The organism is Occallatibacter sp. FHG110214_02 (assembly GCF_059115385.1).
Genome location: NZ_JBZYWK010000013.1, coordinates 56,483 through 114,153, shown reverse-complemented (window position 1 = coordinate 114,153; position 57,671 = coordinate 56,483). Strand labels below are relative to the sequence as shown.

Genomic DNA, 57,671 nt, shown 5'->3' with positions numbered 1-57,671 from the left:
CGAGAGCAAGGACGCCATATGGTCCATGGGCGACGATACGGCAATCGCGCCGCTCGCCAAGTCGCCGCGTCCGCTCTACGCCTTCTTCCGCCAGCGTTTCGCGCAGGTCACCAACCCGCCGATCGATCCGCTGCGTGAGGCCGTGGTGCTCAAGATGCACACTCGTCTTGGTCCCTGGCCTCATGTGCTCGAACTTCACGAGCCTCTGCCGGGCCTGAGCCTTAAGTCTCCGATTCTTTCTCTGGGCCAGATGCATGCGCTCAAGGAAGGCCATCACGACCAGGCCAGCAAAATGCAGCATGCCATCCTGCACTGCACTTATGCGCCAGATAGCACGCTTGAAGTTGCGGTGGACATTCTCGCCGCTCGTGCCGTGGAACTTGTTGGCACCGGAGCCTCGCTGCTTGTGCTCACCGACCGCGACGCCTCGCCCGATGCGTTGCCCGTTCCCATGGCGCTTGCCACAGGAGCCGTGCATCACGCGCTCATCAAGGCAGGTGTACGTGCGGAAGTCGGCCTTGCGATTGAAGCCGGTGATTGCCGTGAGATTCATCATCTCGCCGTTCTTCTCGGCTTTGGCGCTGGCGCTGTCTGCCCTTGGCTTGCTCTTGAAACCGCAGGCCAGCTTGATTCAGAAAAGGGCCAGGACAACCTCATTCATGCCATGGAGCTTGGCCTTGCCAAGGTCATGTCGAAGATGGGCATCAGCGTAGTGGACAGCTACCGTAGCGCACACCTATTTGACGCCATTGGCATCGCGCACAATGTCGTTGATAAGTGTTTCCCCGGCGTTCCCGCTCCCATTAACGGTATTGGCTTTGAAGAAATCGAAGCCTATGTGCGCCAGAACTGGTCCGGCTTCCACGGCAGCGATGAGCCTGAAGGCGATGCCGCGGTCGTAGCTGCCACGCAGCTCAAGGACCTGCCTGACTATGGCTTCATCCGCTTCCGCAAAGCAGAAGGAGCGGAGTCGCACGGTTGGCAGCCGCAGATTGTTCGCGCTCTGCAGACGGTTGTCGGCTCTACCAGGCAGGGAGCTGCCCTCGCGCTCACTCCCTTCGCCACGTTTGCTGCGCAGGCAACGGAGACCGAGCCGCAGCACCTTCGTGACCTCATCGAGATTCGCCCCGCAGGCCCCGAGCTCGCTCTCGAATCCGTCGAGCCTGCCGGCAACATCACGAAAATTTTCACCGCTTCGGCCATGTCCTTTGGTTCGCTCTCTCCGGAGGCGCACCAGACCATCACCGAAGCCATGAACCTGCTCGGTGCCAAGTCCAACACCGGCGAAGGCGGTGAAGATCCCGCCGTCTACTCGACGATTGATGGTGCCCCCTCGCTGCTCAACAACAAGATTAAGCAGGTAGCCAGCGCCCGCTTCGGCGTCACGGCGGAATACCTTGCCCACGCGGAAGAGCTTGAAATCAAGGTTGCTCAGGGCGCCAAGCCCGGCGAAGGCGGCCAACTTCCCGGCCACAAGGTCACGGAGCTAATCGCTCGTCTGCGCCACGCGCAGCCCGGCATGCAGCTAATCTCACCGCCGCCCCATCACGACATTTATTCCATCGAGGATCTCGCCCAGCTCATCTGGGATCTCAAGCGAATCAACCCTCGTGCAGCTATCGGCGTCAAGCTGGTTTCAAGCTGCGGCATCGGTACTATTGCTGCTGGTGTTGCCAAAGCTTACGCTGACTACATTCATATCGCCGGCAACTCTGGTGGTACGGGTGCTTCGCCGCTTTCCAGCATCAAGTATGCCGGAAACCCATGGGAACTCGGCCTTGCAGAGGCGCAGCAGGTCCTCATTCACAACGGTCTCCGTGGCCGTGTTCGCCTGCGTACGGACGGTGGCATTCGCACTGCCCGTGACATCGTCATCGCTTCGCTGCTCGGAGCAGACGAATTCGCCTTCGGCACCTCGGTCCTCGTCGCGCTCGGTTGCGACATGGCACGTCAGTGCCACCTCAACACCTGTCCCACCGGTATTGCCACGCAACGTCCTGAGTTGCGTGCCAAGTTCCGCGGCAAGCCGGAGCATGTTGTTCGCTTCTTCGACGAGCTCGCTGCGGAAGTCCGCCAGCTTCTCGCCAAGCTCGGCCTCTCGTCACTTTCGGAAGCCACAGGCCGCACCGACCTGCTAGAACAGGTCCGCTGGGATGCTCATCTCGACCTCAAGCCCATGCTTAAAGCCGCGGAAATTGCAGCCGAAACGGGCGGTGCCGTCCGCTGGCAAGGTGGCCGTAACGACCGCCCCGAAGCGCATACCCCTATCGACAACGCCTGGGTAGCCCCCGCGCTCGAAGCGTATAAAGCGCAGCGTCCCTTCAAGCTCGAAACCCGCGTTACCAATGAAGACCGCACTCTCGGCGCGCGTCTTTCCGGTGAGCTGGCTCTCTTCAAAGCGCAGCATCCAGAAGCCACAGGCTCCAGTCTCAACTTCAAGCTGCACGGCGTAGCTGGCCAGTCCTTTGGCGCATTCGTCACCTCCGGCATCACGCTGGAGCTTGATGGCCTTGCCAATGACTTTGTCGGCAAGGGTCTAAGCGGTGGGGAACTAATTCTCCGCGCCGTAGGCCGTGCTGCCGAAAACTCAGCCGCGCATAGCCTCCTCGGTAACGTAGCCCTCTACGGTGCAACCGGCGGCTGGCTCCTAGCGGCAGGCCGTGCCGGCGAGCGCTTCGCTGTTCGCAACTCCGGCGCTCTTGCAATTGTGGAAGGGGTCGGCGATCACGGCTGTGAATACATGACGGGCGGCCTCGTCGTTGTTCTCGGAGAAACCGGCATCAACTTTGGTGCTGGTATGACTGGCGGCCTCGCATGGATTTACGACGAAGAAGGCGACTTCCTCGCGAAGAGCCGCTACCACAAGTCCTTCCTGCAGCCGGAAATATGGAACGAGCTCGACCACGCAGCACGGAAGTCCATCCAGGAACTGGTCGAGATGCACGCCACCAAGGCCAACAGCCACCGTGCCAAGTGGTTGCTTGCCAACTGGGAACGCGAGTCGCAGCGTTTTGTGCGTCTCACGCCCAAGCCACAGGCATAACCGATAGCGACCAAACAGGCCGTGGACTGATACACTCACCAGTGATTCTGGAGTGCATCAGTCCACCGTTTTTTGGCATACGTATGACAGCATCTGCTCCCATTCAGACCATCAATGACCTCTTCTTCCGCGTTGCGAACGCCGCGAATCCTCGCGCCGTTCTGTGGCAAAACGCCGCGGGAGAGTGGCATCCTCTTTCCTCCGACCAGATTTACCAGCGAGTCCGTGCAGTAAGCTCTACGCTGTTGGAGTGGGGTGTAAAAAAAGGTGATCGTGTCGCGCTTATTGCGGAAAATCGCTGGGAATGGGGTGTCACAGATTTCGCCATCCTTGCCATCGGAGCTGCGGACGTGCCGGTGTATCCCACGCTTACAGGCGAGCAGATTGCAACGCTGCTCACAGATGCCGATTGCCGCGTTGCCTTCGTTTCCACCCGCGTACAATTCGACAAGCTTAACGCCGTACGTAGCCAAACGCCGCTTGAGCGCATCATCATGATGGATGCGGACGCGCCGCAGGATGCCATTCCATTCAGCAGGCTCATCGAAGGAGCTGATGCACTTGGCTCCCAGCGCGACGCAGTCTTCGACGCACTCGCGCACTCTGTCGAGCCAAAGGATCTCGCCACACTCATCTACACTTCCGGCACCACAGGCGAGCCCAAGGGCGTCATGCTCACGCATGGCAACATCGCATCGAATCAACAGTACGCTGTTCAGGGCTTTGTAATCGATTCCAGCGATGTCTGCATCTCGTTTCTGCCGCTCTCGCACATCACCGCCCGCGCGCTCGATTACGCCATGTACAGCCACGGCGCGCAGGTCGCGTACTGTTCACAGTTCGATAAGCTCCCGCAATCCATGCGCGAAATCCGGCCCACGTTCTTCGTCGGTGTCCCCCGTGTCTACGAAAAAATCCGCCAGACCGTAGAACAGCGCGCCTCCGCAAGCCCCATCCGTAAACGGCTGCTGTCTTTCGCGGTGAAGCTCGGCGGCAGCCACAGCGATGCCGTCTATAACGGAGCCAAGCCGTCCGCTGCGTCATGGAAGCTCGCCAACAAGCTTGTCTTCAGCAAAGTGCATGAAGCCTTTGGTGGCCGCGTGCGTTATTTCATCTCCGGCGGCGCGCCGCTCGGCGTAGATACGGCAAGATGGTTCGCATCGGTAGGCATTCCTGTGTGGGAAGGCTACGGCCTGACCGAAACTTCTCCCGTTATCGCGCTCAACAATCCTGCGGCACAGCGTATCGGTTCTGTCGGCCCTATCCAGCCCAATATCGAAATCAAATTTGCCCCCGATGGTGAGCTGCTCGTTCGTGGTCCCATCGTCTTTCAGGGCTACTGGAACAAGCCGGAAGCCAACTCCGAGTGCTTCAATTCTGAAGGCTGGTTTCATACCGGCGACATCGGCCATCAGGATTCCGATGGCTTTCTCTACATCACTGACCGCAAGAAGGAACTGCTCAAAACTTCCGGCGGCAAGCTAGTTGCACCGCAGCCCATTGAAAACAAGCTCAAAATCAACATTCTTGTTGGCCAGGCGTGCCTCATCGGAGACAAGCACAAATTCATCTCTGTGCTCATCTCTCCTAACTTCGCTGCGCTGGAAGACTGGGCAAAGCAGCAGGGCATTACCTTCTCCAACCGTGCCGAACTCGTCGCGAACAGCCGTGTACACGCACTCTATGAGGAAGTTATCCGCGAAGCTAACGACGGCCTTGCCAATTTTGAGACATTGAAGCGCTTCCGTCTTGTGCCGGAAGAATGGGCACAGGAGACTGGCGAATTGACGCCTTCCATGAAGCTCAAGCGCCGCGTCATCGCGGAGCGTTACGGCGCTCTGGTCTCCGCAATCTACGCGGACGAAGCAACCGCGCGTGCCGAATAGGGGACACCAGGCCGCGGCCAACCGTGCCGCGCTTGGTCCATAAAATGGAGAGTCCCCGAAAGAACGGCGCACCCCACGCGCCCACGGCGAGAATCCCGCCGAACAGAATTACCGCATCAATGCTGATGCGTCCCTGCCGCGTCCAGTACGCATTAGGCTCCAGGCTTAGCCACAGTGCAAACTCATCCAGAGTCAACGCCGCGCCCACGCCATAGCTAACGCACATCAATCGGCTGAAGAAAATCGAAATCGGCGAGTGAGACCTTCCCAGGTCCAGTAGCCACCCATAGCCCACCAGTAGCAGAATCAAAATCCCCCATACCAGATGGTGGATATGGACGCCCTTGACCATCACCCACTCAAACGGCCCCTGATTACGCACCACCATATCCACCAGCAGGCGAACGCCAAGAAATGTAATCAGGAAAGAAACAGAGGCAATAAACATCCGCCGTCGCGGCCGGTCAGGAATAGTCGTACGAATCAGGTATCCCAGCCGTGTCAGTTGCAGCAACACCAGGAGCAGCACCACCACAAGGCTGGCAAAAACCAGTAATAAAAGTGCTCCGGTTCCGGGCATAGTGTATTGGAACACCTCTGCGTACAAATTTCTAAAGAAAAAGTCAGCCGCATTTCATTCTAATGGTGTTACGGCCATCACTTTCTTGTCTGTTTTACGGAGTACACTGGGTACGGCGTTCGACCGGCCATACGCCCCCCGCGCTGGCTTGGAAATTTCGACGTATGATTGCGGGCCTCAGTGCCCTTCAGATTTCTTAGAGGAGAGCGTTTCGATGCGAGTAGCTTTGTTGACCGGAGGCGGCGACTGCCCCGGCTTGAATGCCGTCATCTATGCGGCCGTGAAGAAGGGAATCAACCACTACGGAGACGAATTCATCGGTTTTCTCGATGGTTGGAAGGGCGTGCTCGAAAACCGTTTCATCCCGTTGACGCTTGAAAAAATTGACGGTATTCAGCTCAAAGGCGGCACCATCCTTCACTCCTCCCGTACTAATGTGAAGAAAATTCCCGGCGGTATCGAGAAGGTGCAGGAAGTCCTCAAGCAGAACAACGTAGATGCTCTCATTGCTCTCGGCGGTGATGACACGCAATCCGTCACGCTTTACCTCAGCGAGCACGGCCTGCCCGCCATCGGCGTTCCTAAGACCATCGACAATGACATCAACGGCACGGATGCCACCTTCGGTTACGACACGGCTGTCTCCATTGCCACGGAAGCCGTTGATCGCATCCATACAACCGCCGATTCGCACAATCGCGTTGTCGTTGTCGAAGTGATGGGCCGCGATGCCGGCTGGATCGCCATGGCTGCGGGTGTAGCTGGTGGTGCGCACGTAACTCTCGTTCCTGAGCAGCCCGTTGATATTGACCACGTCTGCAAGCTGCTCAAGTACAACTACGATCACGGCAAGCATTACGGTGTTGTCGTCGTTGCAGAAGGTGTACATCTGCCTGAAACTGGCCAGATTACCGGCTCTGGCAAGGTTGATTCCTTCGGCCACGCGCAGCTTTCTGGTGTGGGCGAAGCCCTCGCCAAGCTTATCGAAGAGAAGACCGGTTTTGAAACTCGCAGTGTGAATCTCGGTCACACGCAGCGCGGAGGCGTTCCAACCGCATACGACCGCCTGCTTGGCCAGCGCTATGGGTTACATGCCATCGATATGGTACATGAAGGCAAATGGGGCTGTATCGCTGTTCTCAAGGGCACAGACATTACAGACATCACCATCAAGGACGCTATCTCCACTAACCGTCGCCTCGACCAGCGTTTCTTCGACGTCATTTCGGGTCTCGAAGCCAAGGTTTAATAACGAGATGTCCTCTCAAAACAAAAGCCATCCCGTCAGGGATGGCTTTTTGCATGCAAACGAGTAAACATGAACTTAGTGCAATATCGCCTCTACCATCCCGCCGACTTCGAGCAACTTTACGCCATAGAAGAAGCGTGTTTTGATTCCGCATTGCGCTTTGACCGCCGCTACATGAAGCAGCTAACAGAGCGGGCTTCCAGCGTTACATGGACTGCCGAAGAAAACAATCGTCTCGCAGGCTTTGTCATCGTGGAATGGACAAGGATGCAACGTGGAATCGTCGCCTACATTCAAACCATTGAGGTCGATCCCGCATTTCGCCGCCGTGGCATTGCCTGCGAGCTGCTTCGTCGCGCAGAAGAATCAGCCTGCGAAGCCCACGCAACCTATATATGGCTGCATGTAGACGAAAATAATGCACCTGCCATTGCCCTTTATCAAAGCTGCGGCTACCAACGTCATGGCCACTATGAACGTTACTACGAGAATGGGCACAATGCGGAAATCTATGCCAAGGGACTTAGTTTAGAGTGAAGAGTTCCTTGCACAGTTCATCGCGTCATCTTTGAGTTGCATAGTGTGCTACGTGACTCTGATTTTGCGTGTCGCTTGCCAGCGCTACGCAGAAAGCATAACGACGATGTACGCTGTGCTCCCAGCCAATTTAGCCCTGACGACAGAATAGGCACATAGCAGCGTTTTAGTAGTCTGTCCAGACTACTTCTTCTGCAACGGCACAAACCCTTCTAGAAACTCTAATAGGTTATTCCCTTGGAAGAGGTAGCCTTTTAGCCCTGCTGCGGTAGCAGCCTGGATATCGCTTTGCTTGTCTCCAATGAGTACGCTGTATTCCTTGGCAACATCCCATCGGGCAATTAAATCGAGAATCATGCCCGGTGCAGGCTTTCTACAATCCGATATCATCCGGTAGCGTTCAAGCGCTGCATCCGGGTGATAAGGGCAATAGCGAATATCATCAATTGTTCCGCCGGCGCGAAGCGCGTCATTGAGCACAAAATCATGTAGGTTCTCGACGTCTTGCTCAGAGTATAGGCCGCGCGCTATACCTGCCTGGTTGGTGACCAGGAAAGCGTGATATCCCTTGTCTGTGGCAGATTGCAGAGCTTCTTTCGCACCAGGAATCCAACGAAAACGATCTGCGTGGCCAACCCATCCCAAGTCTTCGTTGATGACTCCATCGCGGTCGAAGAAAATAGCCGGGCGATTCAGGCGACCTGGAAGCTCAACGCTGGCGCGGGAATAATCGTCTGGAATACCGATATCGATGAAATATCCGTCGAGTGTTTCGCCCGCAAGAATTCCAGCACTGGCCAGGAGGGGAAGCACATCCTTTTCTAATGAGCAATTGGGCTGAATAAAATCCAGCACCTTACGCTTCAACAGATAAATTCCGCTGTTGATGATTCCGTTGTGAGTCCCGGGCGCTTTCTCGCGAAAGGCAACGATGCTATTCCCTTGCAACTCAACCGTGCCATACCGCCCGCAGTCTTCCATGCGCCGCAAAGCCATGAAACCGGCGGCTTCGGGATTCCGAGCGGCTAAAGCGTAGAGCCTCGCAAGATTGGTATCAAACCACGAATCACCGTTAATCAGAAGAAATTCATCTTGCAGCAAATGACGCGCATGCCATAGAGCTCCGCCTGTTCCAGCTAGTGTAGGTTCCACGGATATCTGAATGGAGAGTTGTTTTGGCAGCCAGGATTGAACCTCTTCGCAGAAGGCTGTGATCTTTTCAGACCTAAAGCCAGCAAGCAGGACAATTTCTGTAATGCCAAAGCGCGATAACTCGCGGAGTATCCACGCCAGGAACGGGCGTCCGTCGCAATCAAGCAAAGGTTTTGGAGTTTCCGCTGTTAAGTTTCCAAGCCGAGTGCCGAGTCCCCCAACTAGAATTGCGCACTGGCGCACACTCATTTGCGCAACTCTCTTTCCGGGCCACCGAAGATGCGCTTTTCTACTAGACCACAGACAATATGAGCTGCCACGATGTGGATCTGCTGAATCACGGAGGTCTTTTGCGAAGGGGCACACAGGATGTGGTCGCAAAGAGAGCCCATTGGCCCAGGGTTCTCCCCTGTAAATCCTAACGTAACGATTCCCTTGGAACGGGCTGCTTCAAAAGCGCGTAATATGTTCTCCGACTTGCCCGAAGTGGAAATCCCAAGGAACACATCTCCCGGCTGGCCAAGCCCCAGCACCTGCCGTTCAAAAACATGTTTATACCCGTAGTCATTGCCAACGGCGGTTAGGACAGATGTATCTGTTGTCAGAGCAATTGCAGGCAGCGGGGCATGATCAAAGAACAAACGCGAAAGAAACTCTCCTGCAATATGCTGCGAGTCGCCTGCGCTGCCGCCGTTCCCAGCGATCATCAACTTTTTCGTGGATGTCAATGCCTTGGTGAGGATGTCAGCAAAATCGCCTAATACAGTCTTCAGGCTATCGGAGTCTATGAACGCAGAAAAAGCCTTTGCGGATTCCTCAAGATACTCAGCTACGAACGTCTGTTCTGTGTGATCCAAAACTCAGCTCCATTGTTCATAAGGTGGATGTCTTCAGCTTGAGTACCAGCCTGTGTCGGCGCATTGACAGCTTGTACCCTGTGCCCCAGGCACGATAAACATGATAAAAACCGATGCCACATTCGCCAGAAGTCTTTCCTGCAAGCATCTTTAACCCTGCGTGTCCTCATGTGTGCTGCCGATCACTGGTGTTGAAATGACTGCGGACGTTTCTTTCTTTGCTGGTCATGAGCGGCAAAAATTCAGCTACCTGCGAGATCTTGCTGTGTAAAAGTACAAGAGTATCTTGTTTCAGAGCAAGATGTGCTTGTTGCAAATGGCAGGTGCGACGGATGCGTTTGTCGGGTATTTTTCTAGTAGCTGTCATCTTCTGGATGAGCCAGTGAATATTCCAGCATATCCTTCAGCGTTTGCTCGATGGAGATATTCTGCTTCCACCCTGTACGTAGTTGCAGTTTCTCGGCACTGCCGAAAATAACCGGTTCATCGCTAGGTCGAATCAACTCAGGTGCAACCACAAGAGAAAGCTCTTTGCCGGTTAGGCGCTCAAAGATAGGAATGAGATCGCCAATCTGATAGGCCTTGCTGCCACAGATGTTATATACCTCACCCGGTTCCCCGTGTTCCGCAAGCAGAATCAGTGCTGAAATCAAGTCACGCACATCTGTAATCGCCCGTTTTGCCTGCAGATTTCCTACGCGCAGACTTCCGCCATGTCGCACAATTTTGGCAATACGCATGGAAAAGTCGGACACGACATCTGCTTTCTTGCGCGTTCCTGTTGTATTGAAGATTCGCGCCCGGATGCACCGAATGCCATAATTTTTCCAATACTGAAACGAAAGCAAATCCTGGGCAACCTTGCTGACGCCGTATGGATGCAGAGGAAGCAGGGGAGCATCTTCTCGAATGGGAACTCTATCCAAAGTAAGGCTTGCGCCATATTCCGCGGATGAGCATGCAACGACAACCATTGGGTTGTAATCAGGAGTGCCGCTAGTGCGGATATGATGTATTGATTCGAATACGTTGACCGTACCTTGAACATTAATGTTCATCGTTTCCCAAGGATTCAGCCAGGAAACTGTTGGCAGGCTTTGCGCAGCCAAGTGATAGATAACGTCAGGACGGAAATCGTCGATGGCCTTGCGCACAGATTCATAATCGCAGACATCTAGCGGAACTAATTGTGCTTTCCCCTGGATTTCATTCACGCGAACAGTGGGACGAAAGATGGAGCCTAAAATTTCCTCTGTCGGGCCAAGGCGATCAATTAAATGGGAGCCGACCATTCCGGCGGCACCCGTAATAAAAATTCGCACAGTTTAATCTCCGTATGCTCGGTAGGTATTTGATTATTACTTATTGGGTGTGTGTATCAACAGAAATCGTAGTCGATTTTGGATTGCCCGTAGCGCTAATTTTCAGGGAAGCATGGATTGTTTGTGTGCGGAGCATCTTTCTCATTCCGTCTGGTACATTAAAGGTCAAGAGGCCGGAGCCTTGGCCTGATTGTAAGTGTATGCTTCGCGCAATTTTTGTTAGCGCTCTTGCAAATGCCAATTTTTTGATAGGAATAATTAGGATGAAAATAAGCGAGACTTCTTTGCCAGGCGTATTTAGTCTCACGCCTGCTATATACAGCGATGACCGTGGCTACTTTTGTGAAACATGGAACCAGAAGCGCTTTGAAGATGCGGGCTTGCCTGTGAACTGGGTGCAGGATAATTTCTCATCTTCGGCAAAAGGTGTTGTTCGCGGCATTCATTATCAGATCATTCAGCCCCAGGCTAAACTCGTGCGCGTCACGCATGGAGCTGTCCTCGATGTAGCCGTGGATCTTCGCCGCAGTTCACCGCACTTTGGCAAGCATGTTGCTGTTGAGCTGAGTGCGGAGAACGGAAACATGCTTTATATCCCGGTCGGTTTCGGTCATGCCTTTGTCGCTCTTACTGATCAGGTAGGTTTCGCATATAAGGTGACGGATTTCTATTGCAAGGAAGGTGAGCGCACTGTCCTGTGGAATGATCCCGAACTTGCAATCCAGTGGCCAGTCACTGAAGCGGAAGCAATTGTGTCAGAGAAAGACCGCCAGGGGAGCAAGCTCAGCGAAGCGGACGTCTTCGCATAAAATGCGGCCGGGGCTGCAACATTAGAACAGGTTGCTTGCCCCGGCATAATCTTAAGAATTTAACTCTACAAGTGATTCTGGGTCTTATAGCGCGATTGGTTCTAAAAAACGCGTTTAATGCCGCTTCACAGACTTTCGCGTTTTCCCATTCGTCCTGTTACGCCATCCCAGATTCCTAGAAGCGTGTTACGGATTTTGCGTCCGCGATGATCCTCGACGATAAAACACTTAATTGTTTCCCGCAGGGAGAGGTAAATGCGCTCCGATACCCAACCGGGAAAACTCCAAAAATATTTGCGAAACACAACAATCTTGTTTCTGGTGATGTAATACCGCCGAAGGGCATTGTGGTGAGTAGACCACATGCTCACGCCAAGTATCTTGCGGCGATGTGGCGCGCCTGCTGCATGCAGAAGCACAGCCTTTTGTGAATCGGCGAGTAGGTAGCTGGCTGCGCGCACCCGCAGGCAATATTCCGTGTCAACCAGATCAATAAACAATTCGGATGCAAACATGCCAACTTTATCGAATATCCAAGCGGGCATCAAAGCTCCGGAGGTCATCGATGTCATCGGACCTCCATCCTTTGCGCGAAAGACCTGCAGTGCTGCATGTGTCTCCGGATCTTCATACCGGGGGTGAACGGCAGCCACGCGCGTGCGTTGCGGGTGTTCACTCCACGTAGCAAGCATCTGCGCAACAAATCCCGGCGTAAGCCGGCTGTCCTGGTCGAAGAGAATAACCCAAGGATAACCGGCGTCCTTTGCCCACTGCACGCCTTGATTCAGTGCCTCCGCGATACCGAGGTTGTCTCTATTTTCAATCAGGTGAAATCCATGTTGAACGCTTATCTGGCGCAAGCCATTCAAGGACTCAGGTTTGGAGCAGTTATCGACGACCACAAGCATCTGCACTTGGCTGAGAACATTAGGAATATTCGCAATATTCTCAGCCGTGGGATGATAAGTAACCATCACAGCACATATGGAGTCCGAAGTCATTCTCTAGTATTCCTCTATATCTCTCTGCAGTCGTTGGAATTCTGATACAAAATCAGTCGAAGTTGGTATCACACATTTGCAGACGCTGAGCGAAAGCTATCAAGTGAGCTGTTGAATACCTTCCGGATTGCCATTCCATAATGCTGCATGGTGAAATGCTCTCGCGCAAACTTTGCGGCGGCTAGTCCCATGGAGACTCGCAGGTTGTCGTTCGCCAGGAGTGTGCAAATAGCTTCTGCCAGGGCTTTCGAGTCGGACGGTGGGAAAAGCAGTCCATTCACTCCGGGCTGAATCAGCTCAACAGTGCCGCCGTGATTACTGCCGATTACAGGCACGCCCTGCATCATCGCTTCGACTGTTACGCGTCCAAATGGTTCCGGATTTTTGGACGCCATAATCAGAATGCTGAGTGCCCCATAGACAGTTGTTACATCGCGCCGGTAATTGGCGATGTGAAAGTTCGCGCCAATTCCGAGCTCCGCAATTTTCGCGTTGAGTGCGTCCAGGTAATGGGATTCATCGCTGAAAACACTGCCTACCGCGACGAAATGAGCGTGAGGAAACTGTTGCAGAACAATAGGCGCAGCCTCTGCCAGAATATCCTGCCCCTTCCAATGAGTAATGCGCCCGACAAGGCCGACCAAGGGAGAATTTTCGGGAACTCCCAGTTCCCGCTTGAATTGCTGAGAAGCGACAGGATCAAGGCTCTCAGCATCGGGTACTGCGTTATAGATAACAACGCTCTTGGAAAGCACTTGTGGCTCATCGTTAGCGAAGCTGTCACGAACAGCCTTGGATATGCAAACCAGTGTCGATGAGCAGGTATAAATAATGCGGTGCATAATCTTGCGAGCCGGACGCGGCAGGCTGATAATCTCGCGAATATGCCAGATCACTGGTATCTTTGCCAGCTTTCCGGCAATGCCGCCGGATATGCAAACTGCGGTGTTCACGTATATCAGGCTGATATTTTCGTCGCGGATCAGTTTGCGCAGACGCGCAATAGCCTGAAACAGGTTCCAGACCATGCGTGAAGCGCTGCGCGGCTTCAGATATTTGCGGCGCAGAATAGCAAGGCGAAAATATACGTAGTCAACATTCAGTCGCTTCAGTTCTGGGAGCAGAGGCCCATCTCCCATATCATCCGGCAGCAAAACCAGCGGCTCAAATTGTGATCGATCTAAAGATGCGATTGTATGTAGCAGGCCAAAGTCGGCGCCGTATAAATCCGTGCTGTGATGGATGAGAAGAATGCGTCGTTTTTGGGTTGTCATAAATTGGTGTCGTGCGTGTATTCAGATTAAAAAGTATAGTGGTGATGTAACGGCTGCGTGCTTGTTGTTTGCTCTTAGCCCGTTCAGGGAGCCTGGCGACTGCACATAATTATTATATAATTAAGCCAGTTCAAGCGTGGATTGAATGCTCTGAGCTAGCCCAAAAACCTTCCATGGTTGGCAGCCTAGCCCTCTTTGAATTGCATCAAAAAATTTATATTCAAGCATACCGGAGCCATAAGGAGCCCGCATTTGACTCCACAAGTTTCAAATACTTCCGAGATATCTCAGCAGAATCCGGACACCCAGAAGAAAGCAAAGATCAAGGGAATGTGGGCGAGGCTTAAATCCAGTCCTATGCTTCGCAATACCGGCCTTATGGTAGTGGGACAGGGGGGGAATTTCTTCCTGCAAGCGGCATATTTCTTCCTTCTTGCACGCCTGCTAGGCGTCTCTGAGTATGGCGTTTATGCCGGCGCGTTTGCGTTGGTGAACACATTTATGCCATATACATCTCTAGGTTCGCAGATGATTTTTATGCGGTATGTTAGCGTGGACCGCAGCCAGGCTACAAAATATTGGGGAAATACACTTGCCATCACCTTGGCATGCAGCCTGTTATGCGCGCTTCTTCTTTCGCTATTTGCGAACAAGGTCCTTGGCGCTGGCAATGTCGGTCTCATCCTGGTGCTGGTAGTTGCAAACTGCTGGGCCGCTCAGATTACGTTGAATGCCAGCGTGGTATTTCAAACATTTGAGCGTTTTCGTATGACTTCTTGGTTGAGTATGATATCGAACTTGTTGCGTACTCTCGCGGTCGGAATTCTTCTGCTCTGGCTGCATCATGTTTCTGCATTTCAGTGTGCGCTTGGTTTGCTCGCAGCGTCGTCCGTTGCTGCGTTGATAGCAAATTCCTATGTGCGGCGCACCATCGGAAAAACACATTTAAGCCTGCAGTTGCTGCGGCGTCGTTTTCTAGAAGGAATTGGTTTTTCTGTTGCTGGTTCGACGCAATCTCTTTATAACGATGCCGACAAGATTATGCTGGCGCATTATGGCGCACACGCAGTAACCGGCATCTATACGCTTGCATATCGCGTCGCTGATTTTTCTACTACTCCGGTGGCAGCGTTCAATTCGGCATCCTTGCCAAAGATGTTTGCCTTAAATCATGCGGGACAGGGCGCCGTTTTTTCGTTCACCAAAAAGGCAATTCCCATTGCTGTTCTAGCTGGATTAGGCGCCGCTGTCTGCACCCTCTGCGCTTCTCCTTACCTTGTCTGGTTTGCGGGCAAAGGATTCGCCGGAGCAATTGAGGCCATTCGCTGGCTTTGCTGGCTTCCAGCGCTCCGCGCAATTCATCAGTTTGCCGGCACCGCGCTCACAACTACGGGCAGGCAGAACTCGCGTACGGTAGCACAGTTAGTAGTGGCGATTCTCAATGTTGTCCTTAACATAATCTGGATTCCGTCGCACGGCTGGCTCGGTGCTGCCTGGGCAAGTCTTATTTCCGACGGCTCTCTCGGAGCTCTGAATCTGGCTCTCATGGTTATATTATTCAAACGAAACCCACCGGCGATGCAATCTGCTTAATCAAAAAACGCACGCTCAATGCGCATTTCATTTGCGTCGTAATTATCACCTACCAGCCCACGTTGTTTTTTAAGCGTAGGCTATTTTCGCTTCCGAGTTTTTCATTGATGATATGGATACGGAACATTCTTTCCGTATCCGCGCCGCGGCGACTAATAGCAGGTTGTCCTCTGTCTATGGCCGAAACTATCCAGCAGCTAAATTGCATGATCAAACCAATTTGCCTAATTACAAGAGGGACATAGTATATATATGGTTGTATACAGGCTTTACCTTCGCACGTGTGGCGACTCTTAAAACTCCGCTTAATTGGATTCAATGGAGATAAATGTTAAATACGGTGGGAGCAGTTGTTGTTACATTCCATCCCAAGGTGCAATACCTGGTTAATCTGGCAGGTGTCCGTGCTCAGGCCGGCTTGTTAGTGGTTGTTGATAATGGTTCCACGGAAGCTGAGCTTGCTATCTTACGCAAGGCCAGTCAGGACCACCAATTTGTTTTGATTGAAAACGGCAGCAACCTTGGTATAGCCAAGGCTTTGAACATCGGCATATCGTACGCACTTAACAAAGGCTGTGAATGGATTGCTCTCTTCGATCAGGACAGCACTTTGACAGATGGCTTTATTGACGCAATGGTCGCAGACTTTCGCGAGATTACGGCTCAGAGGCCCATCCTGCAGATTGTTCCTCGCTACCTCGATCCTGAAACCCAGCAGGAAAGCTCGACTCCATTGGATGAGGATGGAGGGCCGTTTCTGACCATTACTTCCGGCAGCATGTTTCCTGCGCAAGCGTTTGATACATGCGGGTTCTTCTGCGAAGAACTGTTTATCTATTGCGTGGACGATGATTTCAGCCTGCGAATTCGCGCAAAGGGCTTTTCGATTGGGAAAAGCCGGAATGCCGTTTTAGTGCATCATTCCGGCCATCCTACCTATAAAAGAATTCTGGGAAAAACAATCGCCACCAAGAATTACAGACCTGCGGCGCGCTATTACTATGCTCGCAATAAAGTGTGGCTGTTAAAGCACTGGGGCACGCGGTTTCCGCAGTTGATTGTGCCAACTCTGCGAGAGTTTATAACGATTCCTCTCAAAATTACGCTGGCGGAAGAGGCAAGAGCTCCCAAGCTGAAATCATTTTTTCTGGGCTTTCTGCATGGAGTGGTAGGAAGAATGGGACCGTTATAGAGGTTTCCTATTGATGTAGAACGAGGCTCGGAATCCAAGGGGGATTTTCTCAAGAAAAGCCCCTTCACGAAGCTTGGAATGTTCCATTGATACTGGGAAACTGTATTAGGGCAGTAATGTTCAGCGTGGTGTCTGCATTGCCTATTGCAAACAATACACCTAAGCATATATTAGCCCGCTGCTGACTGGAGCGCTGCAATCACCACATCCAGTTCGGCCTGCCACTCGGGAAGGCGCACATCAAACCGCGTATTGAGCTTCGCATTGGAAAGCTGTGAGTTCGATGGACGTTTCGCTGGTGTAGGATAAGCCATCGTAGGAATGGCTGCTACTTCTGGCATCCGTCCGTTCAGCAGCTTGCCGGCGCGAGCAAAGATGGAGCGTGAAAAGCCGCACCATGACGTAGAGCCGGAACATGTCATGTGGTATAGCCCAGACCACTCGCTGGCTTCACCAAACCTGCCCTGCTCAACGCCGCTCAGAATGGCATGGGTGGCATTCGCAATGGCAAGCGAAGAGGTGGGCGCTCCAAACTGGTCATCAACCACGGAGAGTTGGTCCCGTTCTTTGCCCAGCCGAAGCATGGTTAAAAAGAAATTCTTCCCATGCGGTCCATAAACCCAGCTCGTGCGAAAAATAAGATATTTTCCGCTCACCTGCTGAATATTTGTTTCTCCGGCTAATTTACTTGCACCATAGACGCCCAGTGGATGCGTCGAATCCTCTTCGTTCCATGCTCCCTGTTTCGAGCCATCGAAGACGTAATCCGTTGAATAATGCACCAGGGTAGCGCCGAGCCTCAGTGCCTCCTCTGCCAGAACTTTCGGAGCTACGGCATTCACTGCCCACGCTAGCTCGGGTTCCGCTTCTGCTTTGTCGACTTGCGTATAGGCAGCCGGATTGAGAATGACATCAGGAGCAATGGCGCGCACATGCGAGCGAAGGTTTTCAGCAGAGGTTAAGTCCACCGTTTTTCGGTCAATCGCAATAACTTCGCCATCCATCGCAAATGCCCGCTTCAGTTCGGTACCGACCTGGCCATTCGCGCCTGTTATCAATATCCGTCGGCCCACGAAAATAACCTCAAAGCATTCTTATAAGTTGCTGGCATTTTGCCGTTCGTGACAGGAAAAAGACGACCGCCGTCAATCCGCAAGGATTGACGGCACGAACCCATCTTCGTCCGCGAGCGTCAGGAGATATTTCCCATATCCGCTCTTGGAGATTTTGCCGGCAAGCTTTTTCATTTCATCGGTGGTGATATAGCCAAGCCGCCATGCAATTTCTTCAGGGCATGCAATCTTGAGGCCCTGCCGGTGTTCAATGGTCTGAATAAACAAGCCTGCCTCAAAAAGGGAATCGTGGGTTCCAGTGTCCAGCCATGCCATACCCCGGCTCATGATTGAAACATTTAAACGCCCAGCCTCAAGATAAAGGCGATTCAGATCCGTGATCTCAAGCTCACCGCGTGCGGAAGGCTTCAAGTCTGCGGCCATCTGTACCACGTCATTGTCGTAGAAGTAGAGCCCAGTCACTGCATAACGGGACCGGGGCTTGAGCGGCTTTTCTTCAATGCTGATAGCCTGCCCATTACGGTCAAACTCCACTACGCCATACCGCTCCGGGTCTGTTACCGGGTAGGCGAATACCGTCGCTCCACTCTTTAACGTAGCCGCGCTCTGTAACTGGTGAGAAAAGGATTGGCCATAGAAGATGTTGTCTCCTAGAACAAGCGCGCATGTATCATCGCCAATAAATTCACGGCCAATAATGAACGCCTGTGCCAGACCATCCGGGCTGGGTTGGACCGCATAGGTAATATTGATGCCCCAGTTATGTCCATCGTCCAGTAGATCGCGAAATCGGCCAATATCCTGGGGAGTAGAGATAATCAGGATGTCGCGCAATCCAGCCAGCATCAGCGTGGAGAGCGGGTAATAAATCATGGGTTTGTCGTAAACCGGCAATAGTTGCTTGGAGACAACCTGGGTTACGGGGTGAAGCCGGGTACCTGACCCGCCTGCCAGAATAATTCCTTTCATTAGGCCAATCGCTCCGCGTAATTATGCTCAATCCAGTCGAGATAAGCGCCGGTGCGGATGCTCTCTACCCACTGGAGATTATTTAGGTACCACTGAACTGTCTTTCGCAGACCGCCCTCAAACTGCACAGCGGGCTTCCAGCCGAGTTCGTGCTCAATCTTGCTTGCATTGATTGCATACCGCCGATCATGTCCCGGGCGGTCCTGCACAAAGCGGATGAGCGAGCGGCGCGGTCCAATCGCGGTATCGGGCTTGATCTCATCGAGAATGTCGCAGATCGCATGCACGACATCGATATTGGTCTTTTCGCTGTTTCCGCCCACGTTATACGTTTCACCCGGCTGTCCGCTCTCAAGCACCCTGCGAATCGCCGAGCAGTGCTCTTCCACAAATAACCAGTCGCGCACATTCTTGCCGTCGCCGTATACAGGCAGAGGCTTACCGTTCAGAGCGTTCAGAATCACCAGAGGAATCAGCTTTTCGGGGAACTGGAAAGGGCCATAATTGTTCGAGCAGTTTGTCGTCAGCACGGGCATGCCGTAAGTGTGATAGTAAGCACGCGCCAAGTGATCGGATGCTGCCTTAGATGCCGCATAAGGGCTGTTGGGAGCATACGGAGTCGTTTCAGAAAACGCTGGATCATTCGGCCCAAGCGTGCCATAAACTTCATCCGTTGACACATGGAGAAACCGGAAGGCCTTTCGGTCGTCGTCTTCTAGCTCAGACCAGTATTTCTTCGCTTCGCTTAGGAGCGTAAAGGTGCCATTTACGTTCGTGCGTACAAATTCACCTGGCGAAGAGATGGAGCGGTCAACATGGCTCTCCGCGGCGAAGTGAACAATAGCGCGTGGCTGGTGTTCACGTAGCAGGGAACTGACCAGTTCCGCATCGCAGATATCTCCACGCACCAAGGTATGAAGCGGATTGCTGTTGAGCGTAGAGAGGTTTTCCGGATTTCCGGCATAGGTCAACTTGTCCAGATTTACTACGGATTCATTTGTAGCTGCTATCCAGGTCAAGACAAAATTGGAACCAATAAAACCTGCACCACCAGTTACAAGTATCTTGTCGTTCACTCCACAACTCCTAAGCTAGATATCAGAAATTATATCTACCACTATGAAACAATTTTCGCACAGATGACGAAGGAATGAGCTTTGAATAGACGGCCGGAAGAGCCTTCAGATGGCCCCTGAAATTTATGTTTGCGCGACCGTAGCTGCTCCGCATGAGCTATGCAGTGAGCAGTCGTTCTCAAGATACCATGTTTATGCCGTGCTCCGATGAAATTCATCATCCACGGTCCCAGGAGCGCAGTACCTCTTCGTACTGTGCCAAAACATCATGCAGCATGAAGGAGTCATGGTGGCGCTTGCGGCTTCCTTGTTCCATGGTCTGGAGCTGCTCTGGGTTTTGCGTTAACGAATCAAGGATTGCCTCAAGCTCATCTTCATTTTTGAAAAAACGCGCGGAATCTCCCGCGACCCAGCGATTGAACAGATTGTCATGAGCGATGACCGCATTCCCTGCCCCCAAAGACTCCACCAGGGAGGGATTCGTTCCTCCTACCTGGTGCCCGTGGATATATGCAATCGCATAGTAGCGCAATGCCTGGACCACTTTCGTGTCATAGATTGCTCCAAGGAAATGAACCTCTGGACTTGCCGCCTCAAGCACCTTCCGGTGAAAAGCATTCAGCTCCGGTTCATATTTCCCCAGGATTACCAGCGGAATTCCGCGTTGGCGCCGCGAGTAGGCGCGCACTACTTCAAGCAGGGAGTTTTCCGGCTCAGGGCGGGCGATTACAAGGTAGTAGTTTTTCGGAGTCAGCTCAAACGAACGAACAACTTCCTGATCGACAGATTCAACCACGTGAGCGCCGTAAGGAATGGTGGAAATTTTCTTACCCGGAGTGTGCCTTTCCAGGTGTCTGCGAATCTCCGGATGATCGGCAACAAGATGGTTAGCCAGTCGGGCGCCGAACCATTCATTCATCCATAGCCATGCCCGATGGAGTGGAGGCCACTTAGCTCGTTTCCACTCTATCCCATCCATATTCATCAGGTTGGGCACACCCCGCAAACGATAGAGCGCGCTAAGCACTGCCGTGTTATATCCAAGTGTCAATACTACCCCGTTGCTTTGAGACGCATGCCATGCCGCCTTCGCATCGAAAATTGCTGTTCCGAGTGCGCCTTCGCCTCCCGGAACAAGAACGCGATTCACACCGCGCCACTTATCTGTTGTAATGTTTCCTTCAGGCTCAACCTGGCAGTAGACGGTTACTTCATGGCCGCATCCAACAAGGAACAGGGCAAGGTCTTCTGCAAAAGTTTCAAAACCGCCATGTTTCGCAGGGATTCCCCGTGTTCCCAGAATAAGAATATGCATTCATTAGCTCCAAAGCATGGTCCACGCAATTAAAGATGCGTTGTATGGTTGTATGTATGTCGTACGCCCGTGATGGTCAGGGAATTTATTTTTACGTGAACAAGATTTTCCTCAGGTGCAGCGGTTATTCTTAGGTGACAGATTGTAAGAGTAGTCCTCGAAATTTTGATCGAGACCGGGGTAGAAAACAACTGAAATGTGGGTAAGTCAAACCTAATCAGAATCTATAGAGTAGTCTACTTGATAGTCGAAATCAAAACAGTTGAAATATAAAGAGTTGTCTATCTCCTATGTTATGCTATGACTCAACCGGAAACTAAGCTATAGTGAGGTCCGCAATTAGGTGAGTAACGCCGAAAATTCCCAACCCTCTCTTCAAGAAATAATTCGTATATTTCAACGTAGAAGACGCGTCGGATTCATCACTTTTTTTGTAGTACTGGCGTTGGCCGTTCTTGCGTGCATTTTTATGACGCGGAGATACCAGGCTTCCGGTGTTATTGAATTACAGAAGTCTAGTTCGGATGCGCTTGATCTCCAAAGTATGATGGGTGATGGTGGCGGCGGCGCAGGGGATTCGCTTTCGGCCAACCTTGATCTCCAGACACAGGCAGATATCCTTAAGTCCGATACGCTGGCTCTTAAAGTAATTAAGGATATGAATCTGGAGGACAATAAGGATTTTAAGTCTAGGTTTAATCCTTTGCATTGGGTGTTTGCGGCCATAACTCCGAAAGGGACTGCCGATCCGGTTGGCGTGCCCATTGAGTACGCACCGCACCGGCGCGTTGCTGCCCTCAAAGCGTTTGCAGGCCACTTGGCTGTGAGAGTGCACTCCGGTACAAGGCTGATTGATGTCAGTTTCAGCAATCGTGACCCGAAGGTTGCCGCGGCCGTTGTTAACCATCTCTTTCAAGGGTTGATCGATTTTACCTTCCAGACGAAATTCAATGCGACAACCTCGGTATCGCAGTGGCTGGAAGGGCAGCTTTCTGATTTGAGAAAGCAGAGTGCCGATCTTGAAAGCAAGGTCGTGCAAATGCAGAAGGATACCGGCTTGTTTGGCGTTGGCGCCACCGACATGCAGGGCAAGCCTGTAATTTTTAGTCCTGTCCTTGACCGGTTGCAAGCCTCAACCACGCAGTATTCCGGGGCGGAGTTAAACAGAATTGTCAAGCAGTCTGTGTATCAGGTTGCCAGTTCAGGCGATCCGGAATTAATTTCGCAGTTGGTCGGTACCACCATGGCAAGCTCCTCTGGGCAAGGAGTTCAGAACTCTCTGACCCTAATCCAGAACTTGCGCCAGCAGGAAGCAACGCTGGATACGCAAGTCAAACAGGACGCAGCCGTATACGGGAGCGCCTATCCGAAGCTCGTTGAAGAGCGCGCATCGTTGGATCGCGTGCACCAGTTGCTTCAGGAAGAAGTTAAACGTATCGGAGAGCGTGCGCGGACCGACTATGAGGTTGCTCTCAAAGCAGAGCAGGGCCTGAAGTCGGTTTATCAGGCTAATCGCAGCGAGGCAGAGAAGCTCAACGATAAGACGATTGAGTACACCATTGCGGCAAAAGAAGCGGATCAGAGTCAAGAGCTCTATCAAGACCTGCTGAAGCGTCTGAAGGAAGCGGGCATTGTAGAAGGACTGAAGTCCTCGAATATTTCCGTTGTGGTGCCTGCCAGCGAGCCGGACAGCCCGCACACACCCAATGTTCCGGTGATCTTGGCGTTGGGAGTCTTTTTTGGCGGCGCTCTTGCAGGAGGCGCTTGCCTGCTTGCGGATGCGCTGGACAACAAGGTGCAGGGTGTCGAAGAGGTGGAAGCGATTGGTGCTCCCTTGCTAGGCATTCTGCCTCAACTGGAGGAAAAGAAAAACGCTCTTCTCGTTTGGCAGGATGCAGAGAAGGACTATTCTCCATTTGTGGAAGCCATACGCAACTTACGTTCCACTGTTCTGCTTTCAACCTCGGGAGATGGAAAGCCTCCTAAGGTGATCCTGGTTACAAGCGGTAGCCCTGCCGAAGGAAAATCGACAATTTCTTTTCACTTGGCCGTCGTGCTGAGTCAGATGGGCAAAAGTGTTCTCCTCATTGAAGGTGACTTGCGCAGACCTGGCTTGAGTGGAAGATTAGGGATACATCCGACTGCAGGCTTAGGCCAGTTGCTTGCTGCTTCTGCCACGGTTGTTACGCCGCTGTCGCTTCCTGGTCATGACAGGGTTAAATTCCTTGCCGCTGGCCCTGTGTCCCCATATCCAGCGGAGCTATTAGCCTCTCAACGCATGATGACCTTGTTAGATGAGTGGAAATCTGAGTATGACTTTATTGTGATCGATTCGGCGCCGGTGCTCGCCGTGTCTGATGCTCTTGCAATTGAGAAATTGGCGGATACCACTGTGCTTGTGGCGCGGTCCGGACAGACCACGCGAATCGGTTTGAAGCGGTCGCTACAGCTTCTTGTTCCTCATGCTGCCAATCCGGCATTTCCGGCGATTGGCGTACTTCTCAACGGTGTTCCCGTCAGATCTGCTGCCTACTATGGTTATTACGGATATTACGGAAGTACCAAGTACGGTTATGAAGAAAAGAAGTCGGAGAAGCGCAATGAAGATGCTTAGTATTCTGCTGGCATTTGTGTTTGCTGGCACCGTGCTCCACGGCCAGTTGGAGAGTTATGTCATCGGCCCAGGCGATCTCCTGCATGTGAAGGTATTGGAATCTCCGGAACTGGAGCAGTCTGCGCGTGTCACGGATGCAGGGACGCTACCTCTTATCTTTGGAGGGAGTGTGAAGCTTGTTGGCTTGACTCCTGCCCAGGCTGCGGAAGTAGTCCGTGAGGCACTTATTAATAGCCACTATCTGTTAGCTCCGCACGTTAGCATAACGATCGATCAGCCGGCCACTCAAACTGTAACTGTGCTAGGGTATGTGCGTGCTCCGGGAGCCTATCCAATCACAACGCCACGCTCTTTACTGGATGTGGTTGCGCTTGCGGGTGGACTGTTGGACAATGCGAACCGCAAGGTTACCATCGAGAGGCACGCCTCGGGCGCGAGAGAGGATGTTTTTATTTCCAACATCGCCAAGACGGCTCTCGACTCGAATTTAAAGGTTTATCCCGGCGATATTGTGATGGTTCCCAAGGTTGAGGTCGTATATATGCTTGGGGATGTAGTGCGCCCTGGCGGTTATCCGATGGCTACGAATGATTCGAAGCTTTCGGTGCTGCAGGCTGTTTCTTTAGCTGGTGGAACGCCTCCCACTGCGGTGCCGTCGAAGGCTCGGTTGGTGCGAAAGCAGCCGGATGGTTCCTACGTGGAAATACCTTTGCCGCTCAGTGCCATGCAGAAAGGCAAAAGGACGGATATCGCTCTCCAAGCGGACGACATCGTATATGTCCCGTTCAGCTATCTGCGTAACGCGTTTATGGGCATAACAACTCTGCTCGCAGCAGCATCTTCCGCAGCTATCTACCAGTTCTAGATACTGGCCGTGGCGGTGCAGAAACTGCAAAGTTTACTGACTGTGCCGCCTGGCGCGGGTTGCAGATCATGATCTCCGCCTTGTCGGCATATGCGTAGAATGTCATTAGCGGGAAGATTGCGCGAAAGGAATTGGATAATTGAGCAGCTTTCAACAAGCCCCTAATATGGCACAGTTTCCTGGGGCAACTACACCAATCCTTTCGCCGATGCTCTTTGTGCGTTTTTCCATGGCTCTATGCCTCTTATTGTTAATGATGGATGGAACTCTTCCGGAACTTGAAATAGCAATTTTTGGGGGACGTTTACTAATTCCCATCGTCATTGTTCCTCTCTATCTTATAGGCTGCGTATTTTTTACAAGCTTGATCCGGGTGAGGTTCACTCCTTCTCCTCTGCTTGTACCCGTGTTAATGCTATTGACATTTCTTGTTCTCGATTCAGCCAGTTTGCACTTCATAGAAGAGTTGGGCGCTAAAGAGATTTTTGATACATATTTCGCCTATTTTTGGGCGCTCACGCTGGCCGCTGTGTGTTCGGCATGTCCGATTGAGATAAGCGAAGACACATTTACCACGCTTATTCTGATCTGCTTCTGGGTGAATTTCATCATTGCACTCATGCAGTATGTTACCAATACCCCAATACTTGCTACGGCAAGCGATGATCAGACCTATGTAGCCCCAGCCACAATTTTTAGTGGAGGGCTTCAGCGAGCCTTCGGCTTGTTTAACAATGGTCTTAATCTGGGACTGTTTTGTTCATTTGTCGCGGCGCTTGGCGCGCGATTTTGCCGCAGTTTTTACGGAACAGTACACGGAATTCTCATCATAGCGGCGGCCGCTTTTATATGCTATGCCACTTACACGCGACTGACGTTTGTTTGTTTCGTATGCTGCCTGTGTTCTATTTTCGTGTTCTCGAATCGAATGCTGCAGCGCTTTGGAGTGTGGCTGCCTTTATTGTGGTTTATAGTTGGGCTTGGTGTGCTGGTGACGGCTCTGAGCAGCAATGTCACCCAGGCAAGTCTTTCCAGTACGGATTCTATGAATTCGCGTTATGCCGGATGGATGGAGGCCTATGGCCACTTTACTGCAGCTGATCTGCAGGGAAAATTGTTTGGCATTGGCATGGTTCCCAATCCTGAACGAAATGTCTCCAATGCACCTACAAAAATTGCCAACTATCCTATAGATAGTGTCTTCTTCATATTATTGATTTACATTGGGATAGTAGGGATTATCTTCGTGGCCTATTTTCTCTTGCGAGCTTGGCTTTATATGTATCGCACCAATCTGCAAGAGGATTCGGATTTGAGATCTGCAATTACTGCATTTTGGTCGACCATACTTCTTATTTCCCTTTTTAACTGGACACTTGGCACTCTTAGCTACTACCTGCTAATGTTCGCGCTGCTTAAAAGAAAGCCGCAGGTTCCCAATGACATCCCCAGGCCTTTGCCCCTTGCCGGGCAAAGCGCTTTGGCCGTGCGTTTTGGCGGGCGAGCGGGCAGCCTCGGTAGCTTGCCCCAGCCGCATATCCGGTAGGGCGATAGCTCAGAGTTTTGCTCTGTCGCGTGCTTTCGTAGACTGTCGCTGAAAATTGGCCATGGTCCAGAGTGCCGCTTTGCGCAACGCAGCCTAGGCCAGTCATCCAGCGTTAAATCAAGTCTCTTGCTGCTAGCTGTTAATTCCGCAAGTTTCCAACAAGCAGTTAGCGTAAATGCATTCTCAACCGCAGACTGCATAGTGATCTGTGGAGTGCCCGGCTTGAAATGTGCCAGTGGATAAGAGAGAACTGGACAAGTGAAGGGCCCGGAAAAACAGTACCACTTAGATGGTTAGTCTTTGGCCTGTTTTTGTTTCAGTCATATCGCGTCTAGCCGCGATATGACTGGCGAACTCTGTCGGCGTGCGATCGGCCAGAGCTCTGTGAGGACGACTCACATTGTATTCCTGCCGCCAGGCCTCGATCACTTGTCTGGCTTCGGCGAGGGACTGGAACCAGTTTGTATCCAGGCATTCGGATCGGAAGGTTCCATTGAACGATTCGCAGAAGGCGTTGTCGGTGGGCTTTCCGGGACGAGAGAAGTCGATCTTCACACCATTGCGATAAGCCCACAGGTCCATCATCTGACCGGTGAACTCGGACCCATTGTCACAGAACAGCAGCTGCGGAAGACCCCGCTGTTCTTTTAGTCGATTGAGAACTCGCACCACGTCTTCTCCTCGCAGGCTTTGCCCGGATTCGATAGCCAGGCTTTCCCGCGTATAGATATCTACTACCGTCAGCGAGCGGAAACGCCTCCCATCGCTGAGCTGATCGGCCACGAAATCCATAGCCCATACCTGGTTCGGACCTGTCGGGCGGAACCGCTCTTGACGATGCACCACGGCGCGCCGCCGTCCAGCAGGTCTTTTACGCAGCCCGAGTCCCTCTTCCTTGTACAACTGGTAGACAAGGTCTTTACCAACCTTCCAGCCCTCGCGGTTTAACAGCACGCGGATCTTCCGGTATCCGTAGCGCACACGGATCTGAGCAATCTCCCGCATCCGCATGCGAAGTTCCACCCACTGCTCCTGGCGGCCTGCGTAGCGGTATGTTGTCCGTCCGATCTCCAGAACCGTGCATACATGCCGTTCGCTCACCCGATAGCAGGCTTTCAAGTGCTCCACCAGCGGGCGGCGCCGCGAGGGCTTTACAACTTTTTTCTTAGAACGTCCTGCAGCATCGTCTTATCCAGTGTCAGTTCAGCCACCAGTTGCTTCAGCTTCGTGTTCTCTTCCTTGAGTTGCTTGATCTGCCGAACCTGATCTACCTCCAGCCCCGCATACTTCGCCTTCCACCGATAGAACGTCTGCTCCGTGATCCCAACCTTCCGGATCAATTCCGCCACAGGTACTCCCACCTCAGCTTGCTTCAGAACTGACACAATCTGCTCCACAGAAAACTTCTTCTTCATTGGCAAAATCCTTCCGCCCTCTTCAGGCGGGTTTTGCCAAAATACTAACTCTCAATTTGGTACCGTTTTCGCCAAGCCCATCACATTGCTACTGGAAATATCAACGCATGCGCCATGTTTTTGTGGGGAAGTCTTATAAAAATCAGGGCCGGGGAAACACCCGCTCCAGCCGCTCTTTTTATTTTCTAAGTATGGCGGAGAGGGCGAGATTCGAACTCGCGATACGCTTTCACGTATGACCGCTTTCGAGGCGGTTCCATTCAACCGGGCTCTGGCACCTCTCCAAGACTCTTTATATGATACCAAGACAGCTAGCATGAGTCCACTGCCGCACATCCTGTTACAGGTGCCAGAAATTAGAGGGAAATAGTGCACAGCCATCTAGAGTTCTCGGCTTCTTCTGTTGTTGCATCTTGCGTCGTTCGGAATCCAGATATACATGCGCCGCGCCAACAATCTCACTGCTACAAAAGATCGGTCCGTCCGCTCAGCCACGAGATTAGCGAATCGATTGAGGGAAGTGTTGTGCGGAGGGATACAGAATCAGTGCGATTTATTTTGTCTAGCTTTGCGGATAAAACGTGTGAAATATTTTGCGAACGCCATGTTTACCAAACAAGCGAAATGGACGCAGCATGAGCATGAGACCTGCCGGGATGTGGTGGTTACGCGCCCATTGGCGATCCTCGGCTGTTGGTGAAAAATAGCTTAGGCTATAGCGCAGCCGCTTCCATATGCTTGGCTCAATTTGCAGATAAAGCAAGCGGTAGTCATTGAGTCCTTTTTGAAAGTTGTCGGAGAGCATCCGCGTTACTGTGCGTTCCATGCGCTTGTTAAGCGGAGATGAGGAAAATAGTTTCTCCATTGTTTTGGGAAAGCGATGGGGAAATGCTGTGCGAAGGACCGCAGATGCGAAAAGTAACCAGGGAGTTAGATTGCGTTGTTGCGCCAGCTTCAGGAGGGACTCATACTCCCAGTTGTGCCATCCTTGTAGCGATTGCACACTATCGAGAATCCAGATGAGCCGCGAAAATCCATGCTTGGCTCCATGGCAGCAGAGATAGAGTGCCAGGTCTATCTTCGACATGGAGAAAGCAGGAACCTCATGGAATGTAATGGCATGGGCACGGCTCCATGCTCCCTCTGTGTCCAATGGTAGATATCTCTTATCGCCGAGTTCGAAGTGCAACTCAACCAAAAGGCCATTACGAAAAAATTTCCTGTCATAGCCGGAGAGTTGATTGTGAGGAAAGAATCCAAGGCTAATCAGCAGTGACTCTGCATTTAAAAAATCCTTGCGTCGTACTAACAGGTCAAGGTCACTCGAAGTACGCAAAGATGCGTCACCATAAAGCCTCAGGCTCAAAGCAGGGCCCTTCAGTGGGAGAAGGTCAATTTGCTGGTTCGCAAACGCTTCCAAAAGACGGCGCAACTCCTCGGCGCGGCTCGTTGCCGCAGATTGGCTCTCTCTGGCCGACTCTGCAAAGAAATCGGGAACTTGTGTGTCTGTTTTTTCGAATATGTCAAAGACATAATTGAGAACACCATTTCTCGCTGCCATATTATGGAAGACATGCCAATCAATATCCGGAGTGAGAACTGGCGTGGTGCCTCCAAGAAGGTCCATCAGCAGAGCCGCTTCGTACAAGGGACTTTGTACCGCGATCTGTGATTTCGCGATAGTTCCATCGGAGAGATGGCCGAGCGGCTCTTCAAATGCAATCATGAACGACATTGTACCTTTACGGATTTCATCGTCATAAATGCTAGGTCGAAGAGGGAAGTAAGAGCGATTGGCATCCCTCGTTATGGTGGATTTCGTTGTTGACGAAGAGCCATGGCTGCTTCTCTTCGTTTTGCCAACATCTGGCGAGCTTTTTAGAAGGCATGTCCGTAAATGCGTAAATAGAAATGGATATTCGGTGCCCTATGGTGCAGTTACCCGGGAGGAAATGTGTTCATGAGCAGTAAAAATGAGCGGAAGATGGATGCTTGGTATCGGTGCAACGAAATGCAGTCTGAAAAAGAAGCCCCCGTTGCATTTCGAGGCAGACGTATTCAACTCCGCCTCCATCTCTCTGCATCAAGGGGAAGGTATGAGATTACGGGAGCAGGGTTCATGTCGCCTATAGTCGCCTATCTCGCTGCGCCCCGTAGTGCCGGGATGATACTGTACCCTTTACCGTGTTTAGAGTGCCTATCGGCATTCCAGGCGCCCAAAATTTACGTGTGCAGAGCATCCCGGAGCAAGTCATCCTTATGATGGAATTCCACATCGCGCTTGCGGCACGTGAGCGCTACCAGTTCGACGCAACGCTCTTTGCCTACAATGGTAATGTCGTCTTTGCCTCCCTTGCTGCCTGCCGGGCCTTCGCGCACCGCATAAACCAAGTGCGCAACGTAGAAAAGCATCCTGAACAAGCCGTTCACGCTGGTCAACTCTACGCCATGGGTCTCATCGACGAGGCCAGCCACGCCCTCATCGCTCGCTACCGCGAGCAATTCGACCCAGAAGTCCTCACCCGCGCTCTTGACTGGTTCTCCGCGCAATCTAGCCCCGCTGAAGTGGACAAGCTGCTCCTCACCTTCGTCGAACAATTCCCCGGCTCTACCATCTTGGGCGGCGAGCAGACCCCGCAGCAGTGGCTTGCCGCATCCACCAGCGGCCGCCCTCACCGCGAAGTCGCTCTGGAAGAACTCCTCCTCCTCTGGATCGCCAACCACAACCCCGCCTTCAAGCCTTTTGAAGAGCTATTCAACGACACCCCTTTCGCCCAATCTACCGCCTATCAAGAAGTGGCCCGCGAACTCCCCACCTACTTCGCCACGCGTCCGCTCATCCCGATTGAAGGTGCCAAGCCGCTGAATCTCCTCTCGCTGCTCACCGCCCCCGCGCAGGCCGCTCCCACATCCCTCCGCAGCCAGCTAGACCTCCTCCGCCAGCTCTGGCGTCCCCTCTTAGGCGACACGCTAGATCGCTACCTCCTCACAGCCGGCGAAATCCTTCACGAAGAAGAACTCGCCATCTGGATGCAGTTCAACCCGCCCGCCGTGCAAGCTCGGGCTGCTGCTGCACAGGCTGCCGCAGAATGCCAACGCACCGGCCAGCACTTCAGTCCTTCCATCGAGGCTCACGCACAGGTCCCCACCTTCGGAGACCCCACCCACGAGTACGAAAAATTCTCGCCAGATACCGCATGGATGCCCGAAACGGTCATGATCGCCAAAAGCACCTACGTCTGGCTCGCGCAGCTCTCCAAGCGCCTCAACCGCGAGATCACCCGCCTCGACGACATCCCCGACGAAGAACTCGCCACGCTGGCCAACCGTGGCATTAACACCCTCTGGCTCATCGGCATCTGGGAGCGCAGCCGCGCCTCGCGCACCATCAAGCTCCTCACAGGCAATTCCGACGCAGTAGCCTCTGCTTACTCCCTCTTCGACTACCGCATTGCCGACGACCTCGGCGGCGAACCAGCCTACACCCGCCTCCGAGACCGCGCCTTCCACCACGGTATCCGCCTCGCCAGCGACATGGTTCCCAACCACATGGGCATTGATTCCCCCTGGGTAGTCGAACACCCCGACTGGTTTCTCTCCCGCAACGATTCGCCCTACCCGGCATACTCCTTCAACGGCCCCGACCTCTCTGCCGATTCGCGAGTAGAAATCAAAATTGACGACAAATATTACTCGCAGCAGGACGCCGCTGTAGTCTTCCGCCGCCGCGATAACCAATCTGGAGAAACCCGCTACATCTATCACGGCAACGACGGCACCAGCTTCCCCTGGAATGACACCGCGCAGCTCGACTACATGAATCCCGCCGTCCGCGAGCAGGTCATCCAGACCATCCTCCACGTAGCGCGCCTTTTTCCTGTCATTCGCTTCGATGCCGCAATGACGCTAGCCAAGCGCCACTACCATCGCCTATGGTTCCCCGGCCCCGGTGCCAGCGGAGCCATTCCCTCCCGCTCCGAATACTCGATGTCACAAGCCGAATTCGACCGCCACATGCCCCACGAGTTCTGGCGAGAAGTAGTAGACCGTGTAGCCGCCGAAGTTCCGGGCACGCTCCTCCTCGCCGAAGCCTTCTGGCTAATGGAAGGCTACTTCGTCCGCACCCTCGGCATGCACCGCGTCTACAACTCGGCCTTCATGGTCATGCTCCGCGATGAAGACAACGCTAACTACCGCAGTGTCCTCAAAAACACCATCGAGTTCGACCCCGACATCCTTAAGCGCTACGTCAACTTCATGTCCAACCCTGACGAGCGCACCGCCATCGACCAGTTCGGCAAAGGCGACAAGTGTTTCGGAGTTGCCGCGCTCATGGCCACCCTCCCCGGCCTCCCCATGTTCGGCCACGGCCAGATTGAAGGCTTCACCGAAAAGTACGGCATGGAGTACCGTCGCCCACGCCTCGACGAGACTCCCGACCACTGGCTCATCGAGCGCCACCAGCGCGAAATCGCCCCGCTTCTCAAGCTCCGCTGGCTCTTCGCGGAGAGCACCAACTTTCTCCTATACGACTTCGCACACGCCAACGGCCACACCGACGAAAATGTCTTCGCCTACTCCAACCGCGTAGGCCCCCACGCCGCGCTTGTCATCTACAACAACGTCTACGCGGAAACCAGCGGCCGTCTCCGCCACTCCGTCCTCTATGCCGACAAGTCCAGCGGCAGCCTTGCTCAGCGCACACTCGCGGAAGGCCTCGGCTTCGCCCACACCAACCATGAGCCGCATCACATCATCGCCTATAAAGATTCCCTCATCGGCCTCGAATACCTCATCCGTGCTGCAGACCTTGCTCGCAACGGTCTCTTCTTCTCGCTCCGCGCCTACGAGTGCCGCGTCCTCCTCAACTGGCGCGTGCTCCACGCTACAGAAGCCGCACCATGGGACACGCTCTGCAGCCATCTCTCAAGCCGCGGCGTGCCCAGCCTCGACGACGCGCTCGCCAACCTCGAACTAAGCGCCGCGCATCAGGCTCTTCTCAAAGCGCTCGATCCCGAACTCATCCTGGATCTCATCGCAGCACCTAAAGCAGAGCAGGAGAGCGTAGAGCCAACTCCCTGCAACACCCTCTGGAAACTCAGTGAAGATTTCTTCACAGAGGCCCACGCCGCCTACGAGCGATTCGCAGAAACCAAACCCGAATCCTTCACCGAACCCGCCTCCCTCGAATCCGGTTTTCGTGAAATCGTTTACGCTATCCGCAACCTGCCCACGCTAGCCTCCGAGCTTCCGGCGCCGGCCCACAGCATCTTGGCCACGGAAACCCCGCAATCATGGGTGCCGCTTCTCGTACTCGGTATCCTCGGAGCGCTCGCCTCATCCGTGCATCCCGAACAGCCCGGGCAAACCGCGCTCGACCTCTTCGACCGCCTGCGCCTCCGCGAGCCGTTAGCCAAAGCCTTCCAAGCTCTCGGTATCGAAGGCGAAGAAGCATGGCGCACCGCCGCCCGCATCAAAGTTTTGCTGTTAACGGAATCCCACTCCGAACAAGCCACAGAACCCGCAGCAACCGAAGCGGGCGAGCCTGAGCTCGCACCAATCCTGAGTCCAGCGCTCTGGCAAGACCCCGATGTTCGCTGGCTAACCGGTGTCCACGTCTCCGGAGATCACGAATATATAATCCGCGAGCCTTACGAGCAGCTATTGTGGTTCCTCCAACTTCCCACGCTGCTCCATTTGGCCGCCGAACCCAAGTTCAACGAGACCATAGCCTCAGCCATCACGGAAGAAATCGAAGAATCCCTGTCGGAGTTGGAATCCGCAGGTTATCGTCTTGACAAACTTATAGCCGGAGAAGAAATCCCGGCCACGGAAGCGACACCCGAAAGCGAGCCAGCTACTGAGATTGAATTGGAAGAGCAGGAGGGTGACAACCGCAAGCCGTAACAGTGCGGTGCGTGTCAAAGTCCCTTTCTGGCACGAAACTCCCGCACCACTTGGGCCGGATCGCGGTGCTCTCCATCTACAGCTTCATTCATCGCCCGCATATCTTCAGCCGTTATATGCCCCGCCAGCGCATTGAGGGCATCCTGAATCTGTGGCCACTTCTGCAGCGCATCTTCGCGCACCAGCGGCACAGCCTCATAAGGCGGAAAGTAGTGCTTATTGTCCGCAAGCGCAACCAGCCCCATCGCGGCAATCGGCCCATCGGTGGAATTTGTCGCAATCATATCTACTTGCCGCGCCTGCAACGCCCGGTACAGCAATCCCAAATCCATCGTTCGCGGCGCGGAAGCAAACTTCAACCCATAAGCCGCGCTCAATCCCGGTAACCCATCCGGCCTCTGCTCAAACTCATACCCCACGCCCAGCCGCCACTGCGGCGTATACCGCGCAGCATCACTCAACGTAGCCAGATGTAACCTCCGCGCATCCTCTCCGCGAATCACCATCACAAACGTATTCTCAAATCCTAATCCCGGCTCCGCACGAACGTTATAGCGTTGCGTATATAGTCCTTGTACAGCTTCACGAACCTGTCCGGTGTTGCGATTTAACGGCTGTTTCAATATTGCCGTCAGCGCTGTTCCTGTGTACTCCACATACGCATCAATGCGCCCCGACACCAGAGCCTGGTGGCAAATGTAGCTGCCAGCTAAATAAAAGCGGCGCTCTACTTTCAGGTGAGATTTCGCCTCAATCTCCTGCGCCAATAACTCTCCGAGAACTACCTGTTCTGTGAAATTCTTTGCTCCAATCACCGGATGATCTGCTCGCGGTGGCGCGCAACTTACCATTGCTACGCAGAGCAGCGCGGCAACCCCCTGCAAGAACAGGCGATGCATCATGCTGAAGGCGCCTTCAAGCGATGTTCCAGCAAGCCAAGCACCCCATCCGCAGCTAGCGCCAGCAGTGCCGCTGGAATTGCTCCCCCCAGCACGAGCCGGTTATCCACGGAAGTTACTCCGCGAAAGATAAGTTCGCCCAAACCACCTGCGCCTACTGCTGCGGCAATTGTTGCGATGCCAACACAAGTTACAGCGGCAGTACGCAGGCCGGCAAGAATAAACGAAGCGGCCAGAGGCAGCTCCACCATTCGCAGCCGCTGCCATCCTGTCAGTCCCAGTGCCCGAGCCGTTTCCAGCACAGCTGCATCAATTCCGCGAATCCCCGCATAGGTGTTGCGCAAAATCGGCAGTAGCGCATACGCCGTTAGCGCCACAATCGCAATCCGCGCCGCGCGTTCGCCAAGCCACGGCAGTGGCAACAGAAATCCAAACATAGCCAGTGAGGGAATAGTCTGCAACACATTCGCCACACCCATCACCGGCCTTGCCCATCCCGGTTTTCGCGTCAGCAAAATCCCTAGCGGAATCGCAATCGCCGCGGCAAACAGCATCGCGGCCCCCGTGAGCCACAAGTGCTCTACGGTCAACGTCAAAATCTGCCCGCCATACTGCGCAAGAAATTCGCTCAACCTCGCGCCTCCTGACTCGGCAACCCTTGCCTCTGCAGCCCACGCTGAAACGCCCGCACATACTCCGCAACCTCGGTTTGGGAAGACCGCAGAAACTCCCCCGCAGCCAAATCCGCAGCAATCCGCCCCTCGTGTAGCAACACAATCCGGTTCGCCAACACCAGCGCCTCATTCAAATCATGCGTCACCAGCAGTACCGTTTTCTTCAGCCGCGTTAGTAGCCCGCGCAACATCTCGTGCATCTCCGCCCGCGTCACCGGATCGAGCGCCCCAAACGGCTCATCCATCAGCAGAATCTCCGCCTCGGCAGCCAGTGCCCGCGCCAATCCCACGCGCTGCCTCTGCCCTCCAGACAACTGATGAGGCAATCGTTTTGCATACACAGCAGGCTCCAACCCCACAGCCCGCAGTAGTTCCTCACATCGCCGCGCGCGTTCATCACGCGAGCGGCCCATCACCTCCAGCACCACACCCACATTCCGCTCCACGGAGTAATGCGGAAACAGCCCCGTCTCCTGGATCACGTACCCAATCCCGCGCCGCAGCGCAATCACATCCGCATCATGAACCGCTGTGCCACGCACCAGCACCTCGCCGGAGCTCACTTCCACCATCCGGTTTACAGTTCGCAGCAGCGTAGTCTTCCCTGACCCGCTCCGTCCCAGCACCGCCGTAACCGAGCCTTCTTCCAACGCAAGCGAGACCCCGTCCAGCAGCCGTCGCCCCTCGTGCGTCGCAACCACCAAATCCCGAAACTCAACCGCTGCCGCCATGCACCCCAGTGTACGGGCAACCAGCCATTTCTCCGCCACTCCACCTCCTGTCATGTTTTTGTTTCTCTCGTCTCTCGTCCTTCGTCATTCGTCCCTAGTAGAATCACCAGAGAGGTTTCGCGGCAATGCCGTAAACTCCTCAAAGGATTAAATGAGCCAAGAGCAGGCAGCACAAACCCATTCCGCCGCAGTAGCCGCGGCTTGGGAGAGAGTAGAGAAGGCGCGGCATCCTCAGCGGCCTTACCCCATGGACCTGATCGACCGGATCTTCACGGATTTCAGCGAGATTCACGGGGATCGCCGCTTCGGCGACGACGAAGCCGTCGCCTGCGGAATGGCACGTCTCGACACCCAGGAAGTCCTCGTCATCGGCATCCGCAAAGGCGGAACAACCAAGGAGCGCATCAAGCGCAACTTCGGCATGCCCAACCCCGAGGGCTACCGCAAAGCTCTCCGAGCCATGAAGCTCGCCGAAAAATTCAACCGCCCCGTCATCATCATCGTGGACGTAACCGCCGCCTACCCCGGCCTCGGCGCCGAAGAGCGCGGCCAGGGCGAAGCCATTGCGCGCAATCTTCTGGAAATGGCCCGCCTCAAAGTTCCCACCATCTCCATCATCACCGGCGAGGGTGGCTCCGGCGGCGCGCTTGCACTCGCAGTCGCAGATCGCGTGCTCATGCTCGAAACCGCCGTCTACTCCGTCATCCCGCCCGAAGGAGCAGCGGCCATCATCTGGCGCGACGCCAACCTGAAGCAGACCGCCGCCGAAGCCCTCAAAATCACCGCCCCGGAAGTCGCCAGCCTCGGCTGCGTAGACGCCATCATCTCCGAGCCTGGAGAGGGAATCATCGGCAACCCCGAAGCCGCCTCCACCGTCCTCGGCGAAACCCTCCGCAAGCACCTCGCCGAACTCACAGGACTCTCGCTCAACGAATTGCTTGCAGCCCGCCGCAAGAAGCTCCGCAACCTCGCCCAGTTCTACACCGAGTCCAAAATAACTGGGTCAGAAACGGCAGGAGCATAGGAGCGTGTTGCCATGAGCACACCCGGCGCAGCTCCTACGTCCAGCATCGCCTTCGGCAATGGCCGGGGCGATAGCCGCATCCGCGCCTACATGCAGTTCGTAGCCGCGCTCTTCTATTTCATCCTGGTCCGGCTGCTTGCTGACCGCGCCTCGCTCGGCCTCACAGGGCAGGGAATCATCTCCTACCAGTGGCAGCCGCTCATTGAGCAGGCGATGCTTGTTTTTCTGCTGCTGCTTGGCTTTTCCGGTATGGGGTTCTCGCTCAATCGTCAGCCTGAGCCTATCTCTGCGCAGGGGTTCCCATTCCGCCAGGCCTTCGTCGGAGAAATCGGCCTCGGTCTCGCTACCGGGTGGGCTATTGCGCTTATCGGCGTTGCTGCCATGACTGTCTTTGGCGGCATTGCTGTGCAGTTTCTTGCTACGCCGGCTGCGTGGTTGTGGCTGCTTGCAGACATCGCGTACTTCCTGCTTCTTACACTTGCTGAAGAGATTGCATTCCGTGGTTATGCCTTCCAGCGTCTCTCGCGTTCTCTCGGAACCACCATTGCTGTGCTGGCCTTCTCGCTGCTCTACGCCGTCCTGGCAGACCTGCAAACCGGCTCCAACCACGCCAGCGTCTTTGTAGCCTTCGTCTTCAGCTTTTTGCTCTACACGGCCTATCTCCGCACTCGCGCCTTGTGGCTAAGCTGGGGCCTCAACTTCGGCTGGAAGGCCACCCGCGCCCTGCTCTTCGGCCTGACCGTTGCCGGCAACAGCCAGCACTCACCCATTGTCGAAGGCAATCCCATGGGTAGCTTCTGGCTCACCGGCGGAGGCTACGGCCTCGACGGCAGTTGGTTTATTTTTCTGCTCCTGCTGATATTTCTGCCCATCCTCTACCGCCTCACCCGCGACCTCGACTTCCGCTATAACACGCCCGAAATCATCCCCGGCGGCATCCCCGTGGACATTGATGCAGCCGCCCGCCGTCAGCATGAAGCCGCCATGGGCCAGCAAGTCCCAGCGGCGCCTGTGCTGGTTCAGATTGCACCTGCATCCACGCCTCCGCCTGTGGACGAGAATATTCCCGATTCTCAGACTAATCAGCCCGGTTAGAGGAAGTGGCGTGTGGAGAGATGCACAGGTCGTGTGCGACTCCGTGTGTATGCGCACAGCGGGGTGCTTTTTCAGTTCGTTTGTTTTGTATGAGTTGCGGGGGGATTGCACAGGGACTGTGCAGTTTCTTTATTCCGGAACTGTGCAAAAGGCGGGGGACAGGGTGCAGGGTACAGGGGATTGTGCTTGTCGATGAGCGCATGAGGACTCCTTTCTTTTGAGTTAGCGAGTTAGCGGAATGACGAACGGCCCGATTCCAAAGGAATCGGGCCGTTTTTCTGCTTGATTGTTAGTGTGGCACAAAAGGGTTTAATTGAGCGCAAGAGTTATCCACAGATTTGGGATTTATTTTGCATTGCATGCAGCGGCTGCGCGCTTGGCGCGCCACGAGACTTTTGTGACCCTCTCGGTGGTCGGGAATTGGGGTTATGTGGAAGGCAGCGAAAGGCAACCGCAGATCCTTCGCTCCGCCTACCCCACGAACGATAAAACTGTGCGCGGAACTCCAATGCGCTTCGTTCAGGATAACAACCGATGATTTATTGGGAGAATAGAAGGCACTGCTTTGTTTTGTGGGAGAGCTGAGATGGGGAGAACTGGCGGTTTAGGTGCCCCATCATTTGTGGGATTGCATTCGATGCTTTGTCCCTGCATTTAACACCCCATCAAACCAAATTTGACCTTTTTGCTTGTTTCGTCCTAAAGTGTGCGCGATGCTGGTAGCAGGAGCGGTCCCTATGTCTCCGACCCGCTTTGGCAATTCGAGCAATTCGGCCTGCCGCCGTGCAGCGTTCTTCATCGCTGCAGCCATAGCTCTGCTCGTTCCCGCCGCACTCCACTCGCAAGCCGTCACCATCGGCAAAGATGGCCGCATCGTCGATACCAACCATCCGGCAGGCGAAAGCACGGTGGACCGCCGTTTTGCGCAAATTACGCCTACCCATGTTGCCCTTGGCAACAGCGCTCTCGACGCCAAGACCCGTCTCGAACTCATCCGCGTCCTCGATTCCGAACAGGGCTTCGCCATGCGCCCCATCCCTCGCGGTCATAAGGGACTCATCCTCGTAGCCAACGGCAAAGTAGAGCCTGCCGGAGAAGCCTGGCTCAACATGGTCACGACAAGTGGTCTCAGCGCCAAGCCCGGCGATCGCGTTGTCCTCAGCGATATCAAGGTGGATAAAAACCGCATCATCTTCCTCATCAACGGCGGCCCGGACGCCAAGCACCGCTTCCTGCGCCACATCCAGATCGGCGGGGGCCTCGGCACGTCTCCCATCGTGCAGGACGACGGACAGGAACCTGTGGGAGCCCGCCTCACGCTCGTTTTCGACAAGGCCATCCCCGAACTGACCGGCTCGGACGTCAAAGCCCTCTTGTCTCCGTTAATCTCCTTCGACGTAAAAACGCCCGTACAGGCCTTCACCGACACCCTTCCGCCGACTCTTAAAGACGCCATCCTCAACCATCATGTGCTTGTCGGCATGAGCACCGAGATGGTTCTCTACGCCATCGGCCAGCCCCAGTCCAAGCAGCGCGAGGTGGAGGGGCAGATGCCGTTTGAAGAGTGGATCTACGGCGCGCCTCCCAAGCCTGTCGAATTCGTCCGCATCAACGGCAACCGCGTTATTCGCCTCGAAATCGCCAAGGTTGGTGAGCCGCCCCAGATCTTCGAGAAGGACGAAGTCTCCAGCCTCATGCGCACGGACGGCACCTCTGTCGTGCCCTCGACTACGCGCACCATCTCGATGGGGGATGCTGGCTACAATCCTGACACACAGGCTGCGCCCGCTCCGCCCAGCCTCAAAAAGCCCGGCGAAAAGCTCCCCGATGAACCCACCAACGCAAAGGACCGTGAAGACGAGATGGGCCCGGTGCAGTTCCCCAAGCCCAACCCAGACAACGCGCCTCCGGTAGCCCACCACACCCCTGCGCCCGCCTCACCACCGCCGGCAGATCAACCTGCTCAGACTCCGGCACCGCAGCCAGCGCCGCCGCCATCTACGCCGCAGCTAAACTAAATCTCATGTAAAATAGCAGCAGCGAGTTCCGCTCCCTCCCGCCACAAGCCGAGAGAAGCAACCGCGCCGTTGAAGCCGCGGCCATCAGGCACGCGTGAGCAGAGACAATCACCAAGGAGAGAAATCCCAGCATGGCAAAGATTGCAAAAACAGGCGACCGTAAGAAGGTCATGGATACCACCAAGTCGACGGATTGCCCCAAGTGCGGCAAGCCCACGCGCATTGTGAAGCGCGTGAAGGACCGCGAGCGCAACGTCCCCGGCGGCATCTTCATTTCCTGCTCGGCCTGCGAGTTTTTTGAAAAGCTTTAAAGCTTTTCAACCTGAATCAGGAAAAGTTGTAACCCAGGTTTTCCGTTCCAAACAAAAGCCCGGCCTTGTGCCGGGCTTTACAATTTTTTACTCTGCTTCTCTTGCCAATTCTGGCCACTTCCCCAATAGAATTCTTCGAGCACACAAGAACCACTCTCTGCCGTCCCGAAACAAGCAAATAAAACCTTTGACCAGCTATTTGAGTCCTGGGAAACGAGAAAGAAATTGCTCAAGAAAGCGTTCTCACCATCGCGCCGCACTGCTGTACTCTCTGCCATTGCCTCCACGCTCCTGCTTGCACTTGCTCCTCTCCATGCGCAACAGGCGCTCATCCAATGGACCGGCCTCCTCACCACTCCCGCAAACCAGCCCGTTGCAGACGCAAAAATTCGCATCTCCGGCCAAAAAGCCGAAGCCACAACAAGCTCCACCGGCTCTTTTTCCCTCGCCGCGGAACCGGGCCCGCACACCATCACCGTTGAGGCTCCCGACCAGCCCCGCACTGCGCCTTTCGCACTCGAAATCACCACCGCCCCAACCTCCCTCATCCTCTCGGCGGATAACACGCTCGCGCAGGCCGCAGCGACAAAGGAAAAACTCTCCAGCGAAAAGGTAAACGATCTTCCGCTCAATGGTCGCGACTTCAGCACGCTTCTCCTGCTGGCTGCGGGGACGATGACGGATTCCAACGGCGCCACCAATTTCACGCAGCAGTTTGCCATTAACGGCCAGCGCGGCGTAGAAGCGGTCTTCGCCATGGACGGTGCGGACATCAGCGACCCGGAGATGGGTGGCAGTACCTTCACCAACTTCAATGTCGATGCAATTCAGGGAATCGATTCCAGCTCCGGCGTCATGCCTGCCGAGTTCGGGCGCGGGGCTGCGGGTTTTACGAATATTCTTACGCGGTCCGGCAGGAGCGGATTTCACGGCTCATTCTTTGAGTTTCTGCGTAACTCCGCGCTGGATGCGCGTAACTACTTTGACCATCCGTCGATAGCGGAGTCGGGACGCATTCCGCCGTTTCGCCGCAATGAGTTTGGGTTTACGAATGGCGGCCCGGTTTATCTGCCGCACATCTACGATGGGCGCGGGAAGACGTATTACTTCGGGCAGTACCAGGGGTTTCGGCAGGTTCTGGGAACTACGCAGGTGCTGGCTGTGCCTACGGAAGCGGAGCGGGCTGGCCACGATACTGTTACTTATCCTGACGGTACTACGGATACGCTTAACATTGCGGTCAACTCGGACATTGCAGCGAATCTGGCGCGCTATCCGTTGCCTAATAATCCCACGGGTGCTTATGGTGACCGCACTTATGCTGCGCCGTCGAGTGTTGCTACGGATGCTGACCAGTTCTCCATCCGCATCGACCAGAAGCTAGGCGAAAAAGGCCAGTTCTTCGCCCGCTTGAATTACGACAACCTCACCGGCCCCGTTACCAATCCCAGCCAGGTACTGCTCGACCCCAGCTTTGGCATTACTTATGTAGACCGCCAGCGCAATGTGGCGTTTTCTTACACGCGCACGGCGACGCCGCGCTTTGTGTGGACGGCAAGGTTGAGCATTATTCGCACTACGCCGGACTTTGTTACGCCGAACCACACGGATGCTGCGCTGAAGTTTAATGATGGTCTCTTTGAGCCATTTAATGGAGCAGCCGGTTCTGTTGCGTCTGCCTTTGGGAACCTCTTTCATGGGCAGCTCGACTTTGCTTATACGACGAGCCGACACGCCTTCAAGTGGGGCGGGGAAGTCCGTCTGAATCGCGATTCCACCTTCTTCGGCACCAGCCCCAACGGCGAATACGACTTCGGCGGCGGTACTGTTTACTCGCCTGTTTTTATTGCGTCGGAGAGTGGGCGGCACAATATTAACCCCGGTGACCCGCTACCCGATACGCTCAGCAGCTTTCTTATTGGTTATCCGTATAGCTACACCGTAGCCGTTGCGCCGCCGTGGATGTCCAGCGGGTCGCATACAGGGCCTGCTGCCATCAGCCGCAATGATACGAATGTGTATGCGCAGGATACGTGGAAGCTCAATGACCGCTTTACGCTTGAGTACGGGCTGCGGTATGAGGTTTACACGCCTATTACGGAGCGTGCTCATCGCACGTCGAGTTTTCTTGAGCCGTTTCCGGCGGCGGGTGTTGCGCAGCAGTACCTGATAAATCCGCAGCCGGGATATCAGATGGGGTGGAATGGCTGGAGTCCGCGCGTGCAGATTGACTGGAATGCTCCGCGTGGTTTGCGAGTGCATGCCGGGGGCGGGATTACGATTATTCCGCCGAACATCTGGCAGGATAACTTCCTTACTGGCTCTACGCCTTATGCGGTTTATCCGCGTGTTAACGCTTCCAAGGCTGGGGAGGTTGCTTATGGCTTCCGCATCACGCCAGACGAGTTGCCGCAGGCTTATAACACGCAGGGCGAAGATGTAATTGCCAAGGCTAATGGCAATCCTAAGAATGTTCCCGCGAATACAGTGATGGATGTGGACCGCTATCAGCGTGACCTTGCCGCGTTAGCTCCAGGGCATCAGCTTTCGCTTCTCAGCCTTTCGGCGATTGACCGCAAATTTGGCGATGCGTATTTGCAGACGTGGACTGTTGGAGTCGAGCGAGCTTTTGGCGGGCTTACCGCGGATGCTGCTTACGTTGGCACGGCTGCTTATCGTCTTCCGCGCAGCTCTTACCCCAACGGCTACCCCGGCGCGGAGCCGGAGTTTGCGCCTTACACGGACTTTGATGCAAGCGGCAATATCACTGGGGGATTTGGCTTCGAGTCCATCATCACGCCAACTGCGCACTCGTCCTACCACGCGCTGCAAACGTCGCTCTCCGGAAGCGTCGGCCACGGAGGCCCCGGCATCCAGGTCGGATACACATGGGGCAAGGCCATTGACGACGTTAGCGGAGTCATCGGAGGCACGGGCAACACCGGCGCTGTTGCCACCTTTATCCCGCAAGACCCCTTCGATAACCACCCGGAAAAAGGGCCTTCCAATTTTGATGTAACGCACGCATTTACGCTGAGCGTTGCGCAAGACCTGCACCTGCAACACCTCATTACGCAGGCGAGACTTCGCCCGCTGACCAAGGGGTGGGAGCTGCTAAGCATCTCCAGCATCAACAGCGGTGCGCCTTTCACCATCCTGTCAGGAATCCAGCAAACCGGAGCCGGCACCAACGGAGCAGATCGCCCTGACCAGGTAGGCAAGCCCATCCTCTCCACGGCTCACAGTAAAACGCGCCGCCGCGAAGATTACTTCGGGCTGGGAAACAACAACGCTTCTTATTTTTCGATTCCCATAGGAGTTGCAGGAGGCACCGGGCCGAACACTGGGCGGTTCGGTACGCTGGGGCGCAATACGTTTCGCGGTCCGGCGTACTATGACTTTGATTTTTCGCTGATGAAGACTACGGCTATTGCTCATCGCGCGAACGGAGCTGACCGTGCCGCGCTGCAATTTCGCGGCGAGTTTTTTAATGTCTTCAATATTGTGAACATGGGGTTGCCGGCGAATACCATCAAGGGGTCCGGCTTTGGGGTCATTGCCAAAACCGCTGGGACCAGCAGGCAGATTCAGTTTTCGCTCAAGCTGATTTATTAAGCAGGCAAGGGAAGCCGGGTACCCCACATCTCTCGCAGTTGGAGATGTGGGCACCTCGACCGTTCGTTCTCCTAACTCATCGAATTCCTACCTGTCCCCGCACACTCTCAATCAGCTTGTGCGAGTCATATCCCACGCCGTTCTTAAATACGGTTTCTACTTTCTCCAAATCCTCAATCTTCTTTGAGGGGTCGCCTTTGATGAGCACCAAGTCCGCCTGCTTGCCTGCGGCGAGCGTGCCAATCGTATCCTGCCGCCCAAGGTAAACTGCGCCGTTCTGTGTGGCTACTTGAATTGCCTGCTCTGGTGTGAGGCCTGCTTCCACTAGAAGCTCTACGCCGCGTTGGTCGCCAAAGCCTGGCAGCACGCCGCCGTTGCCTGTCGGGTCCGGGCCTGTCAAAAGCAGCCCGCCAGCCTTTACGAATGCGATTTCAAAATCCATCTCCTTGCGGAGCAGCGCTGCCGTGGGCGAGTTCATGGGAACCCGTGCGCGCAGCGTCAGGTAGCTTTGCAAGGCCGCTGGAGTCAGCGCCTGCATCGTCCGTTCCGCCAGTACGGGCCGCCCCGGAGCCATGGCTTCAAAGACGGGCAGAGTGGAGGTCACGGCTACGTGATGTTCTACGAGGTCCTGAATCAGCTTCTGCACTTCAGGGCTGTGGATGTCCTTATCTGCCCAGCTTCGTGAGCCGCCGCCGGGGCACTCGTCCGGCTTTTTGCCGGTGACAAACTCCGTATCCGCAAATACCGGCCCGTGCTCCAGATTGTCGATGCCCAGCGCAATCGCCTCCGGCCACGTTACGGAGCACAGGTGGCCTGTGAGCTTCATGTGATGCGCGTGCGCTTCCTGAACCGCCGCTCCAAGCTCGTCGCGCGTGATGTGCATGTACGCCTTGAACGAAGTCATGCCCTCGCTGGCCCAGTAGTCCACCAGATGTCGCGCATCGTCAGGCCCAGTCAGCTCGTGCATCTGCGCAAACTGCGTCGGTCCACCCTCAAGGTATGGAGCCGTAGCGTCAACCGCAGGCCCCGGCATCAACCCCGCATCGATGCGGTTCTTTACCTTCAGGTCCGCGTAGGGCTCCAGGCTTCCTGTTGTGCGCATGGTGGTGACGCCTGAGGCAAGGTACAGCCTTGGTGCGGTGAAGGGGACTTCGGCCACTACCAGCCCCGGCTCGCTGCCTTCTTCGCGTGTCTGCGAGGCTGCGGAGTCCGTGTAGTAGAGATGGTCGTGCATTCCTACCAACCCCGGAATTACGGTGTAGCCGCTCTTATCCAGCTTCTCCGCGCCTGCGGGGGCGGAAAGGGAATCCTCCGCCCCAATCCACTGAATCTTCCCATTTTCAACTACGATGGCCTGATTCTCCCGCGCTGCCGCGCCGGTGCCGTCTACGACGCGCACATGTTCCAGCACAAAGCTGGGCGCGTGAACGGAAACAAATCGAGCCGCATCTCCCGCTGGCTGCTTTTGCGCATATACCCCGGCAGAAAACGAAGCCAAACACACTACCGCTCCAACGAACGCCACTCGCATCCCTGCACCTCGCTTAATTCTGGAAGAGAAATTTTTTTGTGAATTTCAATTCTATGCGAGCAGGCAGCGGAGGCATAGCCGGGCGTCCCGAGCCCATACATAAATACCAGCTCAGAACTCCGAACCCCGCCCTGTTGAAGCCGCATATTCCCGTGGAGACGCGCCCAGAATGCGCTTGAACAAAGTAGTAAATGCCGCCGGATTCTCATACCCAAGTTCCAGAGCCGTGTTTGTCACAGATTCCCCCGCAGCCAGCTTCGGCAGAGCCGTCAGAATGCAGGCCTGCTGTCTCCATGCCACAAAGCTCAAGCCCGTCTCCCGCCGAAACAGCCGCGTAAACGTGCGCCTGCTCAAATGCAGCGCATTCGCCCAATCCTCAATATTGTCCGTTGCTACAGGGCGCAGCAAAAACCGTCTGCAAAGCCGCGCCAGTGCTTTATCCGTAGGCAGAGGCAAAGAGAGCGGCAGCTCCGGCAGCCTCGTAATCTCATACTGAATCAGCCGCATCAGCGTTCCAGACCGGCCTTCGCGCTCGTACCGGACAGGCAATGCCACAGCTTCCATCATAAGGCTGCGCATCAGCGGAGAAATCCCCACCACCTCGCAATGGTCCGGCATATCCGCAAGCACGCTCGGCTCAAAGTAGAGGCTCTGCATCTCCACCACGCCCTGCATTTGCAGTTCATGCCTTACACCTGCCGGAATCCAAAGCCCTCGCTTCGCAGGCACAGCCCACGCGCCCTGCGAAGTAGATGCCATCACCACGCCCGACAGCGGACAGAACAACTGGCTGCGCCGGTGGTAATGCATCCCCACGCGATGCGAAGCTGGATACGTTCCCCCAAGCGCCAGCACCGGACGCGTGGCATCGGAAAAATATTTCTCGATATTTGCGCTGAATCGATGGCCCAATCGCATAAAAGTTTGTCCCATCCAAGGTGGTGGGCCGCTTTCCACTGATTGTATCGTTCAAGAAGAAGCTGCATAAGCATGGGAAAGCAAACAACGCTATGAGCAACGTCACACTCTCTACGAAAGAGAACTCCGCAACCTATCGCGTTCTGGGTACAGCAAGCCTTTGCCACATGCTGAACGACATGTTGCAGTCGCTCTTCATCGCCTCCTATCCTCTCTTCAAAGGAAACTTCCATCTCTCCTTTGCCCAGATTGGCGCCCTCACGCTCGTCTTTCAAATCACGGCGTCCCTGCTTCAGCCGCTTGTTGGTCTCTACACTGACCGCAAACCTATGCCATATTCCCTGCCATTTGGCATGGCGGTTTCCATGAGTGGCCTTCTAACGCTCGCCTTCGCGCAGCATTACGCAATGCTGCTCGTCGGTGGGGCGCTTCTCGGAATCGGTTCCTCCATCTTCCATCCCGAAACATCCCGTCTTGCGCGCCTGGCCTCAGGCGGAGCACACGGCATGGCGCAGTCCGTCTTCCAGGTCGGAGGCAACTTCGGACAATCCATTGGTCCACTGCTTATCGCGTTTGTCGTTCTTCCGCGCGGCCAGCAAAGCCTCGCTTGGTTCTCTCTCGCCGCGCTTTTCGGCATCACCCTGCTCACCGGTCTCGGCCACTGGTACAAGAGCCACGGCCACGCCATTCAAAAGAGGCATTCCACCACAACCGCCCTGCCTCTCAGCCGCAAGCGCGTCGGCGGAGCGCTGGCTGTGCTCATCCTGCTTACGCTGTCGAAGTACTTCTACCTCGCCAGCATCACCAGCTATTACGTCTTCTACCTGATGCAGCATTTCCACACGGCGCAACGCAACGCGCAACTTTACCTCTTCTTTTTCCTTGCCGCAGTCGCCGCAGGCACAGTCATCGGCGGCCCCGTCGGAGACCGCATCGGACGCAAGAAGGTCATCTGGATATCCATTCTCGGTGTACTGCCGCTGACACTCCTGCTGCCCTATGTGTCGCTCCCTACCACCATTGTCCTCAGCATTGTGATTGGCCTCATCATCGCATCCGCCTTCTCCGCAATTCTTGTGTACGCGCAGGAGCTTATGCCTGGCCGCGTCGGCATGGTTTCAGGCTTGTTCTTCGGTCTCGCGTTCGGTCTTGGAGGACTCGGCGCCGCAGTGCTCGGCACCCTGGCAGACCACACCAGCATCGACTTCGTCTACAAGGTGTGCTCGTTCCTGCCCGCGCTCGGTTTGCTTACGGGCCTCCTGCCAGATACCAGCAAGCGCACCACATCCAGCGAAGTGGTGGCACAACCAGGCTCAGACGAACAACCTGCCTGAGCCTAGTATCCCTGAGCCTGTTGAAGGGGTTCTGCAGGCGTTTTTCTATAGCTACTGCGCCGCCATTTCGTCCAGAATGGCCTTGGCGGCCTGTACGGGGTTTTCTGCCTGCGTGATGGGCCTGCCGACGACGAGGTAGCTGGCTCCTGCTTTCAGAGCGTCTGCGGGAGTGGCTATGCGCTTCTGGTCGCCCACGGCGCTGGATGCTGGCCGGATTCCGGGAATGACCAGCACACCCTCCGGGCCGGTCAGGCTGCGCAGCGTGGCTACTTCGAGAGGCGAGCAGACGAATCCGCGAATTCCCGAGGCGAGCCCCATTTTGGCCAGTAGCTCAACCTGTGCGGCGGGCTCGTGTGCCACGCCAATTGCGCCGAGTTGTGTTGCATCCATGGAAGTCAACACCGTAACCGCCAGCAGCTCGGGTGGCGTTGCTGCCCCGGCTAGTGCTTCACGTGCTGCCGTCAGCATTGCCGGGCCACCTGCTGCGTGGATTGTGAGCAACTGTACCCCGAGCCGGGAGACGGACTTTACGGCGCTGGCCACGGTGTTTGGAATGTCATGCAGCTTGAGGTCGAGGAAGACCTTGTGCCCGCGCTTCAAAATCGGCTCCAGAACGGCAGGGCCTTCGGCTACAAACAGCTCCAACCCGACTTTGAACCAGTCCACGGTCCCTTCCAGACGCTCCACCATCGCGGTAGCCCCGGCAGCGTTCGGCACGTCGAGCGCCACAATCAGCTTCTGCCGCGCGCGCTCATGGGCGTCAACTGGCAAATCCGTTCTATGCAGATACGAGTGAACTCCGGGAACCGTCATGCCTTCATCCTACTCCGAATACAATCGAAACGAGGCGGCATCCTGAAGCCGCTCCGCCAAAGCCGTACCCAAGGAGAAGCCCGTTGGCCTCGAAAGCATTGCGCTCTGCAGCAGTAGCCGTTCTTTTTATCCTTTGCAGCATTTCGCAACCCGCCAAAGCCGAACCCGCCACCGCTCCCAACGGCGTCCATACCAACCCGCTTAACCTCGATCCGCTGGTTCGCGAAGCCTTCGAGCGCTTCTACCTCCTCGACTACCCCGGCTCGGTGGCGCGCTTTGAAAAGGTGAAGGAGCAGCACCCCGGCGATCCGCAGGCCACTGCGTTGCTGCTGGATGCGGTTATCTTTCAGGAGCTCTACCGGCAAGACCTTCTGGACACTACTTTTTATGCCAATGACGGCTTTTTGAGCGGGCATCACGCCACGCAGGAAGACCCCAAGGTTCGCGACCGTATCTTTGCGCTTTCAGATGAAGCGGTACATGAAGCTGATGTTCGTATCCAGCAGAATCCAAATGATATTGACTCGCTTTATGCGCGGGGGTGGGCGAGGGCATTGCGCGTTGCTTACATGGCGATGGTGGAGCGCTCTTTCCGCGCAGGCTTTGGGTTGGCGATGAAGGCCAAGGACGACCACGAAAAAGTCCTACAGCTCGACCCGAACTACATCGACGCCAAGCTGGTTGTGGGTGTTTATGTGTACACCGTTGGGGCTCTACCGCTACCCTTCAAGATCATCATTGGGTTTGCCGGTATAACTGGCTCAAAATCAAAGGGGTTAGCTGATTTGCATATCGCAGGTGACCGAGGCGTCATCACCAGCGTCGAAGCCCGCACCGTCATCGCCCTTTTCCTCCGCCGCGAGTCCCGTTATCAGGAGGCCATCCAGGTTGTCCGCAGCCTCAAAGCTCAATATCCCCGCGACTTCCTCTTCTGCCTCGAAGAAGCCAACCTCCGCAAAGACAATGGCGAAGGCATGGCCGCCGTGGAAGCCTACCGTAGTCTCCTTGCTGATGCGCAGAAGCCTAATTACTTCGCTTCCGCCCGGCTTGAGCTGGCGTATTTTGGGCTGGGCGATGCACTGCGCGGGCAGCGGCATTACCAGGAAGCTGCTGAAGTTTACGAGAAGGCGGCCTTCACAGAAGGAGTTAGTCCTGAGCTGAAAATCCGCAGCCTCCTCGACGCAGGCCAGTCCCGCGACCTGAACAACGAGCGCCAGAAGGCCGTGCAGGATTACCAGATGGCTGTGGATGCCGGTCCCGGAACTACCCGAGGCGAGCAGGCTCGCAAATACCTGAAGTCGCCCTACCACGGGAACTAGGCGCTTGCTCTGGGAACCACTCTGTCTTTGAGAACGTATGCTTCAATGAACCTTCGGAGGCATCAAATGGCACTCTTTTGCACGCGCTGCGGAACCGGACTTCCCGACACCGCGCGTTTCTGTTCCACCTGCGGCAACGCCGTCCTTGGCTCCGTTATGCCGCGTCCCACCGTCCGCCCCCGCATTGGCCGCGTTATCGCAGGTGTCTGCATCGGCCTCTCGCAGACCTACGGGTGGGACGTAGCTACCGTCCGCATCCTTGCTGTGCTAGCCCTCTGCTTCTCCGGCGGATTGGTCTTCGTGGCATATCTTGCTTGCTGGGTAGGCATCCCGGACGAGCAATTTGCAATCCCAATGACAGGCACAGTACCTCCGCCGCCCCCGACTGCATGAACCACGAATACGTCGCATCCAATACGCACCTCAGTTACCACATCCGCGGAGCCGGAGAGACAGTCGTCTTCCTTCATCCCACCCCGCTCGACCACGATTATTGGGTGCCCCTCGTCGAACGGCTGCCCGGCATCTATGCTGTCGCTCCTGATTTGCGCGGCCACGGGATCTCCGAGCTGGGAGCCGACCTGCCAACAGGCGCATTCGCCCAGGTCCCCAACGCCCCCGTACTCTCCATGCAACAGTACGCCTCCGACGTCATTGAGCTGCTTGACCACCTAGACCTGCCGAAAGTCATCTTCGCCGGGTGCTCGATTGGTGGCTATATTCTTCTTGAGCTATGGCGTCGTATTCCGCACAGGATAAACGGCTTGGCTTTCGTATGCTCCAAGACGCAGCCTGACACGGAAGCTGGTCGCGGAAAACGTGTGGAAAACATTGCCAAGGCTCGCTCCGGGGGCCTGCCGGGCATCTATGACGCCATGTCCCTCTCGCTAGTCGGCCAAACCGCTCGCACCCGCCACCCCGAGTTGGCCAAGCAGGCCCGTGCCCACATGACTCCTCCCGTGGAGTCCTTCGTCGCTACCCAAGCCGGTCTGGCCACCCGTCCCGACTCCGTCCCAACCGTCGCCACCATTACTGTTCCTATTCTGGCGATTGCCGGTGGAGAAGACCCCGCTGTTACCCCGGTTGAGATGGAGGCTTTCAAGGCTGCACCCGGCGGTTGCGACTACCGTCTTCTCGAACACGCAGGCCACTTCGCCGCCATTGAGCAGCCGGGACAAGTTGCCGAAATCTTCTCTGACTGGCTCCACAGCGACGCGCTCGAATAAGTTTTTCTCGTCCTTCGTCGCTCGTCACTCGTCCCTAGCTCTTATGCTGTAGGCTCAAAGTTGATACTTCATCCGGGAATCAAACTTTGACCGTCGTAAGCAAGCCATCCGCTCGTCCGTTTCATCATCCGCAGGCCGGCAGTGCGCTGCATGCCGGAGCCGTCTCCCTCGAAGCCCTCGCAAAAAAGTTCGGTACGCCGCTCTACGTCTACTCCGCTGACCAGATTCTGGAGCGTCTTGCGCTCTTTCAGGAGGCCTTTGCGGAGCGCGATCACCTCGTCTGCTATGCCGTAAAAGCCAACTCCGCGCTGGCAATTCTCAAGCTGCTGGCAAGTCGTGGCGCAGGCTTCGACATCGTCTCCGGCGGGGAGTTGGAGCGTGTTTTGGTTGCTGCTCCCGCAGCCGCTGGCCGCGTTGTCTTCTCCGGCGTTGGTAAGACAGCCGCGGAAATCGATCTCGCCCTTAACGCAGAAATCCTCTCCTTCAACGTGGAGAGCGAAGGCGAACTAACCCTCCTCGCCGCTCGCGCCGCTAAGCTCAAAAAGTGCGCTCGCTTCTCCATTCGCGTTAATCCGGATGTTTTTGCGGAGACGCACCCCTACATCTCCACCGGGTTGCATGAGCACAAGTTTGGCGTCTCTATCCTCAAGGCCCTCTCGATGTACAAGTCGGTAGCGAAGAACAAGTGGCTCCAGCCCCACGGCATCAGCGTCCACATCGGCTCGCAAATCGCCTCCGCCGAGCCCTTCGGCTCCGCTCTTGAGCGCGTCCACAAGCTGGTGCGCAGCCTCGCCAAAGCTGGAATCGAAATCCGCGCCATCGACGCGGGCGGCGGCCTCGGCATCGACTACCACTCTGCCAATTTCGACCCGGCGAAGCGCGTTCGTGCCTATGCGAAGGCTGTTATCGCCGCGCTCGACGGCTTCCAGGGCAAGCTTGTCATTGAGCCGGGCCGCTTCCTCGTCGCGCAGGCTGGAGCACTCGCTACCCGCGTCGTCAACGTCAAGCAGAACGGCAAAAAGACCTTCGTTATCACTGACGCGGCGATGAATGACCTTATCCGTCCGGCGCTTTACCAGGCGCACCATGAGATTGTTCCGGTGAAGCCGCGCCCCGGCCGTCCTCGTGCCGTTGATATCGTAGGCCCCGTCTGCGAAACCGGCGATTTCTTTGCCCGCGACCGCGTGCTTGCTCCAGTCCGGCCCGGCGACCTTGTTGCGCTGCTTGATGCTGGTGCCTATGGCATGGCGCAAAGCTCGAATTACAACACGCGGCTGCGTCCTGCCGAAGTTCTGGTTGAAGGCAAGAGGGCGCGGCTGATTCGCCGCCGCGAAACCACAGCCGACCTCTTTGCGCCGGAGTTGTTTTAATCGCAAGTCATTAAGCCACAAATATCGGGTGCCCCCGGTCCCTCGCATTTGGGGACCGGGGATGCCCATACCGCAGTTCTCCCCACCTCTGTTCTCCCACAAAAAACGCAGTGTCATTCCGAATGAGCCGTGTTTCTCCGAGATAGAGAAGCAGGGGAGGCCTTTCGCCAGCAGGCCACTATCTCCTCTTCCTGACCACCGGGAGGACCACGAAAGCCTCATGGCGGTCGAAGACCGCAGTGGCTGCATGCAATGCCAACCTGATACAAAGTTTCGGGAGGAGTTTCCATGCAATTTGGTTCGCGAACGCTGGCGGCCTCGCTCGCTGCGGTGTTTCTCGCATTCTCTGCCTTAGCTCACGCCGATTCACTCACCGTAAAGACACAACAGGGCAAAGCCCACGGCAAGACCATCAACGACGGTAAGGTAAAAGCCTGGCTCGGCCTGCCTTATGCCGCTCCGCCTGTCGGTGACCTTCGCTGGAAGGCTCCGCAGCCCGCAGCGAAGTGGTCCGGCGAGCGCGACGCCACAAAATACGGCACCCACTGCGCGCAGAACCATGTCTATGAAGACATGGTCTTCCTGGACGACGCTCCCGCCGGAAGCGAAGACTGCCTTTTTCTCAATGTTTACGTGCCTGCCACGGCATCGAAGAAGACAAAGCTGCCTGTCATGTTCTGGATTCACGGCGGAGGTTTCAACGGTGGCGCCAGCAATGAGCCACGCCACAATGGCGACTTCCTTCCGCTCAAAGGCGTGGTGCTTGTCACTATCAACTACCGCCTCGGCGTCTTCGGGTTCCTTGCCACCAGCGACCTGGCCAAAGAGCAGAACGGCACGGCAGGGAACTACGGCTTCATGGACATGATCGCCGCGCTCCGCTGGGTCAACAGCAATATCAAGGAATTCGGCGGCGACCCCGGCAATGTCACTATCTTCGGCGAAAGCGCAGGTTCCTTCGCCGTCAGCACGCTCATGGCTGCAGCCGACGCCAAGCCGCTCTTTCAGAAAGTCATCGGCGAAAGCGGCGGAGCCCTTGGCCGCAGCGCCCTCGGCTATGCCACGCTGGACAAGCGCACTCCCAAGGACGACAAGTGGGAGGACAGCCTTAACGTTCACTCTCTCGCCGAACTGCGCGCGCTTCCCACGGCAACCATCCTCGCCTCCATCAAGCAGGGCATCAACTTCCCGCCCGACATTGACGGCAAAGTTCTCACCGAGCCCGTCGAAGCCACCTTCACCGCTGGCAAGCAGTCGCACATCCCGCTCCTCGCCGGATGGAACAACGACGAAAACCCAGCCCTGCTTTCTCGCATTCACAGTGTTGCCGACTGGAAAGACTTCGCCGCAACCACCTACAAAGACAAGGCCGACGATTTCCTCAAGGCATATCCGGCGGATACCGACGCAGAAGCTCAGCGTTCCGCCATCGACTTCGGCAGCGACCAGTTCATCGCCTACAGTACCTGGGCATGGCTCGACGCGCACCGCAAAACCGGCAACGCTTCCATCTACCGCTACCACTTTGAGCTGGCTGCTACGCCGAGCAAGTTCCACACAGGCACTTTTGCCTTCCATTCTGACGATATTGAGTACGTCTTCGGCACGCTCGACACCCGTCCCGGCTGGAACGTCCGCCCCGAAGACCGCACCCTCAGCGACCAGATGATGACCTACTGGACCAGCTTCGCGAAGACCGGCGACCCTAACGGCTCCGGCCTGCCTGTATGGCCCAAATACACCGACGAGGGCTACCCCCTCCTCCACCTGGACACCACCATCACCAGCGCTCCAGATAAACTCCGCGACCGCTACGAATTCCTGACCAACAACCCGCCGCCGAGGCCTTAAGTAGGCGTCCGGTTTCAGCCCAAAACAAAAAGCCCGACATAAGCCGGGCTTTTTGTTGATGTCACGGAGTTTTTTCGTACCCTGTTTTTACTGCTTCACCCCAGAAGCCGCCGCAAACCCGGCAGTCTGTGATGACGGAGTAGTATTCGCCGAAATCGGCCCGCCAAATGAGCCCGTCTTCGCGTTAATCGCATTCGAGTAATCCGCGCCGAGTCCCAGCTTCTTCAGCGCGCGCGAGTCCGGCATCAGCTTTGTCTGCCAGCCCTGGTCGGACTGGTACTTCTGCATGGCCGCAACCGTGCTGTCGTCCCACTCACCTGTCGCCGGGCCGGGAAGATAGTGCTCGCGAATCAACGCCTCTTGAATCTCCGAAGCGCGCTCCGGAGCAATCTCCTGCTGCCCGTGCAGCTTGTGCGTCACAACAGCCACGCGTTTCACGCTGCCCTTGCGCCCACCCCTTGTAGTGCGAACGCTGCGCGCAGAACTCGCAGCCGCCCGCGCATGCGAACTGGTATGCGCACTTGCTTTAGCAGCGCGATGAGCATGAGAAGCGGTTGCCGGCGCAATTGCCAGCGAAGCCGCCAAAACAAATAAACCTGTACGAACCATAAACACGTTGAATACTACCTCCGCCTGACTGGGATGCAACTTCAGGGGATCAATCGGGCCCAGTTTACTGGAATCCCGACTCCATGCACCACAAAAGTTTCTCTGAATTCTTACAATGTACCAAAACAGAACAGACGCTGCGTGACCTGCATCACGCAGCGTCTGCCCCACGACTCTATAGTGTTCCGGCAACCAGAATAATTCCATCATTCGGGCGCTTCGGGTCAATCACTTCAAAGACCACGTCGTCACCCGACTTCAGCTTGCTGACAATCGCGTTGAACTGGTCGCGAGTGCCCGTAGCCTGGCGGTTGATGCGCACAATCACCAGTCCTGGTTCCATGCCCTGCAGGTCGGCAAACGAGCCCGTCCGCACCGACTGCACAACCACGCCCGGATGCTTGATCTTTGCCACCATATCCGGCGTTGCCTCGCGCACCACGATACCCAGCTTGCTTTCGCCGGGGTTCGTGCCCTCATCGGGAGCCGTCGCATCCGGAGCCTGAGCTTGTTCCGCAAAGACCTTGTCGCGATCGCCAATCGTCACCGTCGCATCGGCAGGCTTGCCTTCGCGAATGTAACCAATCCGCGCATTCGAGCCTGGCCTCCGCGCTGCAATATCGCTCACCAGGTCGTCGCCGTCCTTCACGCTGCGGCCATCAATCGTGGTGATAATGTCGCCCTGCTTCAGGCCGGCCTTGTCCGCCGGACCGCCAGGCTGCACACTCTGCACCAGCACGCCGTTCTTGAAGCCGTAGACGCGGTTTACCGCGCCCGACAGGCCCTGGTGGAAGCTGATGCCGATGGAGCCGCGAACAACTTTGTGGCTCGGAGAAATCAGGTCGTTGTAAATATCAACAACGGTATTCGAGGGCATCGCAAAACCGATGCCCTGGTAACCCGCGCTCTGGGTGTAAATGGCGGTGTTGATGCCGATTACTTCGCCGTTCATGTTCAGCAGCGGCCCGCCGGAGTTGCCGGGGTTGATGGCTGCGTCGGTCTGGATGAAGTGCTGGAACTGGCCCTTCTGGCCCGGCTCAATGGTGCGGTTTTTCGCGGAGATAATGCCCGCCGTCACCGTCTGCGCCAGGGCAAACGGGCTGCCGATGGCTTCCACCCAGTCGCCTACCTGCGTGTTGTCGCTGTTGCCCAGCTTGACTGTCGGCAGCGGGGAATTTGTATCAATCTTGATGACCGCGATATCCGTCGCCGGGTCCGTGCCGATCACGCGTGCCGGACGGCCAAGGTCCTGCGTGTCGGGGTCTGTCGAAAGCTTCACGAAAATCTTGTCGGCCTTCTCGACTACGTGGTTGTTGGTGATGATGTAACCCTTCGGGTCCACGATGAAGCCCGAACCAAGCGACTCGCGCACCTGCCCGTCGTCGCTGCCGTCATCCTGTCCCTGTCCGCCGAAGAAATGGTTGAAGAAATCCTGAAAACCGCCCTGTCCGCTGTCGCCCTGGTCGTCGTCATCGCCATCGGGGTTCTGCGGATTCTGCTGTTGCGGCATGCGGCGCTGCTGTGGGCGGCGTGGTGCGCGGCTCGTAGACTGCTTGGGAATCGTTTGCGTGTTGATGTTGACAACCGCCGGCTCAACTGCCTTGGCGATCTTTACAAACTCATTGGGGGCAACAGGCGAGTTAATCACCTTCAGCGGAGTCGCATCCGCGCTCGCATTCTGTTTTTCCTGCCCACTTACGCCGTGCGCGGCAAACGACATGCCAAGAATTGCGGCCGAAAGGGTGGCCAGAAGAACAAACGCCGTAGCCAGGCGCCGTGCACGCAGTCTTTCCAGAAGGGATTTCATCGAGATTTTGTCCTCATTCCGTGCGCCGGCGTCCAGCCGGCCAGTTCAAAAACGAACAACTAAAATTATAGTCGTTGCGGACATTTCTGTCCGTTTCGCAACGCCGTCCTTTAGATAGACGCATTTCCCACCCATTCGGTCGAAAAAACAGGGGACAGGGGTGGGATGCAGTTCCACAAATTCTGGGTGCCTATGTCCTTGCTCTTGAGAGCATGAGATATACAGCCTGTTACAGATTTTGCTCTTTATAGCTTTTCCGTCTTGTATAGCGTTTCGTTCTTTATCTAAAACCCCTGTACCCTGCACCCCATACCCTGTACCCTGTTTCTCATGACCTTCCGAACCTGCGCCCTTACCGCTGCGCTTGGCTCCGTGTGCCTTGTTGCCTCTGCTCAAGCTCCCCAGCAGCAACCGGCAAGCATGACCGATCGCCTCAACGCCTTCCTCGGCACCGGCGGCAAATCCGCATGGACAGACCAGCAGATAGCCACCATGGAAAAGCTCCGCGACGCCGCCATGAAGAACCCCTACGCCTATACCGAGCTCCACCACCTCACCGACAACATCGGCCCCCGCCTCAGCGGTTCCCCACAGGCGCAGCAGGCCGTGGAGTGGGTAGCGGCAGAAATGCGCGCCCTCGGCGCAGAAGTCACGCTGGAAAAAGCCATGGTTCCCCACTGGGTTCGCGGAGCTGAGACAGGCCAGCTTGTCTCCTGGGCGGGAATGGCCCCCGGAACCACGCAGAAAGTCGTCCTCACTGCCCTCGGCGGCTCCGTCGCCACCCCGGTTGAAGGGATCACCGCGGAAGTTGTAGTAGTGGATAACTTCGCCCAGCTCAAGGCCCTCCCCGCAGGCGCAGTCAAGGGCAAAATTCTCCTCTTCAACCACAAGTTCGATAAGGAACTAGCCGCGGTCGGCAATGGAGAAATGGCCTACGGCAACGCCGTCCTCTATCGCGGTGCTGGCCCTTCCGCCGCGGCAGCCGCAGGTGCAGTTGCCGTCCTCGTCCGCTCCGTTGGCGGAGCAGATTACCGCATCCCCCACACCGGCATGACCGATTACGCCCCCGGCGTGCCGAGAATTCCTGCTGCGGCTGTGACTGCGGAGGATGCTGACACGCTCAAGTACCTCGCCAGCCAGGGGCCGGCAAAAATGCACCTCACTCTCACCCCGCAAACCCTCCCTGACGCGCAAAGCTACAATGTCATCGCCGACTGGAAGGGAACTGAGCACCCCGAACAGGTCGTTATT

Annotated in this window: 43 protein-coding genes and 1 tRNA gene (2 of these 44 running past the window's edge); 23 read left to right on the top strand and 21 right to left on the bottom strand. The window is 55.6% G+C overall.

All coding sequences use genetic code 11. The annotated features are described in order from the left end of the window. Together gltB and AC5S3R_RS13175 are read left to right on the top strand one after the other, a co-directional pair. Window positions 1-3,043 carry the 3' portion of a glutamate synthase large subunit gene (gene gltB, locus AC5S3R_RS13180; protein WP_494267503.1) on the top strand. 1,439 nt of this gene lie to the left of the window's left edge, so only the last 3,043 of its 4,482 coding nucleotides appear in the window; its start codon lies beyond the left edge, outside the window; the stop codon is at window positions 3,041-3,043. Between the two features lie 83 nt (window positions 3,044-3,126). Next, a complete protein-coding gene (locus AC5S3R_RS13175) occupies window positions 3,127-4,929 on the top strand; it encodes an AMP-dependent synthetase/ligase (protein WP_494267502.1) in 1,803 nt (600 codons plus the stop codon). Here the strand turns inward: AC5S3R_RS13175 and AC5S3R_RS13170 are convergent. After that, window positions 4,859-5,509: a hypothetical protein gene (locus AC5S3R_RS13170; RefSeq protein WP_494267501.1), complete on the bottom strand. Its 651-nt coding sequence runs from the start codon at window positions 5,507-5,509 to the stop codon at window positions 4,859-4,861. The two genes, AC5S3R_RS13175 and AC5S3R_RS13170, sit on opposite strands and share 71 nt — an antisense overlap. Window positions 5,510-5,723: 214 nt before the next feature. Here AC5S3R_RS13170 and AC5S3R_RS13165 point away from each other — a divergent pair, with 214 nt between their 5' ends. After that, window positions 5,724-6,758, top strand: a complete 1,035-nt coding sequence (locus AC5S3R_RS13165) for a 6-phosphofructokinase (RefSeq protein ID WP_494267500.1) — start codon at window positions 5,724-5,726, stop codon at window positions 6,756-6,758. A gap of 69 nt (window positions 6,759-6,827) precedes the next feature. Further along, on the top strand, window positions 6,828-7,295 hold the full coding sequence (locus AC5S3R_RS13160; RefSeq protein ID WP_494267499.1) for a GNAT family N-acetyltransferase: 468 nt from the start codon (window positions 6,828-6,830) through the stop codon (window positions 7,293-7,295). Between the two features lie 183 nt (window positions 7,296-7,478). On the opposite strand, the gene AC5S3R_RS13155 is transcribed toward AC5S3R_RS13160, so the two are convergent. From AC5S3R_RS13155 to AC5S3R_RS13145, 3 genes are all read right to left on the bottom strand, one after another. Then, window positions 7,479-8,696 carry an HAD-IIIA family hydrolase gene (locus AC5S3R_RS13155; protein ID WP_494267498.1) on the bottom strand — a complete coding sequence of 406 codons (1,218 nt, stop codon included), beginning with the start codon at window positions 8,694-8,696 and terminating at the stop codon, window positions 7,479-7,481. Next, the gene (locus AC5S3R_RS13150) at window positions 8,693-9,304 is read right to left on the bottom strand and encodes a D-sedoheptulose 7-phosphate isomerase (protein ID WP_494267497.1); all 612 of its coding nucleotides are present in this window, start codon (window positions 9,302-9,304) and stop codon (window positions 8,693-8,695) included. Before AC5S3R_RS13150 ends, AC5S3R_RS13155 begins: the two co-directional genes overlap by 4 nt. Window positions 9,305-9,657: 353 nt before the next feature. Beyond that, window positions 9,658-10,626 (bottom strand): GDP-mannose 4,6-dehydratase, encoded by a 969-nt coding sequence (locus AC5S3R_RS13145; protein WP_494267496.1) that lies wholly within the window; start codon window positions 10,624-10,626, stop codon window positions 9,658-9,660. A gap of 263 nt (window positions 10,627-10,889) precedes the next feature. Between AC5S3R_RS13145 and rfbC the strand changes: the two genes are divergently transcribed. Then, a complete protein-coding gene (gene rfbC / locus AC5S3R_RS13140) occupies window positions 10,890-11,435 on the top strand; it encodes a dTDP-4-dehydrorhamnose 3,5-epimerase (protein WP_494267495.1) in 546 nt (181 codons plus the stop codon). Window positions 11,436-11,560: 125 nt separating this feature from the next. On the opposite strand, the gene AC5S3R_RS13135 is transcribed toward rfbC, so the two are convergent. Together AC5S3R_RS13135 and AC5S3R_RS13130 are read right to left on the bottom strand one after the other, a co-directional pair. Continuing rightward, entirely contained in the window at window positions 11,561-12,436 is an 876-nt protein-coding gene (locus AC5S3R_RS13135; RefSeq protein ID WP_494267494.1) for a glycosyltransferase family 2 protein, read from the bottom strand. Between the two features lie 68 nt (window positions 12,437-12,504). Continuing rightward, on the bottom strand, window positions 12,505-13,710 hold the full coding sequence (locus tag AC5S3R_RS13130; protein ID WP_494267493.1) for a glycosyltransferase family 4 protein: 1,206 nt from the start codon (window positions 13,708-13,710) through the stop codon (window positions 12,505-12,507). A gap of 252 nt (window positions 13,711-13,962) precedes the next feature. On the opposite strand from AC5S3R_RS13130, the gene AC5S3R_RS13125 reads away from it, so the two are divergent. Both AC5S3R_RS13125 and AC5S3R_RS13120 read left to right on the top strand, forming a co-directional pair. Further along, entirely contained in the window at window positions 13,963-15,303 is a 1,341-nt protein-coding gene (locus tag AC5S3R_RS13125) for a flippase (protein ID WP_494267492.1), read from the top strand. 328 nt (window positions 15,304-15,631) lie between these two features. After that, complete coding sequence (locus AC5S3R_RS13120) at window positions 15,632-16,495, top strand: glycosyltransferase family 2 protein (protein ID WP_494267491.1); 864 nt, start codon at window positions 15,632-15,634, stop codon at window positions 16,493-16,495. A gap of 170 nt (window positions 16,496-16,665) precedes the next feature. On the opposite strand, the gene rfbD is transcribed toward AC5S3R_RS13120, so the two are convergent. The 4 genes from rfbD to AC5S3R_RS13100 all read right to left on the bottom strand — a co-directional run bounded on the left by rfbD (window position 16,666) and on the right by AC5S3R_RS13100 (window position 20,928). Then, entirely contained in the window at window positions 16,666-17,568 is a 903-nt protein-coding gene (rfbD, locus tag AC5S3R_RS13115; RefSeq protein ID WP_494267490.1) for a dTDP-4-dehydrorhamnose reductase, read from the bottom strand. Between the two features lie 72 nt (window positions 17,569-17,640). Beyond that, on the bottom strand, window positions 17,641-18,537 hold the full coding sequence (rfbA, locus tag AC5S3R_RS13110; protein ID WP_494267489.1) for a glucose-1-phosphate thymidylyltransferase RfbA: 897 nt from the start codon (window positions 18,535-18,537) through the stop codon (window positions 17,641-17,643). Further along, the gene (gene rfbB, locus AC5S3R_RS13105; RefSeq protein ID WP_494267488.1) at window positions 18,537-19,613 is read right to left on the bottom strand and encodes a dTDP-glucose 4,6-dehydratase; all 1,077 of its coding nucleotides are present in this window, start codon (window positions 19,611-19,613) and stop codon (window positions 18,537-18,539) included. Before rfbB ends, rfbA begins: the two co-directional genes overlap by 1 nt. Window positions 19,614-19,830: 217 nt before the next feature. Further along, on the bottom strand, window positions 19,831-20,928 hold the full coding sequence (locus AC5S3R_RS13100) for a DUF1972 domain-containing protein (protein WP_494267487.1): 1,098 nt from the start codon (window positions 20,926-20,928) through the stop codon (window positions 19,831-19,833). Between the two features lie 343 nt (window positions 20,929-21,271). On the opposite strand from AC5S3R_RS13100, the gene AC5S3R_RS13095 reads away from it, so the two are divergent. From AC5S3R_RS13095 to AC5S3R_RS13085, 3 genes are all read left to right on the top strand, one after another. Further along, window positions 21,272-23,542, top strand: coding sequence for a GumC family protein (locus AC5S3R_RS13095; RefSeq protein WP_494267486.1), 2,271 nt, complete (start codon window positions 21,272-21,274; stop codon window positions 23,540-23,542). Next, window positions 23,529-24,407 (top strand): polysaccharide biosynthesis/export family protein, encoded by an 879-nt coding sequence (locus tag AC5S3R_RS13090; RefSeq protein ID WP_494267485.1) that lies wholly within the window; start codon window positions 23,529-23,531, stop codon window positions 24,405-24,407. The genes AC5S3R_RS13095 and AC5S3R_RS13090 overlap by 14 nt, the downstream gene beginning before the upstream one ends. 139 nt (window positions 24,408-24,546) lie before the next feature. Next, window positions 24,547-25,953 (top strand): hypothetical protein, encoded by a 1,407-nt coding sequence (locus AC5S3R_RS13085; protein WP_494267484.1) that lies wholly within the window; start codon window positions 24,547-24,549, stop codon window positions 25,951-25,953. Between the two features lie 285 nt (window positions 25,954-26,238). Here AC5S3R_RS13085 and AC5S3R_RS13080 read toward each other — a convergent pair. The 3 genes from AC5S3R_RS13080 to AC5S3R_RS13070 all read right to left on the bottom strand — a co-directional run bounded on the left by AC5S3R_RS13080 (window position 26,239) and on the right by AC5S3R_RS13070 (window position 29,094). Further along, a protein-coding gene (locus AC5S3R_RS13080) for an IS3 family transposase (protein WP_494267483.1) occupies window positions 26,239-27,368 on the bottom strand; the annotation gives its coding sequence in 2 pieces (ribosomal slippage) (window positions 26,239-27,122 and window positions 27,122-27,368; 1,131 coding nt in all). A gap of 192 nt (window positions 27,369-27,560) precedes the next feature. After that, window positions 27,561-27,652 (bottom strand) — tRNA-Ser (locus AC5S3R_RS13075). 278 nt (window positions 27,653-27,930) lie between these two features. Next, window positions 27,931-29,094 carry a nucleotidyltransferase domain-containing protein gene (locus AC5S3R_RS13070; RefSeq protein WP_494267482.1) on the bottom strand — a complete coding sequence of 388 codons (1,164 nt, stop codon included), beginning with the start codon at window positions 29,092-29,094 and terminating at the stop codon, window positions 27,931-27,933. A gap of 533 nt (window positions 29,095-29,627) precedes the next feature. On the opposite strand from AC5S3R_RS13070, the gene AC5S3R_RS13065 reads away from it, so the two are divergent. After that, window positions 29,628-33,275 (top strand): alpha-amylase family protein, encoded by a 3,648-nt coding sequence (locus AC5S3R_RS13065; protein WP_494267481.1) that lies wholly within the window; start codon window positions 29,628-29,630, stop codon window positions 33,273-33,275. 14 nt (window positions 33,276-33,289) lie between these two features. On the opposite strand, the gene AC5S3R_RS13060 is transcribed toward AC5S3R_RS13065, so the two are convergent. Genes AC5S3R_RS13060 through AC5S3R_RS13050 form a run of 3 tightly spaced genes read right to left on the bottom strand, consistent with a single transcriptional unit; the run spans window position 33,290 to window position 35,618 of the window. Further along, entirely contained in the window at window positions 33,290-34,177 is an 888-nt protein-coding gene (locus AC5S3R_RS13060) for a glycine betaine ABC transporter substrate-binding protein (protein ID WP_494267480.1), read from the bottom strand. Beyond that, entirely contained in the window at window positions 34,174-34,806 is a 633-nt protein-coding gene (locus tag AC5S3R_RS13055) for an ABC transporter permease (RefSeq protein ID WP_494267479.1), read from the bottom strand. Before AC5S3R_RS13055 ends, AC5S3R_RS13060 begins: the two co-directional genes overlap by 4 nt. Then, window positions 34,803-35,618: an ATP-binding cassette domain-containing protein gene (locus AC5S3R_RS13050; protein ID WP_494267478.1), complete on the bottom strand. Its 816-nt coding sequence runs from the start codon at window positions 35,616-35,618 to the stop codon at window positions 34,803-34,805. Before AC5S3R_RS13050 ends, AC5S3R_RS13055 begins: the two co-directional genes overlap by 4 nt. Before the next feature lie 112 nt (window positions 35,619-35,730). On the opposite strand from AC5S3R_RS13050, the gene AC5S3R_RS13045 reads away from it, so the two are divergent. The 5 genes from AC5S3R_RS13045 (at window position 35,731) to AC5S3R_RS13025 (ending at window position 43,642) form a co-directional block, all read left to right on the top strand. Beyond that, window positions 35,731-36,603: an acetyl-CoA carboxylase carboxyltransferase subunit alpha gene (locus AC5S3R_RS13045; RefSeq protein WP_494267477.1), complete on the top strand. Its 873-nt coding sequence runs from the start codon at window positions 35,731-35,733 to the stop codon at window positions 36,601-36,603. 12 nt (window positions 36,604-36,615) lie between these two features. Continuing rightward, window positions 36,616-37,698, top strand: a complete 1,083-nt coding sequence (locus tag AC5S3R_RS13040) for a CPBP family intramembrane glutamic endopeptidase (RefSeq protein ID WP_494267476.1) — start codon at window positions 36,616-36,618, stop codon at window positions 37,696-37,698. 737 nt (window positions 37,699-38,435) lie between these two features. Continuing rightward, window positions 38,436-39,716, top strand: coding sequence for a hypothetical protein (locus tag AC5S3R_RS13035; protein WP_494267475.1), 1,281 nt, complete (start codon window positions 38,436-38,438; stop codon window positions 39,714-39,716). A 131-nt stretch (window positions 39,717-39,847) separates the two neighbouring features. Continuing rightward, a complete protein-coding gene (locus tag AC5S3R_RS13030; protein WP_494267474.1) occupies window positions 39,848-40,027 on the top strand; it encodes a hypothetical protein in 180 nt (59 codons plus the stop codon). Window positions 40,028-40,252: 225 nt separating this feature from the next. Next, window positions 40,253-43,642 (top strand): TonB-dependent receptor, encoded by a 3,390-nt coding sequence (locus tag AC5S3R_RS13025; protein WP_494267473.1) that lies wholly within the window; start codon window positions 40,253-40,255, stop codon window positions 43,640-43,642. 76 nt (window positions 43,643-43,718) lie between these two features. Here the strand turns inward: AC5S3R_RS13025 and AC5S3R_RS13020 are convergent, their stop codons facing one another. After that, on the bottom strand, window positions 43,719-45,146 hold the full coding sequence (locus AC5S3R_RS13020) for an amidohydrolase family protein (RefSeq protein ID WP_494267518.1): 1,428 nt from the start codon (window positions 45,144-45,146) through the stop codon (window positions 43,719-43,721). A 138-nt stretch (window positions 45,147-45,284) separates the two neighbouring features. Beyond that, entirely contained in the window at window positions 45,285-46,091 is an 807-nt protein-coding gene (locus AC5S3R_RS13015) for an AraC family transcriptional regulator (protein ID WP_494267472.1), read from the bottom strand. A gap of 92 nt (window positions 46,092-46,183) precedes the next feature. Here AC5S3R_RS13015 and AC5S3R_RS13010 point away from each other — a divergent pair, with 92 nt between their 5' ends. Next, on the top strand, window positions 46,184-47,425 hold the full coding sequence (locus AC5S3R_RS13010; protein ID WP_494267471.1) for an MFS transporter: 1,242 nt from the start codon (window positions 46,184-46,186) through the stop codon (window positions 47,423-47,425). A 51-nt stretch (window positions 47,426-47,476) separates the two neighbouring features. Here AC5S3R_RS13010 and pyrF read toward each other — a convergent pair whose 3' ends face one another. Next, on the bottom strand, window positions 47,477-48,238 hold the full coding sequence (gene pyrF / locus AC5S3R_RS13005) for an orotidine-5'-phosphate decarboxylase (RefSeq protein ID WP_494267470.1): 762 nt from the start codon (window positions 48,236-48,238) through the stop codon (window positions 47,477-47,479). An 83-nt stretch (window positions 48,239-48,321) separates the two neighbouring features. On the opposite strand from pyrF, the gene AC5S3R_RS13000 reads away from it, so the two are divergent. The 5 genes from AC5S3R_RS13000 (at window position 48,322) to AC5S3R_RS12980 (ending at window position 54,004) form a co-directional block, all read left to right on the top strand. Beyond that, window positions 48,322-49,557, top strand: a complete 1,236-nt coding sequence (locus AC5S3R_RS13000) for a tetratricopeptide repeat protein (protein ID WP_494267469.1) — start codon at window positions 48,322-48,324, stop codon at window positions 49,555-49,557. Between the two features lie 66 nt (window positions 49,558-49,623). Then, window positions 49,624-49,950, top strand: coding sequence for a PspC domain-containing protein (locus AC5S3R_RS12995; RefSeq protein ID WP_494267468.1), 327 nt, complete (start codon window positions 49,624-49,626; stop codon window positions 49,948-49,950). After that, window positions 49,947-50,783 carry an alpha/beta fold hydrolase gene (locus AC5S3R_RS12990; RefSeq protein WP_494267467.1) on the top strand — a complete coding sequence of 279 codons (837 nt, stop codon included), beginning with the start codon at window positions 49,947-49,949 and terminating at the stop codon, window positions 50,781-50,783. The genes AC5S3R_RS12995 and AC5S3R_RS12990 overlap by 4 nt, the downstream gene beginning before the upstream one ends. Before the next feature lie 86 nt (window positions 50,784-50,869). Continuing rightward, window positions 50,870-52,153 (top strand): diaminopimelate decarboxylase, encoded by a 1,284-nt coding sequence (gene lysA / locus AC5S3R_RS12985; protein WP_494267466.1) that lies wholly within the window; start codon window positions 50,870-50,872, stop codon window positions 52,151-52,153. A 288-nt stretch (window positions 52,154-52,441) separates the two neighbouring features. Beyond that, entirely contained in the window at window positions 52,442-54,004 is a 1,563-nt protein-coding gene (locus AC5S3R_RS12980; RefSeq protein WP_494267465.1) for a carboxylesterase/lipase family protein, read from the top strand. A gap of 87 nt (window positions 54,005-54,091) precedes the next feature. Here the strand turns inward: AC5S3R_RS12980 and AC5S3R_RS12975 are convergent, their stop codons facing one another. Together AC5S3R_RS12975 and AC5S3R_RS12970 are read right to left on the bottom strand one after the other, a co-directional pair. Further along, window positions 54,092-54,613: a peptidoglycan-binding domain-containing protein gene (locus AC5S3R_RS12975; protein WP_494267464.1), complete on the bottom strand. Its 522-nt coding sequence runs from the start codon at window positions 54,611-54,613 to the stop codon at window positions 54,092-54,094. A gap of 175 nt (window positions 54,614-54,788) precedes the next feature. After that, window positions 54,789-56,420: a trypsin-like peptidase domain-containing protein gene (locus tag AC5S3R_RS12970; protein ID WP_494267463.1), complete on the bottom strand. Its 1,632-nt coding sequence runs from the start codon at window positions 56,418-56,420 to the stop codon at window positions 54,789-54,791. Window positions 56,421-56,840: 420 nt separating this feature from the next. On the opposite strand from AC5S3R_RS12970, the gene AC5S3R_RS12965 reads away from it, so the two are divergent. Beyond that, window positions 56,841-57,671, top strand: partial view of a M20/M25/M40 family metallo-hydrolase gene (locus AC5S3R_RS12965; protein WP_494267462.1) — the 5' portion only. Its footprint extends 561 nt past the window's final position; 831 of the gene's 1,392 nt are visible here — the first part of the coding sequence; it begins with the start codon at window positions 56,841-56,843; the stop codon falls past the right edge of the window.

Excerpts from the sequence above, each read along its gene's own strand:
- AC5S3R_RS13175 (WP_494267502.1), top strand. The coding sequence starts at position 3,127 with ATGACAGCATCTGCTCCCATTCAGACCATCAATGACCTCTTCTTCCGC.
- AC5S3R_RS13170 (WP_494267501.1), bottom strand. The coding sequence starts at position 5,509 with ATGCCCGGAACCGGAGCACTTTTATTACTGGTTTTTGCCAGCCTTGTG.
- AC5S3R_RS13165 (WP_494267500.1), top strand. The coding sequence starts at position 5,724 with ATGCGAGTAGCTTTGTTGACCGGAGGCGGCGACTGCCCCGGCTTGAAT.
- AC5S3R_RS13160 (WP_494267499.1), top strand. The coding sequence starts at position 6,828 with ATGAACTTAGTGCAATATCGCCTCTACCATCCCGCCGACTTCGAGCAA.
- AC5S3R_RS13155 (WP_494267498.1), bottom strand. The coding sequence starts at position 8,696 with ATGAGTGTGCGCCAGTGCGCAATTCTAGTTGGGGGACTCGGCACTCGG.
- rfbC (WP_494267495.1), top strand. The coding sequence starts at position 10,890 with ATGAAAATAAGCGAGACTTCTTTGCCAGGCGTATTTAGTCTCACGCCT.
- AC5S3R_RS13135 (WP_494267494.1), bottom strand. The coding sequence starts at position 12,436 with ATGACTTCGGACTCCATATGTGCTGTGATGGTTACTTATCATCCCACG.
- AC5S3R_RS13130 (WP_494267493.1), bottom strand. The coding sequence starts at position 13,710 with ATGACAACCCAAAAACGACGCATTCTTCTCATCCATCACAGCACGGAT.
- AC5S3R_RS13120 (WP_494267491.1), top strand. The coding sequence starts at position 15,632 with ATGTTAAATACGGTGGGAGCAGTTGTTGTTACATTCCATCCCAAGGTG.
- rfbA (WP_494267489.1), bottom strand. The coding sequence starts at position 18,537 with ATGAAAGGAATTATTCTGGCAGGCGGGTCAGGTACCCGGCTTCACCCC.
- AC5S3R_RS13100 (WP_494267487.1), bottom strand. The coding sequence starts at position 20,928 with ATGCATATTCTTATTCTGGGAACACGGGGAATCCCTGCGAAACATGGC.
- AC5S3R_RS13090 (WP_494267485.1), top strand. The coding sequence starts at position 23,529 with ATGAAGATGCTTAGTATTCTGCTGGCATTTGTGTTTGCTGGCACCGTG.
- AC5S3R_RS13070 (WP_494267482.1), bottom strand. The coding sequence starts at position 29,094 with ATGATTGCATTTGAAGAGCCGCTCGGCCATCTCTCCGATGGAACTATC.
- AC5S3R_RS13065 (WP_494267481.1), top strand. The coding sequence starts at position 29,628 with ATGATGGAATTCCACATCGCGCTTGCGGCACGTGAGCGCTACCAGTTC.
- AC5S3R_RS13060 (WP_494267480.1), bottom strand. The coding sequence starts at position 34,177 with ATGATGCATCGCCTGTTCTTGCAGGGGGTTGCCGCGCTGCTCTGCGTA.
- AC5S3R_RS13045 (WP_494267477.1), top strand. The coding sequence starts at position 35,731 with ATGAGCCAAGAGCAGGCAGCACAAACCCATTCCGCCGCAGTAGCCGCG.
- AC5S3R_RS13040 (WP_494267476.1), top strand. The coding sequence starts at position 36,616 with ATGAGCACACCCGGCGCAGCTCCTACGTCCAGCATCGCCTTCGGCAAT.
- AC5S3R_RS13035 (WP_494267475.1), top strand. The coding sequence starts at position 38,436 with ATGTCTCCGACCCGCTTTGGCAATTCGAGCAATTCGGCCTGCCGCCGT.
- AC5S3R_RS13030 (WP_494267474.1), top strand. The coding sequence starts at position 39,848 with ATGGCAAAGATTGCAAAAACAGGCGACCGTAAGAAGGTCATGGATACC.
- AC5S3R_RS13015 (WP_494267472.1), bottom strand. The coding sequence starts at position 46,091 with ATGCGATTGGGCCATCGATTCAGCGCAAATATCGAGAAATATTTTTCC.
- AC5S3R_RS13010 (WP_494267471.1), top strand. The coding sequence starts at position 46,184 with ATGAGCAACGTCACACTCTCTACGAAAGAGAACTCCGCAACCTATCGC.
- pyrF (WP_494267470.1), bottom strand. The coding sequence starts at position 48,238 with ATGACGGTTCCCGGAGTTCACTCGTATCTGCATAGAACGGATTTGCCA.
- AC5S3R_RS12995 (WP_494267468.1), top strand. The coding sequence starts at position 49,624 with ATGGCACTCTTTTGCACGCGCTGCGGAACCGGACTTCCCGACACCGCG.
- AC5S3R_RS12990 (WP_494267467.1), top strand. The coding sequence starts at position 49,947 with ATGAACCACGAATACGTCGCATCCAATACGCACCTCAGTTACCACATC.
- AC5S3R_RS12980 (WP_494267465.1), top strand. The coding sequence starts at position 52,442 with ATGCAATTTGGTTCGCGAACGCTGGCGGCCTCGCTCGCTGCGGTGTTT.
- AC5S3R_RS12975 (WP_494267464.1), bottom strand. The coding sequence starts at position 54,613 with ATGGTTCGTACAGGTTTATTTGTTTTGGCGGCTTCGCTGGCAATTGCG.
- AC5S3R_RS12970 (WP_494267463.1), bottom strand. The coding sequence starts at position 56,420 with ATGAAATCCCTTCTGGAAAGACTGCGTGCACGGCGCCTGGCTACGGCG.